This is a genomic window from uncultured Bifidobacterium sp. (assembly GCF_959020145.1).
Taxonomy (GTDB): Bacteria; Actinomycetota; Actinomycetes; order Actinomycetales; family Bifidobacteriaceae; genus Bifidobacterium.
In genome coordinates this window covers 1-57671 of the sequence record NZ_CAUEQY010000005.1, presented here as the reverse complement: position 1 = coordinate 57671, position 57671 = coordinate 1, and the positions used below count along the sequence as shown (strand labels likewise).

The window sequence follows — 57671 nt, the reverse complement described above, 5'->3', positions numbered from 1 at the left end:
ATTCCAGCAGGATGTTCTTAGTTTCAGCAGTGACCTCGCCATACAGGCCGCCCATCACGCCGGCGATGCCAAGCACACGAGAGCCACGCTCGCCGTTCGGCGAGTCGGTGATCAGCAGGTCTTCGACGCTCAGGTCATGATCCTTGCCGTCCAATGTGGTGAGCTTCTCACCTTCGTTGGCGCGGCGCACGACGATCGGTCCTTCAATCTTGTCCAGATCGTAGGCATGCATCGGCTGGCCAAGATCAAGCATCACGTAATTGGTGACGTCCACCGCCAAAGAGATGGAGCGCATGCCCGCGCGGATTAGGCGGCGGCGCATCCAGTTCGGCGTGTGGCTTGCCGGGTCGAAACCACGCACGGCGCGCGCGTAGTAGCGATCGCAGCCGACCACACCGTGAATCGGATTCTTGTCGTCGACAATCACTTCGATGTCGCTCTTGACACCTTCCGGCAGACCCTGAGTGACGGGCGCCTTCTTGCCGAGGGCGGTTGCCGGATCAGTGTAGACGGCGCCAGTGGAATGGTGGTATTCGCGGGCCACGCCACGGTAGGAGAACGCGTAGCCGCGATCCGGGGTGATGTTGATTTCCAGCAGCGGCTGGTCCAGGTGCAGCAGATGCATGGCGTCATCGCCCGGCTGGAGCTTTTCGTATTCCTCCGGGGTGAAGCCGTACTTGCGTAGCAGGATGATGCCGTCGTGGTTATCACCCAGACCAAGCTCGCGCTCGGAGGCGCACATGCCGTTGGAGATGTGGCCGTAGGTCTTGCGCGGTTCGATCTTGAAATCGCCTGGCAGCACGGCGCCCGGCAGGGTCACGACAACCTTCTCGCCGGCTGCCATGTTCGGAGCTCCGCAGATGATGCCGCGTGGCACCTTGTTGCCGTTTTCATCGGTCTCGTTGTATTCGTCGCCGACGTCCACATGACACCAGTTGATGATCTTGCCGTTCTTCTGCGGTTCCGGAGTGGCGTCGACCACATAGCCGACGACAATCGGGCCGGTGACCTGGGAGGTGTGGATCTCTTCCTCTTCGAGGCCGACCTTCACCAGATCCTTGGCAAGCTGTTCATACGTAAGGCCTTCCGGAACCTCGACATGGTCCTTGAGCCAATCAATGTCAACCATTGGCATGGGTCAATCACTCCCCCATCACAAACTGTTCGCTGAATCGCACGTCGCCTTCCACCAGGTCGTGCATGTCGTTGATGTCGTGGCGCAGCAGCAGGGTACGTTCCACGCCGACGCCGAAGGCGAAGCCGGTGTAGACCTCAGGATCGAGGCCCGCAGACTTCAGCACGTTCGGGTTGACCATGCCGCAGCCGCCCCATTCAAGCCAACCGGCGCCGCCCTTCTTATCGGGGAACCACAGGTCGAGCTCGGCGCTCGGCTCGGTGAACGGGAAGTAGCTCGGACGCAGACGGGTTTTGGCTTCCGGGCCGAACATGGCCACGGCAAGCTTGTCGAGCACGCCCTTCAAATCGGCCATGGTCAGATGCTTGTCCACGGCGAGGGCCTCCACCTGATGGAACACCGGGGTGTGGGTGGCGTCAAGTTCGTCGGTACGGAACACACGGCCCGGGCAGGCGATGTACAGCGGCACGCCACGGGTGATGAGTCCACGGACCTGATCGGACGAAGTCTGGGTGCGCAGCACCATGTTGGAGCCGACGAAGCCCGCGGCGTCCTTGGCCTGATTGCCCTTGACGTAGAAGGTGTCCTGCATCTGGCGGGCCGGATGGTCCGGACCGAAGTTCAGCGCGTCGAAGTCATACCATTCGGTTTCCACTTCCGGACCGTCGGAAATCTGCCAGCCCATGGAGATAAAGAAGTCCTCGACATCCTCCATCAGCTTCGGCAGCGGATGTCGGGCGCCAAGCGGCTTGCGGTTGACCGGCAAGGTCATATCCACGGTTTCGGCAGCAAGCTCGCGGGCCTCTTCTTCGGCCTTGACTTGCTTTTCCTTGGTGCCGAACGCACGACCGAAGTCGGCGCGAAGCTTGCCCATGAGCTTACCGGCGTCTTTCTTCTGGTCCTTCGGCAACGCGCCGATGGCCTTGCTGGCCTGCGTCATCGCGGATTCCGCTCCGGCGTACTGCGTCTTGATGGCTTTCAATTCCTCCATTGTGGAGGCGTTTTCGATTTTCGCGATGCCCTCGGCAACCGCATCGGTTACCGCTTGGGCGTCGAATACCGCACCCTCTGCCACGAGATACCTTTCTTATCAACCGTTTGTTTTACGCATAAAACGCGCAATTCCAACGTTTTTACGACTTCACATTCTTTCAACATGACTCGACATAGCCAAGCTCAGCAGCATCACCGCCGCGCTGGTGCCGAGATTGAGCGATTCCGCCTTGCCGTAGATGGGAATCGACACGATTCTGTCGACGCGTTCCAACACATCCTGGGTCAGCCCGCGCGCCTCGTTGCCGAACAGCACCGTCTTGGCTTGCGCAAGTGATTGCGGCACGGCAAGCACGTCCGTAAGCGGTTCCGGCGGCCGTGCGTCGGTACCATACACGTCGGCGGCGTACACGGCGAGTCCACGTTCCGCACACCAATCGAAATACTCGTCCGTGTCCATGGAGACGACCGGCAGATGGAACAGCGAGCCGGCAGTGGAACGAATCACCTTCGGGTTGAAGATGTCCACGCAGTCGTCCACCAGCACCACGCCCGCGCAACCGGCCGCATCCGCGGAACGAATCACGGTGCCGGCGTTGCCCGGATCGCGCACCTGCCAGAACGCGGCGACCATCGTGCGTTCGTCGGAATCGCCATCAATGACGGCGGAATCGAGGAAAGCGCGCATGTCGGCGACGGCGAGCACTCCCTGCGCGTCGGAGCTCATGTGCTGCATGACGGCATGCGTCACCTTATGCACGTAAGCACCGGCCTGCATGGCCTTGCCGGCCATCTGCGCCACGGTAGGCGTGATGAAAGCCGCGTCCGGTTCGGCGGAGACGACCTCCACATACAGATCCTCGACGATGTCGGGATGCCAGGAGAGCAGTTCACGTACCGACTGCGGTCCTTCCACCATGAACCTGCCGGACCGCTTGCGGCCTTTCCTGTCGGCAAGTTCGGAGACCCTGCGGACGCGTTCGGCCCTTGGGTTTGCAATGACTTCGGATTTCATAGGCATACGCGTTAGCCTAACACCTTCGAAGCGGTTGGCGACGCGGCCATGTCATGTTTCGAGGCGTCCAGAAAACATCCAGCCGCATCCCAGCGCGAACAAAGCGTCTTTCTGTTGTATGCCAGATACAACTTTTACCATCAGCATAAACGCCGATCGCGAGCGGCGCGGAACCATCAATCGCTCATATCTATCGAAACACATAAGGAAACAGCCATGTTCGTCGTCAAAAACGCATGGAAAAGCGTCACCCGCAACAAGGGACGCAATATGCTCATCATCGTCATCGTGACCATCATCGCCGCTGCCGCCACAATCGGCCTATCCATCCGGCAGGCGGCCGCCACCGCAAGAAGCAGCGGATTAGATAACACCACCGTCACCGCGCAGATCAGCCTTGATCGCGGCAAACTCATTTCCGAATCGCGCGAGCAGTCCAAGTCGGATTCCGATTCGTCCGATGCTTCCGCCAAACCTGACTTCGACGCCATGCGTTCCGCTTTGGCCGACAAGCAGTTTTCGCTTGCCGACTATCAGAAGTACGCGAAGGCTTCATCCGCGATGAAATCCACTATTATATGGAGACCACGGGGTTGGCGGCGACCGACGATTTCCAGCCGGTCACCGATTCGTCCGGTTCGGATTCATCCAGCTCGTCCGGCTCGTCCAATATGAAGGATTCGTCTGATACCGCCGGTACGGATAACGGCACCCGTCAGGATGAACAGTCCGGTGGCCCCGACGGACAAATGGGCGACGTCGCGGGCAGCAAAGACGGCGCGGGCATGGTCAGCGGCGATTTCTCCCTAATCGGCTTCTCCAGCGACGAGGCCGTCGCCAACGCCTCCAATGGCAGCTTCACGATGGTGAAGGGCAAGGTGTTCGGCTATGACGCGAGCAGTGATGGCGATGCCATCATCTCCAAATCGCTCGCCGACCGTTCCTGACAATCCAATCGCACGTTTTTTCTGGAAAGGACCTCCCATGACAACGAATTCCGCGGATACCGCCGATACGGCAATCGCAAAAGAAGCCGTCGAAGCCAACGGCGCACAATCGCAGCGGACCAATCCGCCCACATTGCGCCTGGACAATGTCAGCTACGCCTACGCCAAAGGCGGCAAGCGTGTGCTGAAGAACATCAGCCACGATTTCCAAGCCGGCAAGGTGCATGCCATCACCGGACCGTCCGGAGCGGGCAAGACCACGCTGCTGTCGCTCATCTCGGGACTGGCGACCCCCACGGAAGGCATGGTGCTGGTCGATGGCGCCGACCTGTCGGAACGAGACCGCTACCGTTTCCGCAGCCATGACATCGGCGTGATCTTCCAAAGCTTCAACCTGCTGCCGAACCTTACGGTGGCGGAGAACATCATCCTGTCGATGGACGCGTCCGGCAAATCGTTCGACAAGTCGAAGAAAGCAATCGTCGAAGAATTGCTCAAACAGGTGCATCTGCCGAAGGAATACACGAACGAACGTATCCTGCACCTGTCCGGCGGCGAACAGCAGCGTGTGGCGATCGCCCGCGCGTTAAGCTACGGCCCTTCCATCATCGTCGCGGACGAGCCGACCGGCAATCTCGACCTGGCCACCCAGGACGACATCATGGGTATTTTCCGAACGTTGGCGCATGATGGGCATCGTTGCGTCATCATCGTCACGCACAGTCCGGAAGTGGCGAAGACGTCCGACGAGGTGTTCGAGCTGGCTCCCATCAGGCGTCGCAGATAAGCGTCGGCAGCTTCTCGAAAAGAAATACGGCATGCGTCCCCATGCAACGGACACGCATGCCGTATTTTTTCCTGTTTCGGTTGGACGGTGGCGTTATGATTGGGCGCGTCGAAGTACAGGGGGTGCCGAATACGGCTGAGACGGGCGACCGCCCGGACCCTTGACCTGATCAAGGTAATGCTTGCGTAGGAACAGTACCGGCAAAACACGTCGCGTCCCGTAGAGACGATCTCCGTTGTATTTCGGCTTGTGCACATACCCAATGGAAGTCGAGAAGGGACACCATGGCCAACGAAAAGCCATCGACGCAGACGCAGCCGCACGGCGATGCCGCAACCAGAAAGAAAACCGAAACGAGCGTGGCGGAAGCCGGTTCGTCAGCCGAAAAGAAGGTCACGCCGAAGAACGCCCTGCTGGGATTGCAGCATGTGCTCGTATCAAACGTGTGGCTTGATCCGGTGTTCGTGGCGGGCGCCATCGGTCTGCCGTTGGCATTGTCGTCGAACATGGTGAACGCCATTTTCATCGTCTCCGGCCTGGTCACGCTTATCCAGGCCACGAAACTGGTGCGCCTGCCCATCGTTCAGGGTCCTTCCGCGGCGTTCGACGCGCTGATGATCGCCGCCGGCACCGCCGGATCACTTGCCGCGGCCGGCACGTCCATCTTCATCAGCTCGCTGATTTTCCTGGTGCTGTGCCTGACGCGTGTGATCGAGAAGCTGCGGTTCCTGTTCGCCCCGATCGTATCGGGCGTGATCATCTTCCTCGTCGGCGTCTCCCTGTCGGGATTCACATTGAGCGAGTTCCTTGGCGGCGCGCCGGGAGACAAGGGCTTCGCCGATCCGAAGACGCTGGCCGTCTCCATCATCACCTGCGTGCTGGTGGTGGTGCTTTCCCAGTTCGGCAAGGGCATGGTGAAGGCGCTGTCGTATCTGATCGCACTGGTCGTGGGCACCGCGCTGTCTCTGGCGTTCGGCATGGCCGACTTCTCCGCGGTGGCCTCCAAGCCGTGGCTCGGCCTGCCCAAGTTCATGCCGTATGGCGGTTTCGATTTCAACGCGGCGATTTTCGTACCGTTCTTCATCGCCTATCTGGTGGCCATCATGGAAGCCCTCGGCGTGTATCAGGCGGCCACGGAGATCCAAGGCACGAAGCTCCAGGACCGCCAGGTGCGTTACGGTCTTGCCGGAGAGGCCGCCGGTTCGGCGATCTCCTCGCTGATCGGCGGTTTCACCACCACCGCGTATCCGCAGAACGTGGCGCTGCTCAAAGTCACTGACGAAGGCAAGACCCGCACCCGCGTGCCGGTGATCATTGCCGGCGTGGTGTTCGTGGTGCTTGGTTTCATTCCGAAGGCGGGCGCAGTGCTGTCGCTCATCCCATCCCCCGTGATCGGCGCCATCTTCCTGCCGGCCGCCGCAAGCCTCATCAGCACCGGCTTCAACACGCTGCGCAAGGTGGAAAGCGACGACCGCACCCAAGTGGTGATCGGCCTTTCCCTGCTGCTTGGCATCGCCCTGCCGAACGCGTTGAGCGGTCTTGGAGGAGGAGCGCACGTGTTCTTCTCGAATTCGATTCTGGTCGGCGCGTTCAGCGTCGTGATTCTCAAGGCCCTCATCATCGACCTACCGAACTTTATCGCACGACACGCAGACGAGCGGACGAAACAAGCGGAATAATCGAAAGCATCCGAATAATCCGACAACCATACGACGGAAAGGACATGGCATGAGCATGGGGCAATCGCAGGAATCCACGAACATCGACGAGACGAAGGAAACCATCAAACGGGAGGTGCTCGACTTCATCGCACAATACGGCTGCGGCAAGGCGCCCGATGAGGCGTTCGACACGCTGGCGAAGCATATCTTCGCCTTTCAATTCGAGCACAACCTCCCATACCGCGCCTACTGCATGTCCAAACGCGTGACGCCGCAGACGCTCGCCAACTGGATGCAGATTCCCCCCATGCCGGTGGACGGCTTCAAAATGCTGACGCTCACCTCCGTGCCCGAACAGGATTGCGAAGCGGTGTTCACCACCAGCGGTACCACGCATCCCGGTCAACGCGGGCGCAACTTCCACCCCGACCTGCAGGTGTGGGACGAGTCGATGATCGTGCCGTTCAGGCATTTCATCATGCCCGACCGCGAGCGCATCCGCATCGCGGTCCTCTCCCCCGCATGGGACATGAACGAGCATTCGTCGCTGTCCCGATATCTGACCCGCGCCGTGGAGCAGTGCGGCGCCGAAGGCAGCGGCTTCTTCTTCCATGAGGATGGCCTTGATTTCACGGGCGTCGAGCGCTTCCTCGACGAGGCCGCGGCCGACAGCGAACCGGTGATGCTTATGGGCGCCTCCTCCGCCTACCTGTATCTGCTGGATTATCTGGACAAGCAGGGCAAGACCTACGCTCTGGCCGCCGATTCCCGCGTGTTCGATACGGGCGGTTTCAAAAGCACGCGCACCGACATGACGGTCGACGACCTGTATGCGGCGTTCGAACGAGTGTTCGGCGTGAAGCGCTCGCATTGCGTGAACATGTATGGCATGACGGAGTTGAGTTCGCAGATCTACGATCAGAACATCCTGTCCTATTACACGGATGGTTCGTCGAATTATCTCAAAGCCACGCCGTCGTGGGTGCGTTCGGTGTTCCTCGATCCGGCTTCGCTTACGCCGGTCGCCGATGGCGAGCAGGGTGTGATCGCGCATTACGATCTGGCGAATTGGAATTCGTGCCTGGCTATTCTGACGGAGGATCTGGGTGTGCGCACCGAACATGGCTATGTGCTGAACGGTCGTGCGAAGGGCGCCGAGGCGCGTGGCTGTTCGATCACCGTCGACGAGGTGATGGCGGCCAACGCATGAGCGACGTCGACATTTTCCACGCGCCGCGGGATTTCGAGTTCCATAATTTCGACACACGCAACGTCACGGCGTCCGATGGCGGCACGGCGACGTTGCGTTTCCCCCGTCTCGACGCCGATGCCGTGCATGCGCTGGCGGCGTCGGTGCGGCGGCATCGCGCCGAGAAACTGGCGCGGTATTCCACGGACGGGATCGTCGACGTGATCGCGCGCGCCGTAGAATTGTGGACGGATCCGGAATATCCGGAACGTCGGCTTGCGGAGCGGCTCATTCCCGCGGTCACCGGCTATGACGCGTCCATGGTGCGTATCGAATTGAAGCGGTACATGCGCATGTTCCGTCGGCGTGAGCTGCTGCGTTTCGTGGATGACGAGTTGAATTGCCCGCAGATGCTTGACGAGTATCGCCCGAACCGTTCGGGCGGATACACGCGGCTGTACGGTCCGGAATTGTCGTTCCACGTGTTTTCCAGCAATGTGCCGGGCATTCCCGTGTGGAGCATGACGATGGGTCTGCTGACGAAAAGCGCGATTCTCGGCAAATCGTCGTTCGACGAGCCGCTGATGCCGGTGCTGTTCGCCCGTTCCCTGGCAAGCGTCGACCCCGATATGGCGGACGCTTTGGCGATTGTGCCTTGGCGTGGCGGCACCGTGGATTTGGAGGATGCCGCGATTGGCGAGGCGGATGCGGTGGTCGCGTACGGTTCGTCGCACACCACCGAGGCGATTCGCCCGCGCGTACGTGCCGGAAAGCCTTTCCTCAGCTACGGCGCGAAAATCGGCTTCTCGCTGATCGGCCGCGAGGCGCTTCGCGCCGACCTGTATGCCGGCACCGTGCATCGTATGGCGATCGACGTGGCCACATACGACCAGCAAAGCTGTCTGGCGCCGCAAACCATGTTCGTGGAACGTGGCGGCGCGATGTCTCCGGCGCAGGTCGCCGAACTGCTTGCCAGCGAATTGGACGGGCAGCAGCGCAAATATCCCCGTTCCACACCGTCCGAAGAGGAGTCCATGGCGATTCAGCGGTTGCGTTCCACCGCGCAGATGAAAGCGCTGATGCTGGGCGCCGGCCCGATGGCCGCCGCGGCCGGCAACGCGGATGATGCGCCGTCCGACGACCCGTTCGTGGTGCAGTCGCGTTCGGGCACCGACTGGACGGTGCTGTACTATCCGTCCATCGGCATGGCCGACTCGCTGTCCACACCACTGAACCGCACCGTCAACATCGTGGCGGTGGACCATGTCGAGGACGCGCTGCCCACGCTGCGCCCTTACGCGCAATGGTTGCAGACCTGCGGTGTGGCGCTCGCTCCGGACCGGCTGTTCGACGTGGCGCAACGCGTCGGCGAGACCGGCATCGACCGCATCTGCCCGGTAGGCGAGATGAATCGCGCGAAATCCGGCTGGCATCACGACGGCGGCTTCAATCTGCTTGATCTGGTGCATGCCGTCGATATCGAACGTAACACCGATATGTACTGTGATGGTTTCGATATGGATGTCGAATAATCACATTCAAGCAATCCCACGAAATACGTATACCTAAAAACGAAAGGAATTTCCATGCAGCAGTCCGATTCTCTGCCGTTGAAGGGACGTGTCGCATTGGTGACTGGCGCGAGCCGCGGCATCGGCGCGGCGATCGCGTTACGTCTGGTTCGCGCCGGCGCATGCGTGGCTATTAACTACGTCAGCGATGACGAGCGTGCGAAGCGGTGTGCGCAACGCATTATGGACGATTGTGAGGCGGCCGGTCGTGTGATCACCTGCAAGGCCGATGTCACCGACGCCGGACAGGTGCACGACATGGTATCCACGGTGGTCGCAACGTTCGGCGGATTGGACATTCTCGTCAATAACGCATTCGCCCGTTATTCGTTCGACCCACGCAATCGCAAGACCTTCGGTACCATCGGATGGTCCGATTACGCGGCACAGCTAGAAGGATGCCTCAAAGGCGCATACAACACCTGCGAAGCAGCGCTGCCGCAGATGAGGCGTCAGACCGGAGGACGCGTTATCAACATCTCTAGTAACCTCGTCGACTCCCCGATTGTGCCGTATCATGACTACACCGCTGCGAAAGGTGCGTTGGTAGGTTTCACCAGATCATTGGCGCAGGAGGCTGGGGCATGGGGCGTGACCGTGAACGCCATCGCGGCCGGGCTCACCGTTGGCACCGAATCGAGCCGTGCCACCACCGAGGATGTACGCGAGCGTATCATCGCATCCACCCCGTTGGGCAGACTCGCCACCGCCGATGATATCGCCGGAGCCGTGGCTATGCTGGCCAGCGATGACGCATCATTCATCACTGGCCAGACACTGCACGTCGACGGGGGCTTGGTGATGCGTTAAAGCGTGGTTTTGACTTTGGTTTGTGGCGCCAGCATATTCGTCGGCAAAGAAGGATGGTTATGAATATCACCGTGTATCTCGGTGCGCATGAGGGAAACGATCCCATATACAAGAAAGCCGTTGAGGAATTGGGCATATGGATTGCGGACAATGGCAACAGGCTGGTGTATGGCGGCTCCGATGAAGGATTGATGGCCGTGATCGCCGACACCGTACTCGCCCATGACGGCGACGTGACCGGTATCGAGGCGCAGATGTTTGTGGACAGAGGCGTTGCACACCATAACCTAACCCAACTGGTTGTCGTGCCGAATATCGTGGAACGCCGGACCCGCATGATTGAGCTTGGCGACGTGTTCATCGCTTTCCCTGGCGGCACGGGAACGTTGGAGGAAATCAGTGAGGTGGTGTCGAAAATTTGTCTTGACCAACTGACCCAACCCTGCATCTTCTATAATCTCAACGGCTTTTATGATGATATGAAGGCATTCCTACAGCACATGATCGATGCGGGCTTCTCCACCGCAGAACGTCAGCATGGTATCTATTTCGCGTCTAATCTGACCGAAATCGAACGCGTCATTGCAGCGCATAACGCATAGGAATCGGCAAACGTCAGACCACCGGCAGAACAGCGTGCAGAATCGTCATGAACGTCAGCCCGATAACGGCCGTGACGGTCAACGAGAAGCCTGCGAGTTTGGCGTTACCGGTCAGCGAATCAGTGAATTTTGTGGAGAAAATCGTTACCGGTGCGAATGCGGCCAGTACCATGATTTCTCGGACACGTTCATCCAACGGCAACAGGAACCATGCGGACAATGCGATGATGATGCTGAACAGGAATCGCCATGCGATAATTTTGCCTAGTTCCGAACGATCCTTATGACTGTCAGGGATCTCCATCATCAGGCCGATCATGGCCATTGCTGCGAAAGCGTTGGCGTTGGCGAACGGAGTGATGAGCGTGACGATCCAATGCGGCACACTCCATCCGGCGAACATGATCACCAGCATGAGCATATAGCAGTCGAACGAAATGGACGAGTAGAAATCGTGCGCGATATTCTTGATCTTCAGGCTCAATGGCAGGTTTTTGGTGGGGCTTCCCAAGTGCAGCAGCGAGCGGGTAATGGTCAGGGATGCGGCAGTGGCGATGATGGCGTTGCCTATATCGAGCATAATGACCGGCAGACCTGCGCTCGGTCCCATGAAGGTCTGCACCACCGGCAGACAAAACGCGCCGATATTCAATCCCGACGCGTTGAGCATTTGATAGGCACGGTAGCGTGGCTCGTCGCCACGTGAGCCGAAATACACGACGAACAGCGGAATAAGGCAGGCGAACAAGCCGAACACGACCAGCCACAACAGGTTCATCGGATGCTTATTCGTAGCGAAACTCATGATGATGGCGCATGGCAGGGTGAGGTTGAACACCAGCCCCTGCACCACTTTGTAGGATTTGTCAGAGAAGATATGGATGCGCTTAAGTAGATAGACACTGATGATGACGAGCAGCAATGACCCAGCTTGGAACAACATACGGCCGAGTATAGGAGCATCGCCGACGCATCATGGAACCACCCGACACAATGTGACCGTACGACGCACAAAGATACTTGCATGTCCATGCCGCACGCCTCGAACTAAACGACTAGCTTAAAGCTTTACCGGAGAATCCCGAATAAACGCCGCGAGATAACGTATGACTCCCACACGAACCGTGACGGTTCGTATGGGAGTCATACGTTCAAAGCCACCGCATAAGTGACCTATAAGTGGCCTAAGCTATTCTGTCGAAATAAAAACGTAGTCGGCAGTAGGACTCAAGGGCGATGCGGCCGACCACCGTGCCGCGGCGGCACGGTGGTCGGAACCGGATGACGTACGCTAGTTACTCTCGGAGTCCGGAAACACGTCCCGCGTTCCTGAACTCCGAGACGAATGTCTCCTCCGTGATAATTTCGGTGACCAGTGCGGAAATCAGTTTGTACAACGTGTTCTCCGCAGGATCCGCGTCATCGTCGATGGCCAGATTGATTCCCTCCTTGTCCAGGAGGGCGAGGGATACCGACATCGCGGTGCGCTTGTTGCCATCCGCGAACGAGTGGTCCTTTGCAAGATGGAAGACGAAATGCGCCACCTGTCCGAACAGATCGGGAAGTAGCCCCGACCTCCAACGCACTTCGTTGGAAAACCGCCGTTTTTGGCTATTTTCCAACGAAATCGGCTCGTTTCGAGGATGAAACCGGAAGCCGTTTTCCTGCTATATCCGGCTATCTCCGGCAGACGTAAGTACACCAATAAGTACACCTGGCGGATGGCCGCATAGCGAAACGGCATGGACGAAACGGAACACATGCCGAGATACACGCTGACGTTGGTCGACTCGACCGGCGCCATGGAACCGCTGATACTCATGGACGACGACCTGAAGTCAATCGCCGCGAAGCTGGAAGGGAGGGTGTCGGCCAAGACGCGCGGGCGCCGGCCACGCGGCACCGGCGGCATATCGGCCACGCCGAAGGGCTACAGGGCGTACTCGACGGTGACCGACCCGCTGACGGGCAAGGACCACCGTGTGTCCGGCTTCGGACGCACACGCTCGCAGGCCGAGGCGCGACTCAAGGAGAAGCTGGCCGAGTTCGACCGCACCCACCGCGTCGGCTACGTCAGGCCGCCCACCGTGGCCGAATGGATGGACCACTGGCTGACGGACGTGTGCAAGCCGCGCCTCAAGCCCCGCACCTAGGGCACGTACGCGTCCGTCATCGCGAACAACATCGTCCCCTCCATCGGCGCCGTCAGGCTCGACGAGCTCAAGCCCGCGCACTTCCGCCGCATGGAACGCTACGTCATGGACGAGCAGGGCAAAAGCTCCGGCACCGCGGGCAGCGCGTGGCGCACCCTGCACAAGGCCCTGGAGGACGCCGTATTGGAGGGCGTCATCGAACGCAACCCCGCCGTCAAGGGCACCGCGCCCCGCGTGGCGTTGAAGGAACGCGCCGCCCTTACGCCCGACCAGGCCGCCGACCTCATCGCCGCGGAGACCGACGACACCTGGCGGCTCATGTGGATGCTGGCCTTCATGACCGGCATGCGCCAGGGCGAACGGCTGGGCCTGACCGAAGACGAACTCAGGCGCGACGGCGGCCGGCTCATCATCCTGGTCGAATGGCAGGCCCAGCACCTGACGAAACGCGAGGTCGAGGGACTGCCCAAGGGCGTCGAATGCACGCCGCTCGGCAACGGCATGTACCGCACGCGCCCCAAGACCGAGAAGGGCCGCCGCGCCATACCATTGCCCGAGGCCCTCGCCGACCAGCTGCTCGCCTACATCGAACGCCACGGCGTGAACGGCGACGGGCTCGTGTTCCACGACGACGAGGGACTGCCCCTGACGGGCAGCGTGGAGCGCAGGCGCTGGTACCGGGCCCTGGACCGCGTCGGCCTGGGCCACGAGTACGTACCCCACTCCGCCCGCCACACCACCGCGACCATCCTGAACCGGCTCGGACTGGACGACGTGACCCGCACCGCCATCATGGGCCACAGCAGGGTCAGCACGACGAACGAGATCTACACGCACGTCGAGCTCGACCGGCTCGTCGCCGCCACCGACGGCGTGGAGAGGGCCATCGAGGGCTAGGCGCGAAAAGACCCGCGGCCTATTCGGCAAGGCCGTGGGCCATGGGCGCGGAATGGCATGGGGACTTTCATGATCTTCCGTCGCGCGCCGACCAACCGGGGATGACGCCGGATGCGGGTCTCAGACGAGCCGCAGCTCCTTGCCTCCGGGCAGGGAGGCGGTGACGTGCAATGTTCCGCCGATGCCTTCGAGATAGCGTTTCAGCGTGTCCACCTTGATATGGTCCACGTCGCCCGACTCGATGACGCTTATCCTCTTCTGGCTGACCCCCAGGGCCTGCGCCAATCGCTTCTGGGTGACGTGTTCGGCCTTGCGGGCCTCCTTGAGCTCGTAGAGCCGGATCTCCTCCAACATGCGCCGTTTCTCGGCCTCGACCTCGTCGCGGGTGATGCCGCTGTCGGCCATGAACCGCTCCGGTGTGTAGCTCATCGGTCCGTCTCCTTTCCGTACCGCTCCTCCAGCCATACGAGATAGCGCCGTTCGGCTTCAGGTATGGCCTTCCGATACCATTTGTCCCATTTCCGCTGCTTGTCTCCGCCCACCAACATGATCGCCTTCCGCTTCGGATCGAACACGAACAGTATGCGTATCTCGCTTCTACCGGAAGATCCGGGCCTGAGCTCCTTCATCGAGGGGATGAGGCTCGACCCTTTTATCTTGCCGACTATCGGACGTTTGAGGTCAGGCCCCTGCTCCTCCAACAATGACACGGCGGCGAGTATCTGCACCCGCGATTTATGGTCGAGCGTGTTCAGCCAATCGGCTATGGGTTCCAATTCAACTTTCCACACACCCGCAAATATACCATATAAGGTATGTCCCCGCAAATCGGCGAAACAGCAAGGGCATACCGCAAAAAACACGCGAGAACACATCGCCAAAGGCGACGCCCCACGCCCGAGGCCACATGGCATCCGGCACCGGCCCCGCGGACGACAAGGCATGACGGCATCACGGGCGAACGCATGGGAGAAAAGACCGAAACAACGCTAGAGTGGACGGCATGGGAGACTTCGCAATGTTCGGCCGCGCGATGGCGGACCGCCATGGCGTCGGCATCATCGTCAGCATCGACTACCACGGCGCCTCCTACGGCATACAGACGCCGCGACTGCTCTGCAAGCACCTGACCGCCGCCGAGGTCCACCCCGTACCCGCGGGACTGACACTGGCCCACCGGCTCGGCCCGGACGCCACGCCCGCGCGCCGGTTCGCCGCGACGGCCGTGGACGACGGCGCGTTCCAACGCCTGTTCGAGGCGTACAAACCCGACTCCGACGCGCCGGACCATCTCCTCCACCGGCAGACGCGGTACGCGTTCGCCCAAGCCGCCGAAACGCTCAACTGGCGGGGCATGGCCGACGCCATGGCCACGCTTCCCCGCGTCACGTCCCTGTCGCCGTCCGCCACGCTCTACGACTGGGCCATGGATGTGATGTCGGCCGCATGCGACGGCACGGCGATGCCGGAACGGCCGCACGGCTTGGACGCCGAACGCGCACGCGCCGAGAGGCGGTCGAAGGCCATCATGCCGACCACATTCGCGGCGCTCTGCGAACGCGAGCGGTTGGCGGCGTTCGCGGACGTGTGCCGCCAGTGGCGGGTTCTAGGCCAAGTCGTCGAGGCTCCGGCGGATGGACGCCACCACCGGGTCGGACAATGCGGTGCCGACGCCCGGCACGCTTCGCAACGATCCGATCCTGGCGAGCCGCATGCGCGCGTCGGCCGTCTCCACGGCGGACAACGGCCTGTGGAATCCGCGCTCCCATTGTCCGGCGAACATGTCCGGATCGGCGCCGTCGTACAGGACGCCGCCGCCGCGGTCGATCACGGTGAGCCTGTCGACCAGCAGCGACGCGGCGACGGCGCGGACCGTGGCGGGCAGGTTCGCCACCGCGTTGTCATGCGCCTCCGCGGGCGTCCAACGCGCCGGCAATCCGACCGAACGGTCCCGGTAGTAGCGTTCCAGCATCGCCAGCCGCGACAGGACCGGCGGCACGGCCAGCGCGGCCCCATACGCGAGACGTCCAGCGTCCAGCATGAATTGAACGGGAACGTGGAACGGAGCCAAACGCCCTCCTGCGTGCGAAGCCAGTCGACGGGACCGGCCTCGCGGTAGAAGCCCGGGTTGGAAGAGATATACGGTCTGGTTGGTTTTCTTTCGATGCCGTCGTCCATGCCGGCCTCCATGCGTTCCAGAAGACTTTCCCGTCGATGGCGCCCGGTCCCGCGACGCATAGCCACATGGCATGACAGATTCGAGGAAACCATCCACGGCCGGCCCCAAGGAGAAACCCTACGTGCCCATCGAGCACCGCCCGCTATTGGGCGTGTCCGAAGCGGCCGCCCTGACCGGACTGGACGAGAAGATCGTCCGCCAGGCCATACGCCAAGGCGAGCTCATCGCCTGCTACGCCCATTCGTCGACCAAACGCATCCGCCGGCGTGACCTCGACGACTGGATCTCATCCCTGCCCGAACGGCCCCAATAGACGGGCCCGACGGATACGACACGGCCCCCGCATGGCTCCTTCGAGTCGTGCGGGGGTCGTGTCTTTTCCGGACGTAAGTACACCTTAAGTGCACCTAGTACCTATACTGAACCCTGAAACGTAGTCGGCAGTAGGGCTCAGGGGTTCCGACTATCAGATGTGGAAGTACAGCTCGTACTCCAGCGGGGTCGGGGCCAGACGAGCCTGGTCGATCTCGCCGCGCTTGATGCTGATCCAGGTGTCGATCAGGTCGTCGGTGAAGACGTCGCCTGCGGTGAGGAAGTCGTGATCTTCCTCAAGGGCGTCCATGGCCTCAGCCAGAGAGCTCGGAACCTGCTTGATGCCAGCGTGCTCTTCCGGCGGCAGCTCGTACAGGTCCTTGTCGACCGGTGCCGGAGGTTCGATGTGGTTCAGGATGCCGTCCAGGCCTGCCATCAGCTGTGCGGAGAAGGCGAGGAACGGGTTGCAGGACGGATCCGGAGCGCGGAACTCGATACGCTTCGCAGCCGGGGAGGTGCCGGCCAGCGGAATACGGATGGCGGCGGAACGGTTACGAGCGGAGTATACCAGGTTGACCGGAGCCTCGAAGCCCGGAACCAGACGGTGGTAGGAGTTCAGGGACGGGTTGGTGAAGGCGAGCACGGAGGAGGAGTGCTTGATCAGGCCGCCGATGTACCAGCGGGCGAGGTCGGACAGACCACCGTAGTTCTTCTCATCGTAGAACAGTGGCTTGCCGTCCTTCCACAGGGACTGGTGGCAGTGCATGCCGGTGCCGTTGTCGCCTGCGATCGGCTTCGGCATGAAGGTGGCGGCCTTGCCGGCGAGAGCTGCGGTCTCGTGGACGACGTACTTGTACTTCATCAAATCATCGCCTGCGTGCTGCAGGGAGTTGAAGCGGTAGTTGATCTCCTGCTGGCCAGCGCCTGCCACCTCGTGGTGGGAACGCTCGAGAATCAGGCCGACCTTCTGCAGGTTGGCGACCATGTCGTCGCGCAGATCCTGGGTGTGGTCAATCGGCGGAACCGGGAAGTAGCCCTTCTTGACGCGATTCTTGAAACCGATGTTCGGGGTGCCGTCTTCCTCAACGTCAACGCCGGAGTTCCACGGAGCTTCGATGGAGTCGACCTCGTAGAAGGAGCGCTGCATGCTGTTCTCGAAGCGCACCTTGTCGAAGATGAAGAACTCGGCTTCCGGAGCGAAGGAAGCGGTGTCGGCGATGCCGGTGGACTTCAGGTAAGCCTCGGCCTTGCCGGCAACCTGACGCGGGTCGCGGGAGTACGGCTCGTCGGTCAGCGGGTCGACGATGGAGAATGCCACGTCGAGGGTCTTGTGCTTGCGGAACGGATCGATGAATGCGGTGGAAACGTCCGGCACCAGCTTCATATCGGACTCGTTGATGGCCTGGAAGCCTTCCACGGAAGAACCATCGAACGGCATGCCGTCGGTGAAGGCGTCCTTCAGGAATTCGCTTGCCGGCACGGTGAAGTGCTGCTGAACACCGATCAGATCGGTGAAGCGAACGGAGACATACTCAATGCCTTCCTTGTTGATAAGGGCCTCAGCATCAGCCTTGGTTTCAAGTGCAGTCACGGGACCGCTCCTTTCGAATAAGTTACTTACAGGCTCTTAGTCTATGGTCGCGCGTTTCGCTCACTCGCCATTTGGGTTACGAGAATGTTTCGTAATGACATATTCGAAATGCGATTTCGCGAAAAATGGGGATTCAAGTGTTACGAACGGTCGCGTCACGCCCTTCAGCGGCGTGTCAATTAATGGACACGTATGGCTTCGAATATAGGAAAAGCTCCAATCGCACGACGCGATTGGAGCTTTTTCAACGGAATAATGCGATTCCACCGTCAGCGGCCGCGCATGGCGCGACGGCTCACGCGCTGCGGATGCATCGGGTCGACGCCCTTCGGCACGCTCATGCCGTTCTTCAGCTGCAGGGTACGCAGGCGCTCGTTGAGCACCGTGAGCTCGGTCTTGGTGAGCACGAAACGAGTCCTCGGATGGATGGCGGCCATCAGCTTGTTCTTGTGATGGGTCGGCTGGTAGCTCTTGAACTTGAGCAGCGTCTTGCGCACGTCCTTGAGGCGGGTCTGGTTTGCGCCGGTGCCGACGTACATACGGTAGACCGGGATTTCGGAGCCGGCGGTCACGCCCTTGATGCGCTGCTCCTGACGATCCATGGCTCGCTTGACGCGATTGTAATCGCCTTCGCCCAGCAGATAGATGCCGTTGTAACCGGTACCGCGCCAGATGGCGTCCTTGGTCTTCGGGTCAATCCACACCGGTTCCTGGGGGAAGTTGAAGCCGGCCTTGCTGATGTTGCCGAGCACGCTTACTGCGGCACCGGGACGACCTTCGATCTTGGCGTAGCCGACCTTGTCGGCACGCTTGGTGAGCATCATGGTGGCGAACAGCACGCCCAGCATGACGGCAAGAATCATGAACAGGATCCAGCTGAACACATGCCACTTGAATATGACGCCCAGTACGACGAACACGACAATCGGTGCCACGAACACGCCACCGCACAGCCACGGAAGCGCCTTATCCTCAGCTTGGGTGTATTTGAAGATCTGGATGATCTGGCTGATGGTGCCTTGCTTCTTCTGCTTCTTTTTCTCTGCTTTATCTGCCATCGACTTCCTCGCTTGACGGTTCGGTTACACACACTGGGACGATAGTTTATCAGGAACCATGCCATTTATGGTGCGACTGCGCTATTCTACTCCGCCTATCTCGTATGCAGCGGGCGTCCGTCCGCTTTCAGCAACGCCTCACCGAGCGTCTCGCTGAACGTGGGATGCGGGTGGATGAGCCGTGCCGCATCGGCAAGCGGGACACGGTTGCCGACCAACTGTTCGGCTTCCGCTATCAAATCACTGGCTATTGGGCTGACGATGTGCACGCCCAACACCACCTGCATATCAGGATTGTTCGCAAACGCACCGCTGACGACGGTCATCGATCCGCCTTCCCCGCTCATCAGCATGCGCGCGTTGGACAGCATCGGGTATGCCGTCTCCTTCGGCTCGACCACGTCTTCGCGCGCTTTTGCCTGGTCGAGCGTCAATCCGACGCTTGCTGCTTCGGGGAAAGAGAACACCACCTGTGGCACGGTGTCGTCAAGCACGGGTTTTGGATCGGCTCCGGCGATTTTCTCAGCGATGGTGATGCCTTGTTCAAAGGCGCGGTGGGCCAGCGCATGACCTGGAGTGATGTCTCCCAGCGCCCACACGCCATCAAGGTTCGTCCGTCCGTATCCGTCGACGGTCACGTATCCTCGTTCGTCGAGCTTCAGGCCGCTGGAGCGGAACCAGTCGGCGTCGGTATTGGGCACACGTCCGATGGCGGCAAGCACCACTTCGCCGTAAGCGGTGCGGTCCTCATCGGAATCGCCCTGCCGATAGTGCACAGTGGCCCCTAGGTTCGCGCCAGTGTCGACACGGTCCACCGCGGTGCGTGCGATCACGTTCACTCCCCTGCGTTTCAGCTCACGTGTCAGCGTCATCGAAGCACGGCGTTCCCATGTGGACAGCACGCGGTCCTTACGAATCAGCAGTGTCACTTCGCAACCGGCGGCATTCCACAGCGACGCGAATTCCAATGCCACCGCACCCGCACCGATAATCACCGCGCTGGAGGGCAAGGTATTCAGCTCCAACGCCTGGGTGGAATCGATCAGCGCGCCGGCGAACGGATTTCCAGGCAACGCAAGCGGACGCGATCCGGTTGCCAACACGACGTCGTCGGCATCGATCGCAAGTTCCGTTTCAACCGGTTCGAACACGCCGGCTTCCACGGACCGCGATACCTGCGTCTCCCCCTCAGCCGGCGTGACACGTACTGTATGCGCGTTCTGCAATGCCGCGCAACCGCGGAATACGGTGACGCCGCGATGCGCCAGCAGGCCCGTCAGCCCTTTCGTCATCGTTTCCACGGTGGAGACGCGGAAATCACGTAATCTGCCGAAATCGATGCTCTGCAGCGTGGCGTTGATGCCCATGCGTTCGGCGTTATGGATGGTTTCGACGCTATGCACGGCGGTCAACAATGCCTTCGATGGGATGCATCCGCGGTTGAGGCATGTGCCACCGAGCGTACCGTCACGTTCGATCAACGCCACCGATTTGCCGAGTTCCGCGGCACGCAGTGCCGTAGAGTAACCGCCGGGGCCGGCTCCGATGATAGCGATGTCGAAATGCTGTTGAACCATATTGAATCCCAATTCGTTCCTCATTGATTCGTTTGCACGCACGTGAAGTGAGCTTTTGTTCGATGCGAGCAATCGTTTTCCATGGTAATGGAAAAGCCGTCAGTTGTTCGCTGACGGCTTGAAAAATCACCGGCGGTTCTCGATACCGATCACTCCGGCCAGTGTCCACGCTTCGGGTAACGAGGCTTCGGAAGCCTCCAACGGCGAATCTGGATGGCACGGCTCCACGCATAGGAGCCGGAACGCATGCCCTTGGCCACGGACTGCTCACCGAATTTCTCGATGAGCTTCTTCTTGAGCTTGTGCCACATGACCGCCACGTCGATAATCACGGCGAACAAGTAGACATACATGATCAGCATGAGCGGCAACGCCAATGCAGGCCACTTGTAGGTGACGACCATGGATCCGATCAGGATTATGAACGCGACCGGGATGAAGAACTCGCCCAGATTGAAGCGGGCATCGACGTAGTCACGGATGTAGATGCGCCACGGCAGACGTTCCGACTTCGGCATGTGGTTGATGTCGCCACTTTGCATGGCATCGTATTCGGCGTTCTCACGTTCGCGGATGCGGGCCTTGGCCGCCTTACGGCTGGCGTCGCGATCCTTGGGGACCAGCGGACGGAGATTCTGCGCCTGGGCGTCCTTGCGCTTCGGGGTCGGACGGCCCTTGCCGGAGGTCGGCTGTGCAGCCTTGCTCTCGACGTTCTCCTGCGCCGGTTCTTCCTTCTTGGTAAACAAACTCATGCCTATAGAGCGTAAGGTGACGTATCGACGCTCGATGCCGCCCGCGGTGCCGTCTGCGTTGCGGTTCAAGCTGCGATTCAAGCTGCGGTCGGACGGTCTGCAAAGAACGGATACAATGGACATTCGTCACACGATATTCAATCCGCGTAATATACACGCATATATAGGGAGCATCAAGGATTATGACAGCTTTAGGAGCCGAAGAGATCCGCACGCGCGTCGAATCTGATTTCAGCCGCATCGTCGACGTGTTGAACCAGAAGATCGCCTTGCAGTCGATTTCCGCGAAAGGCATCACCGCCGATCATATGAAGCGTTCCGCGCAATTCGTGGCGGACCTGCTGCGCGAGGTCGGCGTCGATACGAAGGTGGTGCAGTCGCACAACCCCGACGGCACGCCGGGCGCTTGGGAGGTCATCGGTTCCAAAAACGTCAGCGAGGATGCGCCGACGGTGCTGCTGTACGCGCACCATGACGTGCAGCCGGTGCCGGATCCGAGCGTATGGAACACCGACCCGTTCGTCGGCACTGAAATCGACACGCGTCTGTACGGCCGCGGAGCCGCGGACGACGGCGGTGGAATCGCCATTCATTCCGGTGCGCTGAAAGCGCTTGGAGACGATCTGAAGGTGAACATCAAGGTGTTCATCGAAGGCGAGGAGGAGATGGGTTCTCCGAGCTTCATTCCGTTCATCGAAGAGCACCGGGACGAGTTCGCTTCCGATGTGATCATTGTGGCCGATTCGGGCAACTGGTCCGCTGAGATTCCGTCGCTGACCACGTCGCTGCGTGGCAACACCGATATTGATGTGCATGTCAAGGCGTTGGAACATCCGGTGCATTCCGGCCAGTATGGCGGCCCGATTCTTGACGCGAACACGCTGGCTGCGATGTTGATTTCCTCCATGTACGACGCCAATGGCGATTTGGCCGTGCCGGGCGTTGCGTCCGAGGAACCGGTTGGCGGCCTGCAGCGTGATATGGACGAGGCGACTGTGCGCGCCGACGCGGGCATCGTCGAATCGTATCGTCTTGCCGGCACCGGTTCGCTCGCCGCGCGTCTGTGGACGAAGCCCAGCGTCACCGTCATCGGGTTCGACGCGCATCCGGTGGAAGGATCCTTCAACGTCATCTCTCCTGAAACCACGTTCCGTCTGAGCTTGCGCACCGCGCCGAACCAGCGCCCGGAAGAGGCCCAGGAGGCGTTGGCCAAGTTCATGGTGGAGCATGCGCCGTTCGGTGCCGAAGTGTGGGTCGACAAGCTCGACAACGGCATGGGCTGGGCCATGGATCCGAACGCTGAGGCCACCAAGGACGCCATGGACGCCATGGAGGAAGCGTTCGGTGTGGCTCCGGTCAACAAGGGCGAGGGTGGTTCCATCCCGTTCATTCCGGAATTGCAGCGCATCTTCCCGAAGGCGCAGGTGCTGGTCACCGGTCCGGAGGATCCGAAGGCCAACGCGCATAGCCCGAACGAGTCCATCAGCCTGCCGGCGTTGAAGAACAACGTCATCACCGAAGCGTTGCTGCTGGATAAGCTCGCCAAGTAAGAAGCCGTGTAAGGCTTGCCGAAATAGGATAAAGCTCTCTGTCATACGATTCCGATTGGAACGTATGACAGAGAGCTTTATCATTTAGCTGCCGATTGGGGAATCATCATCCATTAGTTGGACACGTTGCTGAATGCCCAATGCCAGTAGCCGGTGTAGTATGCGGTGGCCAACGCGATTGCCGGCACCGCGATGCAGATGGCGTAGAACAGCCAGTCGACCGCATGCAGTTTCGATTCGCGCGCTTGGCTTCGTGGCGCGTCGGATCCGAATCCGCGCGCTTCCATGGCGGTGGCGAGTTTCGTTCCACGTCGGATGGATACGACGAGCAGGCTGAATGCTTGCGAGAAGACGCGTTTGATGGTGCTGCCGTCGCCGAGGCCACGCGAGCGGCGTGACTGGCCGAGTGCACGCCAATCGTCCTGCAGCAGCGTGAACATGCGCATGCCGGCAAGGCCGCCGTATACGAAACGTTGCGGCAGGCGCAGAATCTGCACGAGTCCGTCGGCCAGATCGGTCGGGTCGAGTCCCAAAGCCAGAATCACACCCGGCACGGCGATTGCGGCGACACGTAGGAATGTGGCCAACGCCAGATAGAGCGATCCTTGGGAGATGACGATGATGCCGCCCAGATTGGCCAGCACCGTGCCGGATGTCTTGCCGTACAACGCCACGGAAACGAAGCTGCCTGTGGCCGCTATCCATACCGGCCATGTCTTGCGCAAGACCGTCCAGGGAGCCACTCCGCCGATCCATAACAATAGCATTTCCAAACCAAACGCCACGGATGCCGAAACGACATCGAGGGTGAAGAACATCGGAATGCACAGGATCAACGCACCGATGAAACGGCTTACCGGGTTGATTTTCGCCACGAACCATGACGGTGACGCCGGCTTCGTTTCGTTACGACGTTCCTTGTGTGGCACCACGGTAATGGTTTCGAGCTTTTCATTGCCGTCGCGCCCACTGTTTTTGTTGGTTTCGAGCATGTCACTCCCCCTCTCTGACCAAAATACGGCGTGCGCCCAGCGCTTCGATGAGCGGCTCATCGTGCGTAATCATGATGACCGCGCAACCTTGGTCGCGCGCACCGGCGATCAATTGGACCATGCTGGTCCACGTGGTGAAATCCTGTCCGAATGTCGGCTCGTCCATGACCAGCACTTTTGGCGCGGCAGCCAGCATGGACGCCACGGACAGTCTTCTTTTCTCACCGCCCGATAGGGTGAATGGATTCGCTTTGGCGAAGCGGGAAAGATTCAGGCGTTCCAACAGCCTGTCGGCGATGGAATACGCCTCCTCGTCGGTTTTGCCCATGGATTTGGGGCCGATGGCCACCTCGTCTCGCACGGTGGATGCGGCGAACTGGTGTTCCGGCTCTTGGAACACCATGCCGATACGTCCCAGCAAGTCGCGGCTTTTCCATGTGATCACATTGTTTTCGCGATGGGGAGGTACCAGATCGTCCGCCATGCATACACGTCCTGCTATCGGTTTGAGCAGTCCTGCGAGAGTGAGTCCGAGTGTGGATTTGCCCACGCCGTTTCTGCCGGTCAACGCGGTCACCTCACCGGAATGGAATTCGAGGTCGATATGCTCGCCGAGCGGGAAATCATAGCCGAAGCTCAGATCCCGCGTGTAAAGCACGACGTCCTGCGGTTGCCGGATTTGTTCCGGTTTGGGCGCGTGGCTTTCGATGGTGCGGCCCGGCACCCACGCACCGCCGTCGGCAAGCACCTGACCCATGTGGCCGAACACTTCGTCTGGAGTGCCGTCGGCGATTACGCCGCCGACGTTCGAATCGGCTTCGGGTTTGCCCAGCACGATGACGCGGTCGACCAGGTCGAGCCACACGTCGATATGATGTTCCACCACAACCAACGTCTCATGGGTTTGTTCGAGGACGTGGCGGACAGCGTCGTGCACTTCCTTGACACCGTCCGGGTCAAGGTTGGCGGTCGGTTCGTCAAGCAGCAGCAGGCCAGGGTGCATGGCCAGCACGCCCGCCAAGGCGAGGCGCTGACGTTGTCCGCCGGAAAGTCCTCGTGTGGAGCGGTCGAACGCCATGTAGTCGAGCCCGACGATGTCAAGGGCGGCTCGTGCCCGGTTCCAGATTTCATCTTTCGGCAGGTTCAGGTTCTCGCAGCCGAATGCGGTGTCGTCTCCGGCACGTTCGAGAATCGTCTGCGAGTCCGGGTCCTGAAGCACCAGCCCGCAACGTCCGCGCGCTTGTCTGGCGTCGACGCCGTCGATGAGCAGCTCGCCTTCCTGCTCGCCTTCGTCATCTCCACCGAGCACGCCGGCCAAACCGGACATCAGGGTTGATTTGCCTGCGCCGGAAGCGCCAAGCAACAGTACCCGCTCCCCCGGTTTGATGTCGAAGTCGACGTGTCGTAGCGCGAAATCCTTACGTGAGGCGTGTCTCCATCCCCAATCATGTGCGGTCACGCCGGCCGCTGTTGTGTTCTGAACGTCAGTGGTCATTCGTCGTTCTTTCTTCTGATTGTCATGCTGTTGTTTCGTATGCCGTTGTCATGCGATGCGCCATCACAAGAAAATCCCGCACCACCTTGATGTGATGCGGGATTTGCTTGCATCGGACAATCAGACCAGTTCCTGCGTACGACCGGATTCGAAGCGGTCGAGCACGCCGGTCTTGGCGATGGCCACCTGCAGGAGGTACATCACCGCGCCGGCGAGCACCGCGCCGGAAATGGCGGAGGCGATCAGGTAGATGCTGACGCGTAGCGCGCTCCAAGCCGGATTGGTAAGCCAGTAGTACAGGCCGCAGCCGACGCCTGCAAGTGCGCCGGAGATCGTGGTGGACAGCAGGTCCCACTTCTTATAGGCGAAGATGGCAAGACCGATTTCGGCGCCGAGGCCCTGCACGATGCCGACGATCAGCGAGCCGCCGACGCCCCACTGGTTGCCCATGGTGAGTTCGAGCGCGGCCGCGAGGGTTTCCGCGAACAGTGCGGCTCCAGGCTTGCGCACGATGATGGCGGCCAGAGGGCCTGCGAACAGCCAGAAAGCGTTAAGCAGGCCTTCGAAGCCTGGAGTCACCGCCTCGAAGAGGGCCAGCGGCGCGGTGCAGACGATGTCCCAGCCCCAGAAGATCACGCCGGATGCGACGGCGATGATGGCTGCGACGACGATATCGACCACGCGCCACTTGTTGTTGTGTTTGCGAACTGCGGAAGACTGGTTTTCTTCAGTCATGGGATATGTGCCTTTCTCTTTTCGTCAAGGCACGGGAAATAGAGAGACGTCCGTGCGCCGGCATTACCCGGTATACGTTCATACGGTTGAAGCGGTTGCTTCCTCTCAGCCATTCGGCCCCCGTGTCTGCGCCTGATATTACACAGGACCCACGATTTACGTCGGTTTTGTCTCATAACGGATTCCGTATTCCGTGGCTGAGTCGCATTCCGATGTGTTGTTTTGGAGGAACGCTCCAACCGTATGGTGATTTTATTGAGGCAGTCTCATCAGCGATTCGGCAAGATTCTTGAATGTTTCTCCGATACCGTCCGACCGCAACGCGCCCTCTTTGGTCAGGACTGCGGGCCGGCCTGCTTCGCCGGTTTCGCGCAGTTCAGGCTCCAATGGGAGTTGTGCGAGCAGTGGCACTTCATAGCCGAGGCTGTGGGTCAGCTGTTCGGATACGCGTGCGCCGCCACCTTCGCCGAAGATACGTAGCTTCTCGCCTTTGTGCTCGTAGTAGCTCATGTTCTCCACGACGCCGCGAACTTTCATCGGCACCTGCAATGCCACCAGGCCGGATCGTACCGCGATGTCGGAGGCGGATGGCTGCGGTGTGGTGACCACCACCAGTTCGGCGTTCGGCAGTGCCTGTGCCACGGAAATCGCCATGTCGCCGGTGCCGGGCGCCAGGTCGAGCAGCAATACGTCCGGCTCGCCCCACCATACGTCGGATAGGAATTGTTCCAAGGAGCGTTGCAGTCTTGGACCACGCCATAGGATGGCTCTGTCCGCGCCGGCGAACATGCCGATGGAGATCAGTTTCACACCCCATGCGGTGACGGGCATGAGCATGCCGTTGAGGTTCGTGGGCTGTGATTGCACGCCGAATAGCCTAGGCAGCGAGAAACCGTAGATGTCGGCGTCGATGGCGGCGGTATCGTAGCCGAGCGCCGCGAATGTGGCTGCCAGATTGGCGGTGACAGACGATTTGCCCACGCCGCCTTTGCCGGAGGCGATGGCGAAGATGCGGGTTTTGATGCCGGGTTTGTTGAACGGGTTCTGTTTACGTTCCGCTTTGAGGCCGGCCACCAGCTGGGTGAGTTTGTCTTGGCTCATGGAGCCGACTTCGATGCTGGGAATCAACGTGGCATCAGGATAGGAGGCGACCGCGCCGTTGATCTGGTTGGTGATGGTCTGCGACAGCGGACAGCCTTCCACGGTCAGTTCGACCCGCACCCGTACGTCGTACGTGTTGGTTTCGCCTGCCACTGGCGTGGCGTCAATGGCTGCGATCATGCCCAAGTCGGTGACGGACCTGCCCAGTTCGGGGTCAATCACTTTGCTTAGCCGTTCGTAGATGCGCGCTTCGATGGTGTGCTCGTCGCTCATGCTTCCTCCTTATGCCGCGTACCACAGTAGCGGTTCGCGGCACGGCTTGCCAGATGGTGTGGCGATTATTCAACTGTTCCTGTGTCGAGCAGCTGTTTGAATTGGTCTTCGTTGAGCATGGGGATGCCCAGTTCCTCGGCTTTTGCGGCTTTTGAGCCGGCATTCTCGCCTACGACGACCCAATCGGTTTTCTTGCTGACGGATCCTGCGGCTTTGCCTCCGCGCAGAACGATGGCCTCTTTGGCGGAATCGCGGGAGAATCCTTCCAACGAGCCGGTGACCACGACCGTTTTGCCTGCCAATGTCTGTGGTAGTCCGCTGGCTTGGGCTTGTCCGACTCCTACGCCGGCGGCCTTCCATGCGTCAAGCACGGCACCGCGCCAATTGCCCGGCTCACGGGCCGCGGTGAACCATGTGACTACGGATTCCGCAATTTCCGGACCAATACCGTCGATTTGGGACAATTCGTCCACGCTGGCATGTTCGATGGCATCCAACGTACCGAACGCGCTGGCGATGGTGCGTGCGGTGGGCGGTCCGAGCCTGCGGATGGACAGGGCCACCAGAACGCGCCACAGGTCGGCATGGCGGGCTTTGTCCATTTCGTCGAGCATCTTGCGGGTGTTTTCCGCCGGACGAATGTACACCGGCTGCACGCTGGACGTGCCTCCACGGGATACCTTGATTTCCTCGCGGATCACCACGGCGTCATCCGGCACCACGTATTGCGGATATTCCGCGGTCTCGTCGATGTCGGCTTCCTTGCGTTTGCGGGCGGCGGTAGGCGCGGTCCAGAATGCGGGCACCTGATGCCATAATCCGGATCCGCCCACACGTTTGCGCACTTTCTTGATCTTGCCGTTTGACCCGACGGTCTCGTGGATTTCGATGATTGGGGCCTCGCGCCAGACGCGCACATCCTTGAGGTCTGCGGACGTCAACGAGAACAGCCCGGCCTCGCTGGACAGCACAGGTGTCTGCATGGGCGGCAGTTCCAGTCCTGCCACCGGCTCGTACGGTTCAGGCTCCTCACCGGGTTTCACCACGATTTCGGTGATGTTCGGCGCATACGTGTCGATGGAATCGGGCCTGTCCTCTTCGGGATTCGTCAGCGCAATGGCTGATTGGTCGCCCAGATGTTCGATATCGAACGCCTTACGGGACGCCAGATTGATGATCCGCTCGGTCAGCTGCGCCGGGCAGGATTCCACGTTCGGGCAGCGTATATCTTTGTCTCCCTCTTTGGCGGGAGCGAGTTCCGCGCCGCAGCTCGGGCAACGCGTGGGCATCACGAACCGGCGGATCTGGCCCTCACGTCCCTTGCGTCGCTCCAGCACCGGACCGACGAGCTCGGGAATCACGTCTCCCGCCTTGCGCACCACCACGGTGTCGCCGATGAGCACGCCTTTGCGTTCCACTTCAAAGGGGTTGTGCAGCGTGGTACGGGATACTGTGGAACCGGCCACGTACACGGGTTTCAACACCGCCACCGGAGTCACACGTCCGGTGCGCCCCACCTGCACAGTGATGTCAAGCAGCTCGGTATTGACTTCTTCCGGTGGATATTTGTAGGCGATGGCCCAGCGCGGCGCACGCGATGTGGCACCAAGGGAACGCTGCAATCCCAAATCGTCGACCTTCACGACGATGCCGTCAAGCGCGTGTTCGATGTCGCCTCGGTGTTCGCCGTAATAGTCGATCATGTCGAGGATTTCCTTGAACGACGTGACCTCACGGTTGTGCGGAGAGACGGGCACACCCCATTTCTTATACAATTCGTAGGCTTCGGATTGGTCGTTGACCACATCATGGCCGTTGCCGGCGTGCCCCGCACCCCAACGCAGCGATCCGATGCCGTGCGCGTAGAAGCTCAGGCGACGGGTTGCGGTGATACGCGGATCCTTCTGTCTCAGACTACCTGCGGCCGCGTTGCGGGGATTGGCGAATGGCGCGCGACCGGCGTCCTCGTTCTCGGCGTTCAGCTTGTTGAAATCGTCCCATCGCATGAACACTTCGCCGCGAATCTCCACGAATTCGGGAATGTCTTCCTCCGGTCCGGCAAGGTTCTGCGGAATGGTGGAGATGGTGCGCACGTTGAGAGTGATGTCCTCGCCGGTCACGCCATCGCCTCTGGTCAGACCCTGTTCAAGCACGCCGTTGCGGTAGATGAGGTTCAGCGCAAGACCGTCGATTTTCACCTCGCAGGTCATGGGCAGTGGCTTCGATTCGGGCCAATCCAATCCCCTGAGCACGCCGTCGTACCATTCGCGCAGCTCCTCGATGGAGAACACGTCATCGAGGCTCATCATGCGCGATGGATGACGTACGGAAGCGAAGTCGTTGGAGAACGTGCCGCCCACGCGATGGGTCGGTGACTGCGGTGAGTCAAGTGATGGGAACTGCGCCTCAAGCGATTGCAGGCAGCGCAATCTTGCGTCATATGCCGCGTCGGATGAGACGGGGGCATCGTCGATATAGTATGCGATCTGGTCTGATTCCACCCATGCGGCCACGCGCGCCCACAGCCTGGCCGCGGCCTCGGCGCTCATCGAAGCCACATCAACCTTGTCGAGGCGCATGGCGTCGGCATCGGTCGGCTGCAACGCGGCAATCCAACGTTCGCTGCCCGGAGTCAGCGAAGCCAGCCCCTCATCGGCCACGACGGCCGCGGAACTACCGTCGCTCTCCGGCGCGTCGAAATCCCATGCCAACTGTTCGGAATCATCACGATTCGTCATTGTCACCGCTTTCCCATCATTTCCGCCATGCCGCGCGGATGTCCACGCCAGCACCGATTATCGCACAAATGTTCGACTGTTTTTGTTAGTTGTTCAGAGAGCGCAGGAACTGCACCTGCACCACGTCGGCACCGTCATGGTCTTCGTAATCCATGCGCATCGCGGCCACCGACAGGGTGCGTGCGGGCACGAACATGCCTTTGTCCACGCAGACGCGGGCCGCTTGGTGCATCAGGGGCGCGACCGGCGTGTTCGGCCATACCGGCAGTCCGGCGTCGGCGAGCACGTGGATGGCTTCCTGCACGTTGGTCGGCACCGGAATGCACTGCGATTGCGCTCTTCCGATCAGTTCCTGCAGTTCGCTTTCGAGCATGGCGATACGTCCGGGGGCGATCTCCTCGCTCATGATGTATGAGGCGGCGGCAAGGTCGAAGTGGTCGCACATCCATTCCGCATAGGCGAGGCGATAGTAGGCGAATGAGGCGTCTTCCCGGTCAAGCGCGACGTTCAGCGCGTTGAGGCATGCCGCACGTGCCGGATCCCAGTCCTCGGCACGCCCCAGCTGCACGGCGAGCTTGAGATGCGACAGCGGGTATGCGGGGGCGTAACGCACCATGGCGTTCAGATGCGGCAGCGCGGCATCGACGCCTTTGACTTGGGCGAGCAGGTCGGCAAGCTCCATATGCATGTAGAACAGGTTGTCGGGGATGAGCACCGTTCTTTCGCCTTCGGTGGCGAACATGCGGTTGTAGATAACGCGTTCCGCATATGAATTGAAGTACCGCGGCACGCCCGGATTTTCAGCGAAGATCCGGTCCATACGTTCGAGTGTGGACTGGGCGGATTCGATGGCCCGCTCGACGTCTCCGGAGAACAGCATGTCTCGTGCCTTCAGACGTTCGTCATCGAGGGATTGTGCCAGTTCGAATGAGAAGTCGGGCGTGTCTTCGCCGTCGATCAGCGCGCTGGTGACCTGCGGCGCCAATTCGGTCAATTCCGGATCGGATATGGAATTGATGATGTCCATGGCCTGTTTGGCTTTGGCCACCGATTCGAGTCCGTCGCTTTGCGCAAGACGATGGAACTCCCCCACGGCGCGCTGCAACAGGTCGACACGCTGGATGGACAGGCCCATCATGTTCTCACAGCCGAACAACTGCGCCGTGCCGTCATCAAAACAAATGTCGGACAGTTCGGGTTCTTCTTGGCTTCCCGCCGGTGAGAATCGGCTGTCACGAAGGTCGAAGGCCGCGTCGATGGGTTTGAGAGCGCCTTTGCCGTCCACGTCCATTTCGGCGTCGAACATGCGGTATGTGGCGGTTGGATGGGCCAATCCGTCAGTGTCGAGCCGCTTCAGGAACTCGTCGCAGGTGAAGGTGACGGTCACCAAGTTGCGTACGGTCGGGTTTTTGCGCAGCTGCGCCATCGGATCGTCGTCATCATCATCGAGGTAGGTGTCGTACTCCGTTTTGTCGCTGGCGTCGTCCCGCATGGAGGCGTCGTCATCGTCGGCGTGTCCGTCCGGTACCGCGAACGCCATTTCGTCGAAGTCGATGTTTTTCATCAGGTCTTCGAACTGGCCGTCCACCGTATCGTCTCCAGTGCCAACGCTATCCGAGCCAGCCGAATCGTCGGAATCGATTGATTCGGATGAGATATCGGTGGTTCTCGGAGTGACGGGCCGAGCCGGATCGCCATGGTAGTCGCCGTCCTTTGGAGCGGCTTTGGATCCGGATGGCCTCATGTCTCCGGTACGGATGCGTTCGAAGGCGCTTAACGCCTCGCTCATCAACTCGCTGATGGCGGAATCCTGTTCGGCTACGGCCTCTTCCAGACCAATCGAATCGATGTGCATCGACACGCGTTTGACATTCGGATCGGCTCCGAAGCTCAGCGCGGCCATCATGAGTCCGACGCGCAGATTGTAATCGACGCTCATACGCGTGCGTTCGACGTCGGTCAGGTCGATCCACGCGCGGCGCGATACGTCGTATCGGGTGAACGGCATCATGGACACTCCAGCAGAAGTGAAGCCGATTGCGACTTCGCCGTCGCTGAGGTCGCACCGGAAGTCAACGTCGAAACGGTATGGCAGGCGCAGGCTGCGCAGCAGACGGGACATGGTCTGCCGGTACACCCATTCGGAACCTCCGTCGGCGCCGGAATCGCCTTCCAACACGTTGTCCTTGGTTGATTCGGCGACTTCACGCCGGAAGTCGGCCGCGATATCCGCCAGTCGGCTGGCGGCCTGGATGCCGTCTTCCCGGTTCGGGTCGAGGATCGCGCCGAACCGGTCGTCCGGTTTCAACGCGATCAGCGCCGGATTCTCCAGCAGGGCGAAGTCGATCTGCGCGGCTTCGGCACGCGTCACCGTGTTCTCCGTGGGGAGAGCGCCGATGCGTGCGTTACGTTCCAGCCATGAGCTGACGGCGGCGAAGCGGTTGAGGTTGCCCTCGATGTTGAGGGCGCACAGCACTGCCGAGAACGGCAGGGAGGAATCCCATGCGAAGAAGTAGCATCCGGAATAGCTGGATGTGTACAGGTGCAGCGGTTCCGCTCCGTGCACAGCTTCGAGCCCTTGATCGGTATCGAGCGCGTGGGCTTCGCGCATCAGATCGGCGAAGTAGTCTTCCAGGCCGGAGGCGCGCATGCCATGCGACCGGGCGCTCATGGTGTCTCTGATGGACCGTCGGATGGCGCCTATGGGCGCTTCGCGGTTGAGCCTGCGGAAAATGTTGCCGGAACCGAAACCGACGAGCAGGCCGTTCATCTGTGGCAGCATGTAGGCGGCGAAGAACGCGATGGTGATGGCGTCCCGATATTCGAGGTCGAACCGCATATTCGCTGGCAGGTTGGCGCGCATTTGCTCAAGCGTGTAACGGCTGCCGGTTTTGAGCCATGAGGCGAGCCACATCATGCGACCGCCCGGCATGCGTCCCACGACGCCGCCTTGCGTGGCGCGCACCGTTTTCGGATTGCGGCTGGCCGCATGGCCGAGTCTTGGACCGTCCGCCAACGTAAGGGTTTCCTCTTTGACGAAGACGAACCGCGGTTCGAGTTCCTGCGTGTCCATGTCCGGATCGGTGCCGGCGAAGACACGCGCTTTGCCGTCCGCGAGCGCGATTTGGGCGAAGTGGTCGCTGTCGGTGAACAATCCGATGGAGAAGGCATGGCCGTGGGTCTGCGGCAGTTGGGCCCATCCGAGGCGGAATCCTCCGGGCACGCCTTCGAATCCGTCGATGATGTGTCGTTTGATGAGCGGATTAAGCCGGATGGCGTTGCGGGTCAGTTCGTCGACGATGTCGTCGGGCTTGTCAAGCGCCTTGCCGAAGGGGTTGGCGTGGATGTGGCGCGGCGTGGCCTGGTTGACGAGTCGCCGCACATTTTGCCTGACGCGTTCGAGCATGGTCCGGTTATGTTCCGGTTGGCTGGCCGGGTCTGATGGTGTGCGGTGAGACATGTGTGCCATTCTTTCAATCCAACGCGACATGAAGCTATTAGAATAATGACGTGACTTTTTCGAAGCAGCGTTTTCAGGCACGTCGTCGTATGTGCGCAGCCATTGTAGTCGCTTTCGCGGTGATGGTGGCGGTCGAGTGCGTGTTGTGCAATATGCCGTTTTGGCGTTCCTTGGCCGCATCGGGTGATTCCGCCGCCGCGTACAACGTGCTGGGCCCTGGGCTCGAACGTACTGACGAGGGGTTGTTGAAGGTCACCGATCCGACGCAGGCATATATGCAGGTCGATGCGGATGGCTCGTCGGAATATGTTCGTATGGATCCGGTGTCTTCGAAGGCGTTGGATAAGGCAGCCAGACAATCGGAGCAGGTGTTGCGCACGGTTCGCGTCCGTCCTGATGTCAATCGCAGGGCCGGTACGGTCAGTTCGGTGTCGGTGTCTTCGCCACGTTCGCTGTATGTGCATGCGGCGGCTGCAGGTGGTTCGGTGTGCGTGCGGATTGTCGAGCCGAAGGGTTCGCTGATTCCGTTTGATGCGGTGCGTGCGAATGTGCGTGTACCGTTCGCGTTGAATCCGTTGCGTATCGGCGTGATGGTGGCCGTGTTGGCGATGGTACTGGTGTGGAGGCCTGGTTCGCGGTTGTGGCGGATGCCGTTGGATACGACGAGTGTGAGGCAGCGTGCGTGGCTGGGGGCGCTGCTGGCGGTGCCTGTTGTGGTCACTTGTGCCGTTGTGGTGTGGCAGCTGGTGGAGGCGGCTCCGTTGAGCTTCCATACGAAAGGCACGTACACGTATGATTTCGACCAGTACGATTACGTGGCAAGGGCGCTGCTTGATGGTCACGCGTGGTTGGATTTGGATGTGCCGGATGCGTTGCGTGACGCGGCGGATCCGTATGATGTGGCCACCCGGCAGCGGTTGCTTGCCGATGGCGTAAGCCCAGTGTATTGGGATTACGCGTTCTATCAGGGGCACTGGTATTCGTATTTCGGTGTGGTTCCCGCGTTGTTGTTGTTCCTGCCGTATCGGGCGGTCACATCGTTGTTCGTCGATGGCGGGCTGATGATGCCCTGCGGTGCGGCCGTGCCGCTGCTGATGCTTGGTTTTCTGGTATTCGGATGTCTGCTGGTGATTCGTGTGATATCCCGAATTCGTCCGAATGCGCCGTTGGCTGCGGTCAGTATGCTGTGCGTGTTCATGCTGTTGGCTTCCAATGGTTTGTATCTGTGGTATCGGACGAATTTCTATTCGGTGCCGATCGCCGCCTCCCTGTTTCTGAGCGTGTTGGGATTGTGGCTGTGGTTGGGCGCCGCCAAGCGGGTGCCGGTGTCAGGCGATCGGATTCGTGAGGTTGATGGCACGCAGTCGTTGTCGTTGCCCCATCTGGCTGCAGGCTCGATGTGCATTGCGGCCAATCTGGGGTGCCGTCCGCAGTTCATTCTCGTGGCGTTGCTGGCTTTCGTAATATTCTGGCCGCAGATTCAGTCGATTTTCCGTCACGCCTCCAATGATTCCTCCCTTCCCCATATGTCGGTCTGGCGTCTGATGCGCGCGCCGTTGGCCGCATTGCTTCCCGCGTTGATTGTGATCGTTCCTCTGCTGGCGTACAACGTGGTCCGGTTCGGATCACCGCTCGACTTCGGCACCTCATATCAGATGACGGTCACGGATATGACCAGTTATCGGCAGCCATTGTCGAATCTTGCGCTGACCGTCGCATATTACCTGTTCCTGCCGTTGCGGTTCACGGATGCGTTTCCGTTTCTCGCCGTCAATCCGGCGCCTCTTCCCACTTGGGGATTTACCGAGGCAATGCCTGGCGGCTTATTCACGATAGCTCCGTTGACGTTGGCCGCGCTGGCCTGCCCGTTCCTCTACCGGCGTATGCGCAAGGCCGGGCGCACGAACACATGGCTGTTGTTGACATCCAGCCTGGCATTGGGATTGCTGCTTGTGGTGATTGACTCCCGCATGGCTGGTTTGGGATGGCGGTACATCGCCGATTTCGGATGGCTGTTTGCCTTGGCCGCGTTGCCTTCGTTGCTGATCGTACTTGATTGCGTCAAGCCGCGTCTGCGTTGGGTATGTCGTGCCGGATTCCTCGCGCTGCTGCTGTTCACGCTGGTTGTCGCGCTGATGTCGTTGTTCCTGCCCGGGCGTGACGATGAGATGTTGCGCAACAATCCCGCCCTCTATCTCGACGTGCAGTCCTGGTTCATGTTGGGTTGACGTCCGACATAAGCTACATCCAGTAAAAATTCAGGTTTCTTTCCTGATTCATATAGCAGTTTTTCCGGTTTGCTCTGAGTTTCATCGGCAATCATAACGATTGTCATCATTGTTGCTTTGAGTTATGTTCCGGGGGTCGCCAACCATGAAACCGCTTTCGCCGCCACGCAACCATCCTCGGGCCGCACGTTGGATGCCAAAGGCGACATCGTGCTGCTCACCACCGAACTGGGCCGCGACGACAACGCCGTGCAGGACCAGGTCGTCAAACTCGATGCCGAAACCAGCAGTGTGACGCGACTGTTGGATTTCGGCAGCCTGTTCGCCGATTACAAGGCGTCCGCCACGCATGCGGGCACGGACGATTCGGATGAACTGCCCGTGAACCTGCGCGCGGTTGCGCCTGCGGTTCGTTACAATCGGCGGTATGGGTTTCTTCGATTCGCTGTTCGCCGGTAAACGTTCCACACCGGCTTCGTCCGTCACGTTCCATCTCGACCAGGCCGCCCACATGTACGAGGACGGCAATATCGGCTTGGAAGCCACCACGCTTGATATCACACCTGACAGCAAGCGTGTGGCGGTGATAGGTTTGAACGGTGCCGGCAAGACCACGCTGCTCAAATTGTTGGATGGCGCGTTGGCCGCCACGTCCGGAACGGTCCGCATCGAAGCGGACGGTACCGCATACGACCCCGCCGTGAAACGCGATCTGAAGCATGTCGAGGATCTGGTCGGCCGCGTGCGGCGCGAAGAGATTCCGAACGCCTACTACAAGGCGGCTTCGATTCGTGAGGCGATCGACCTGCCGTTGAAGAAGCACAAGGTGCCGGAAAGCGAACGTCAGGCGATCATCGGCAATCTGTTCGCGCATTTCGACTTGGCTTCCGTGGCCCGCGAGCCGGCCTCCGCTTTGGATAGCGAGAAGCGGCATCTGCTGGCGATCGCGGCCGCGTTGAGCTTCTCCCCCGCTGCGATCGTCGCCGACGAGCCGACCAAGGGCTTGGACGAGGTGGCGTCGGCGCGCGTGGCGAAGGCCCTGTTCAGCTATGACAAGCAGGTGGTGTTCGCCACGCATGACACGGATCTGATCGTCCGTCCGGAATATGCGATCGGCCGCGTGCTCGTTGTCGACGACCATCGTGTGGTGTTCGACGGCGTGCCTCGTGAGGCGGTCGATTTTTACACGGATTTGGTTCGTTCGAAGTATGAGGCGGCGAAGGGCGACAGGGCGTAGAAGAGATTTCGGACTCGGCAGTCCGTTCAGCCGATCAGTTCGTTGACGGTGTCGATCACCACGTACACGTTATGCCGGAAATCGTCCGGTTCGGGCAGTAGTGAGATGGCCAGATAGCCGTTGGAGGTCATGTCGAAGAAGTAGCCGGGCTGTCCGGATACGCCGTGGCGTTCGATCATGTGCAGCACCAGCTCGTTCTCGTCGAGCACGCTGGGCACGCGCAGCAGTACGTTCCATCCGCCTTCGGCACGCAATACGCTGACAAGACCTTGCTCGTCCGCGTCGAGCATGGCATGCAGTGCTTTGAGATTGCCGCGCACACGTTCCTGCACGCGCGCGGTCTGCGATGGCGCCGCTTCAAGCAGTGCGGGAATTTGTTTTGCGACGATCTCGCTCATGGGCAGATAGTCGTCGGCGATCACGTCGAGACGACGCTTGGCTTCCGTCACGTCTTCTGCCGGTCCGGACACTTGGATCCAGCCGACTTTGGCATGCGGTGCGGCGAGCATTTTCGAAAAACCGTCCAACGCGAATGTGAGCGCGCCACGCTCCCCCGCGAGTCGTGCATTGCCTTCGAATGGTTCCAAATCGTAATCGTAGAACACTTCGTCGGCGATGATGGCCACGTCGTGGTCCCGGCACAGGCGGACGATCGCCTCGCGTTCCGACGGTTTGACGTACGAACCGGTCGGATTGTTGGGGTTGATGAGCACCAGCGCGCGGATGCGATTGCCGTCCGGGCCTTCCAGCGCGGTTTTCAGTTCGGCCACGTCGATGTACCAGGAGCCGTCGAATCGTTGTTGGTATTCGATCATGTCGACGCATTCGAGGCGTGCGATCGATTCGATGAGCGGATAGCCGGGTTTCGGTGCGAGCACGGCGTCACCGGCATCACACAGCAGTTTGATAAGCCACGAGTAGGCTTCGGAAGTTGAACTGAGGATGTACAGGTCGTCCGGCGAGCAATGGCCGATTTCCTGCATGTCAAGGAACGCGGCCAGCGCCTCACGCGCGTAGCGTTGGCCGCGCGGGTCGGCGGAGTAGATGTCCGGCACAAGATCCGGAGCCAGCGCGTGCCGTGTCGGATTGGAGTCGTTGAGCTTGCCGAGCGGTCTGCCGGCTGTTTTGGCGGTGGCTTCCGCCTTGGCGATGGGATTGGGCTCACTGATGTCGACTCTTGAGGAAAAACGCATGCTCTCCACCCTACTCCATGGACTGCCGTCTTCCATCTGCGGCACATGGAACAACGAAAAAGGCCGTCCGACGAATCGGACGGCCTTGTGACAACCTAATCGGTCAACACATCACTTCTGCTTGGTGCTCGCGTAGTATGCGGCGCCGATGATGCCGGCCTCGTTGTGCAGCTTGGCTGCGACGATCGGGGTCTTGATGTCGATGTACGGCAGGAACTTCTCGGAGACACGGGACACGCCACCGCCGACGACGAACAGCTGCGGGTCGAAGTAGAACTCCATGAGGGAGTAGTACTTGGTCAGGCGCTTCGCCCACTTCTTGTAGCCCATGTCGAGCTTCTCGCGGATGGAGGATGCGGCGTACTTCTCCGCGTCGCCCTTGCCCTTGAGCAGTTCCAGATGGCCGAGCTCGGTGTTCGGAATGAGCTCGCCGTTGAAAATCAGCGCGGTGCCGATGCCGGTGCCCAGCGTGGTGGCGATGACGAGGCCATCCTGGCCCTTCGCGGCGCCGAACTGCTGCTCGGCAAGACCGGCGGCGTCAGCGTCGTTCACCACGGTGACCGGACGACCGCAAGCTTCGGAGAACACTTCGGTGACGTCCACGCCGACCCAGGACTGGTCCAGGTTGGCCATGTAGCCAAGCTTCTCGCCCACATGAATCGGAGCCGGGAAGGCGATGCCGACCGGAGCGGACTCCGGAACCTCGAAATGCTCGAGCTGCTGGCGAACGATTTCGCCGACGGCCTTCGGAGTGGACACCTCCGGGGTGAGGATCTTCAGACGCGGTTCGGCGAACTCGCCCTTCTCGAGGTTAACCGGGGCGGCCTTAATGCCGGAGCCACCAATGTCAACGCCGAATGCCTGTGCAGTCTCAATCATCTTCAACCTCTCTATCAAGGTATGTTATGGGTGTATTCGAACCGGTACGTATTATGGTAACTCGCAACATGCCCAAAATCGCGCGCGACATGCACAAATGGTGAGAACGATTGCACAAATTGTAATACTTAACCGAGTAAATATTTCATCGCCTGTTTTGCAAACGATTCGTCCCACGTCGGTAGAGGCTCCGACGTGGGACGAATCGTCAATCGCGTGATCGCCGCGCGTTGGGAAACGCGTGGGCCACGGTGTTACTTCAGCGGCGGCATCGGCTGCCATTCCGGATCATGCAGCAGCTTGCGCGAATCCCACCATCCCTTGGCGATCTGAACGATGCCGGTCTTGAAATGCTCGCGGTCCACCATCGTCAGTCGAATCACTTCCTTGACCGCGGTCAGCACCGTACCCAGGCCGAACAACAGCGGACGGTAATCGCCGTACGTCATGAAGTATCGGGCCATGTAGCCGCGGTTGCGCATGATGTGGTAGCGGTTCATGTCGGAAGTGGAATTGAGCTGGCGCACGCCGGCGATGTCCCAATTGCCGATCTCGCGCGTACGGCGCAGCACCACGTCGGGCACGACGATCGGATTGGTGACCTTGCTGGCACGATAGCCGTACATCGTGTCGTCCCAATAGATGAAGAAACGCGGGTCGGGCAGACCGATCTTCTCGACGATGTTGCGGCGGAACAGGCCGCCTTCGAAGCACAACGTGTCCATCACGCGATAGCCAGCCAGGCCGAACGCAGCCGGTGCGATCGGGTTCGGAATGCCGAGCGGGACGATGAAATCGTACTGCCAGTAGAACGGACCGCCATCATAGTCGTAGCGGCTTCCCTGAATCACGTCGTGCCGATCGGTCCACTTGGCCAAGCGCTCGATGCCTTCCGGCATGACGGCGACGTCGTCGTCCATGACCCAGAACCATTCGGCACCCAGCTCGTACGCCTTCTTCACGCCTGCGGAGAAACCGCCCGCGCCTCCGAGGTTGTCGGTCTGCGGCGCGTAGACCACGCGGTTCTCGTTGCCGGACAGGTCGGCCACGGTGGTGCCCCACTGCGCGGTGAGCTTGGCGCTGAATTCTTCGACCATGCCATGGGTCTTGTCACTGTGCTCGTTGTCCACGACGATGATGCGCCACGGGGCGACGGTAAGCTTCTCGATGGATTCGAACAGGGTGGCGAGCAGCTGCTGGCGCTTGTAGGTCACCACGACGATAGCCAGCTTTTCGATGGTCTTCTTCGCAACTTGCTTTTCAGTCATACGTTCCATTCTTGCACCGGCCCTCAACCACACATCGGCCATGTTCGATATGGAGCCGAGCACGGGCATAATCCGCGACAAATATGGACAGAACCTTGCACGGCACGAACTTGTTTGCCATAATGAACCGCGTATGCAGGGGAATCCGTATGACGGATTGAGATGGGCGTGGACGTCCGAACCCTTTGAACCTGATGGTTGACACCAGCGTAGGGAGGCATGGCCATATGGCTGATGTGATTTCCGTAACCAATTCCGATTCCGCGTTCGACGCTTCGAAGGGCGTCACGCGAACCAATCTTCCCCCATTCGCGCAGCGGCTGCGCAAAGCCGCCGACCTCGTATGGGAGGAAGGCTACAGGCAGCCGTTCATCCGCGAACTGGGCGAAGGCACTCTGCCGCGCGAGAAGTTCGCGTTCTATCTGCTGCAGGATTTCCGTTATCTTAACGACTACGCCAGAGTGCATGCTTTGGGACTGGCCAAAACAGACGATCCTGAGATCATGGCGTTCATGCTCAACGTACAGAACGGCGCGTTGAATGTGGAGTCGACCGTGCACCGCACGTATCTGGCCAGCTACGGCATCACCGACGAGCAGATGAACAACGTGCGCCAGTCGGCGTTCGCCCGCGCGTACACGTCGAACATCCTTTCCATCGCCTATGGCAAGGGTATCCTCGACATTCTCGTGGCCGTGCTCCCCTGCGCCTGGGTGTATGCGGATTACGGATATCGTCTTGCCCATGAATTCGCAGACACGCTCGATGTGAACCAGTACAAGAGCTGGGTGGACATGTACAAGACCGACGAGTTCTGGCAGGGTTCGGCTTGGCTGATCGAGCATATCGAGAAACTCGCCGCCGAGGTGAGCGAGGAACGCAAGCAGGAGCTGGTCGATATTTTTGTGACCGGCGTTGAGAACGAGTACATGTTCTGGTCCAGCGCGTACGACATGCAGTACACGTGGAAGCCCGAATGGGATCAGGAGAGCTGATTCTCCGGCACGCTCTCTTCCGATTGTTTATTTCCATATGAAGCGGCCCGCCTTCCGATTGGTTTCGGAGGGCGGGCCGCTTCATATAACGTTCGGATCGCTATTCGCGCACGAGACGAATGTGCTCCACGTCGTCACGCTGGGAACGACGGTAGAGCACGAAACGGTTGCCGATGACCTGCACGAGTTCCGCGCCAAGCTGTTCGGCGAGACCTTCGCCGGCCTCCTTGGCGGTCAGACCGGAACCGTCGAGCACGGAGCATTTGATGAGCTCGCGCTTCTCGATGGTCTCGTCCGCCTGTTTGACGGCGTTTTCGCTCAGATCGTTCTTGCCGACCTGGATGAGCGGATTGAGTTTGGTGGCCAGGCCGCGCAGCTGCTTGACCTGCTTTTTGGTAAGTGCCATATGTGTTCCATTCCTATCTACAAATACCCGCTCAAGCCTAGCGTGAGGACGGTATTTGCCCATCCGCCCGCAACGCACCGGTCATAACAGCACGCCCAGCACGACCAGTGCGACGAGATAGACGAGCATCACGATCGCCACGGCCACGTCCATGCCGGTGACGCGCATGACACGCCAATGCGTGCGCGTCGCACCTTCCTCATAGCAGCGCGCGTCCAAGGCGAGGCTCAGGTTGTCGGCGTGGCGGATGGCTGCGGCGAAGACCGGCACGACGACCGCCACCATCGCTTTGATGCGTACTACGAACGAACCTGTTTCGACGCTGCCGCCGCGCGCCGACTGCGCGTCGATGATCGCTTTCGTTTCCACGCCAAGCGTCGGCAGGAAACGCAGGGCGAGGCTCATCACCAATGCCGTCTCCTGCGTGTGCAGGCCGAATCTGGCGAACGGTGACAGCAGCGATTCGAACGCGTCGGTCATGGCGGTCGGTGTGGTGGAGGCAAGGAACATCGCTCCGATGACGATGACCACGGCGAACCGACATGCGTAGAGTATGGCGATGCGGATGCCGTCATCGGTGATGGGAATCGGCCCGAGGCTCGCCACCGTGGTGCCGGTGCGCACGAAGAAGATGTTCAGCAGGCCGCAGAAAACGAACAATGCCAGGAACACACGCACGGAAGCGGCCAATCGGCCTACATTGATGCGTCCGGCCGCGGCGATCACGCCGGTGAACACCACGGCAAGCAGCAATTGCCAGAATGAGCCGATGGCGAACGCGGAGAACATGAGCGCCAATGCGGACAGCATGCCCACGCGCGGATCGAGGCGTTCCAACAGGGTCCGCCGCTCCCCCACGGTCGCGGTGTCCGAGCCGGCGGCGTCCACGGATGGTTCCGCATCCGGCTCCTCTTCGCAGGTGGCTTTCACTGTGGATTCCGTGGATTCCTTAGAGTCCGCACGTTTCGCCGGCTTGCCCAATATGATGGTACGGTCGGCAAGCTCGTCCACTTCATCCTGCGAATGCGAGATGAGCAGTATGGTCACGCCGCGTGATTTGAGCTTGTGGATGAGCCCGTGCACGCGTGCGGCGGCCTCCTCGTCAAGACCTGCGGTCGGCTCGTCCAGAATCAACGCTTTCGGCTCGCATGCAATCACGCCGGCGATCGCCACCAGTCGCTGCTGGCCGCCTGACAGGTCGAACGGCGAACGGTCTCGCAGATGTTCGATATGCAGCAGCCGCATGGCCTGCATGGCGCGTTCCATCGCCTCGGACGCATCCAATCCCAGGTTGGAAGGCCCGTATGCGACGTCTTCGGCCACGGTGTCGGCGAACAGCTGCCGTTCCGGATGCTGCATGACGTAGCCGACCGTACGGCGCAGCCTCGCACGGTTTTTGCGATTGAGGGGCTTCGTTCCGCCGTTCGCCTTCGCAGTGGCCACGGCGATGCCGTCGATGACGATCGAGCCTGTCGTGGGTTTCTCCAACGCGCACAGCATGCGCGCCAATGTGGTTTTGCCGGCGCCATTGCGTCCCATCAACGCCACTGTCTCGCCTTTGCCGATGCTGAACGACAGGTGGTTGAACACGTCACGTTCGGCGTCCACGTAACGATACGATATGTCGCGTGCTTCGATGAGCGTTTCGGCGGACTCATCATCAATGCGTTTCGGCAGGCCCACCGATTGAACCGGCATCCGAAGCCGCTCGTCGGCGGGGCCATCGCCTACGATGTGGCCTGCTTCCAGCTGAATCACACGGTCGGCATGTTCCAACTCGTCCGCATGGTGCGTGACGAGAATGATGGTGGTGCCGCGGTCCTGCAGTTCGTCCAGCACCCGCATGATGTCGGCGCGCCCTTGCGGGTCGAGCATGGCGGTCGGCTCGTCGAGCACGAGCACATCGGAATCCATCGCCAGCATGCCGGCGATGGCGATGCGTTGTTGTTGGCCGCCGCTCATGCGCGTCGGATCGGAAGCGCGATAGTCGCTCATATCCACGGCGTCCAGCGAACCGGAGATGCGCAGTCCGATCTCATCATGTTCAATCGCAAGATTCTCCGGTCCGAACGCCACGTCGTCTTCGGTGACGGTGGTGACGATTTGGTCTTCGGGATGCTGGAACACCGCGCCGATGCCGCAACGGGCGGTTCGATACTCGTCGGCGTGCGCGCCGGACTCGTCGAACACCACATTGCCTGACAATGCGACATATCCCTCATCGGGAGCCACCAGTCCGGCGATGACACGTGACAGCGTGGATTTGCCCGAACCGTTCGGTCCGGCCAGACAGATGCGTTCGCCACGGCGGATGTCAAGGCTCACACCGTCAAGCGCCCATGTCGCGCCGCCATCATAGGTGAATCGCACATCGCGTAGCGTTATGATCGGCGCATTGGTCGTAACCATAAAATCTTCCTTCACCAGCACTGTATGGAATTCTCGGGGAAAACAAGACGGAGGAACCCTCCGGTGGATGCGGACGGTCCCTCCATGTTCATTTCAATGGGAAACAAACGAAGCTCAACGGTTCAGCAGGTTGGAGATCGGCTTGTAGATCAGGAACGTGACCACGCCGTGGATGGTGAACTTCAACGCGTTGAACGGCAGGAGCGCCGGCACGATAAGCGCCACGACCTGCGCGGTGGTCATGTGCGCGTAGAACGGCGTGACGATGATGTTGCCGACGATGGCGACGGCGAGCGCCACGACAGCGCCGACGATGATGCCGATCAGCGCGCCCTTGCGCGTCTTGTTCTTTTTGTAGATGAGCGATGCCGGCACGGACAGGGCCAATGCCACGAGCACGGCCATCAGGGTGCCCCATGGGTTGGTGAACAGGTGCGGCACGAAGCCGAGCACGCTGACGATGACGGCTGCGGCCGGGCCGAACGCGAAGCCCGCGACGAGGCAGACGATGCCGGATGGGTCGTATTTGAGCCATTGCACGCCTGGGATGATCGGGAATTCGATGAAGCTGACGGCCATGGACAGCGCCACGAACAGCGCGTACATGGCGATGCGTTTGGTGGACCAGCGGCCGGAGTCGGCGACGCCTGTGGAGTGCGCGTTGTCCGGACGGGTCATCGGCTTGTCTGCGGCCTGATCAGCTGCGGTATTGGAGGTATTGCTAGGAGAGGATACACTCATGTTGAGCTCCGTTTCTTCCATCCGGACTGTAACCGTTGGCCCCGGATTCTCACCGGATCAGCCGCTTTCGCGGGTCGCGGGCTTCGGTATGGGGCCGTTATGAATGCCGGTCGTGCCGTTACCGCCAGTAAGGATTTTCACCTTCCCTGAAACTTGCTTGTCCATATATACGCCCGCCATGCGATATGCGCAACCTGCGTTCCGTTTTCGTCTTGCGATTCGGAACGCAGCCTGCGCACGCCGCGACAGCGGGCATGTTATGACAGCAGGTCGAGCAGATCGTCCTTGCTGAGCGTGCCGACGCCGCCGGATGCGGTGCCGTCGGTGAATTGGCGCGCCAGCTCGTTTTTCTTTTCCTGCAGTTTCAGGATGCGTTCCTCGATGGTGTCTTTGGCCACGATCTGGTATACGTTCACGTCCTGGGTTTGGCCGATGCGGTGCGCGCGGTCGGTTGCCTGGTTCTGCGCGGCGGCGTTCCACCATGGGTCGGCGTGCACCACCACGGACGCGCCCACGAGGTTCAGGCCCGTGTTGCCGGCTTTGAGCGAGATGAGGAATGCGGGCACGTCGTTGCCGTTGAATTCGTCGACCAGTTCCACACGGCGTTTCTTCGGTGTCTCGCCGGTGATGGTGTAGTATTCCACGCCTTGTTCGGCGAGTCTGGCGCCGATGAGTTCGAGGAACGAGGTGAATTGCGAGAACACGAGGACCTTTTTGCCTTCGTCCATGCATGTGGCCACGAGTTCGACGATGACGTCGAGTTTGGCGGAGGCGTTCTTCGCGTCGGCGTATACGAGTCTTGGATCGCAGCAGATTTCGCGCAGCAAGGTGAATTCGGCGAGGATGCGGATCTTCTTGGTGTTGAAGTCGGCGTCCGACGCCTTGGTGAGCGTGGCGCGTAGCCGCTGTTCGTGTGCGGCGTACAGTTTGCGCTGCTCTCCTTCCAGTTTGACGGTGAGCACGTTCTCGAATTTGTCGGGCAGGTCGGTGAGCACGTCTTTTTTCAGACGGCGTTTGATGAACAGTCCCACCAATGCCTGCAGTTTGTCGGCCATGACGGAATGTTCCGGACCGGGAGCCATGATCGGCTGCTCGTATTTTTCGCGGAATTTCGTATAGGTGCCGAGCAGTCCGGGCATGAGGAAGTCGAAAATGCTCCACAGTTCGCTCAACCGGTTTTCGATTGGCGTGCCGGTCAGAGCGAAGCGATGGTCGGCCGTGACCTGTTTGACCGATTTGGCCACCTTTGTGGCATGGTTTTTGATGTATTGCGCCTCGTCGAGCGCCATCAGCGCGAAATGGCAGGCTGCATAATCGTCCACGTCGCGACGCAGCAGATCGTAGGAGGTGATCACCACGTCGGTGCCGTCGTACGTCGTGGCGCCATTCGTCGTAGCACCGTCGTTCTCCTGCGATTGCGCGGCCACCGTCGCGATGGCCTTGCGTCGCTGCGCTTTCGTACCGGCGACGACTTCCACCGTCAGATCGCCCGCGAATTTCTCGCATTCCGCGGCCCAGTTGTAGACGAGCGATGCCGGGCAGACGATGAGTGACGGACCGTTTCCTTTGCGCGCTTCGATGAGCGAGAGCAGCTGCACGGATTTGCCGAGGCCCATCTCGTCGGCGAGGATGCCGCCGAAGCCCTTGTCCCACAGGGTGGACAGCCATTGGAAGCCCTCCACCTGATATGGGCGGAGCACGGTTTTGAGCCGTTCGGGCACCTCATAACGTTTCGGATCGACGATCTTCACATCGTTGACATAGTCCACGAACGAGGCGCTCTTGTCCTCGTCATCGACCTGCGCGTCCAGCAGGAACGCTTGGTATCCGGGGATTTTGATGATGCCGGAGTCGAGCTGTTTTTCACTCAGGTCGAGGTCCGTGGACACTTGGTCGAGCTCATGCAGGTCGGCTTCCTTCAAATCCACGAACGTGCCGTTTTTGAGCCGATGGTAGCGGCGTTTTCTGCGGTAGGAGTCAAGCAGCGCGCCGACTTCGTTCATCGGCACCTCGTCGGCGATCGGTGAGATTTCAACGAGGTTCGAGTCGATGGACAAGCCGACCTTCACCGATGGCGGGTTGGGCTGCATCATGCCGTCGAATGCCGCCGTGGAGAAGACCTGGCCCACCGATTTGAGGATCTGCACGCCGTCGGTGAGCATGAGCAGGATAGCCTGCTCGTCCTCTTCTTTGACGCGTGCCACGTCGATGGAGCTCCATGTAGGGCACAGCTGGCGTACCACCTGCACGGCGAACGATTCTCGTGACAGGTCGCGTTTGACCTGCGAGGCTCTTGAACGTGAATCGGGGTTGATCACGCCGCGCAGTTCTTTGGCGGTGGGCACCAGTTGGAAGGTGAAGTCGCCGTATTTCGCCACCGCTTCGCAGGTGATGCCGTACAAATCGCGGTCCAGATAGAATTCGATCCGGCATTCGGTTCCCACCGCTTCGGTCACTTCCTGCGGAATGTCGAATCCGATGCCCGCTTCGGTGAGTTTCGGCACGATGGTTCGGGCGAACATGGGCCAGTCGTTTTCGGCGATGAACACGCCGTCCGGATCGTCGGAACACAGGTCAGGCAGCACCTGTAATGCCGGGCGCAGTTTATCGGTGCAGCGGAAGAGCCCGTCGATGCCTATCCTGTCCGTCTCCGTGGAATCGTCGGGACGTTCGCGGCTGAAAATGTAGAAGCCGTTGCGTCCGTTGATGACATCGGAGATGCTTTGGTTCGATGTGATGCGCACGCCCGACGCGGTGCCCTCATGCACGTAGGACGCCTTGAACGTGAAGGTGGGGTCGCCTTCGACAATGTCAAGGCCGAACGGTTCGCCTCCTTCGTTGGCCATGTGGATGCGGCTTGGCCCGGATTTCTTGGTGCGTTGGAAATCTTCGATAAGTAATCGTCTCAACCCGTCACCGTCCGACGTGCGCAGGAAACCGCGGGCCTTCGACTCGTGTTCCTTGTATTCGTCCTGTGTCACGGCGTGGAACAGGTCGAGCAGGTCGCATGCCTCCCAATCGGTGAGGACGAGTTCACGGTCGATGCGTACCGCTTCGCCGTAATAGTATCCGTTTTGCAGTTGGGCCGCCGTTCTGGATGCAATCACCTGCTGCAGGAAGCGGTATAGCTTCAGCGAGAAGGGGTCGAGCATGTCCGGAGTGTGGGTGAACGCGAGTTTTTTGCCATATGACTCGTATGTTCCCGTCCGCATGTCGGCCACGAATCTTGAGATGTTTTTGAGCGCATAGTCGGCGTCGCCGCATCCGATGCGCAGGGACAGGCGCAGGGCGTCATGGCCGTTGATCAGCGTGGGCTCGAGGTACACGCTTCCCGGTTTGACGTCGACCGGCGCGCTTGATTTGCGTTTCGGTTTGGCGGCTCCCTGTCCGGAGGCGCCACGTTGTTCCTCGATCAATCGGCTTTTCGCGTCGATGATTCGTTTCAGCACGTCGAGTTGGGCGTTCTCGCCGGCGTTGTTGCTTTTCGCATCGAGGGAGCGCATGTAGTCGGCGAGGGCCCGGGGTGTTGCGGCTGCGGCGTGGAATCCCCGGAATCGTTCCGGCTGCTGCAGGAACAGCAGCAGCATGGCGGCTACGTGCTTGCACATGCCGGTGTACCGGCGGCTGGTGGAGGAAGCCGAGTCGTCATCATCGTTGACGTGGCCGTACGTGCTGCCGGAGCCGAAATCGTCGTAGTCGTCGACGTAATCGTAGTCGTCGTCATCGTCGAAGCTGCGGTATTTCGGACTGTTGTGGTAGTCGAAGGTCCGGTAGGAACCGTAGCCGCGCTGCGAACCGCTGAATGCCGGGCAGGAGCAGTAGCGTGCCAGGAACAGCTCGTCGGCGAAATCAAGCGTGGCTTGCACTTCGTAACGGCTGGAGGGTGAGGTGGTGCCCCGTATGGTGGCATACAGGGTGATGCGGTTGGATGCGGTGTCGTTCAGGCAATGCAGGTCCTCCATTTTGGAACGCCATTGGTTGGCGATGCCGCGGGCGCGCTGCAGTACCGGCTGGCTGCATTCGCTGCGCAGCTCGTCGGAAAGCCATGCCAGAGTGTCCGCCACCTGAACCCCCATCGTTCGTACGTTTGTTCTCATGCAACCATACCAGCGCGATGGAACAGCAAAAGCCGCGGCCCGATCCGGACCGCGGCATGTTATCGCCCGTGTTGCGTCAGCGGCAGCGTTTGGTCAGCGGCTGCCATGGGTCGAGTTCCACCGGCTCGGTTTCGAGCAGCGCTCGGGTGGCGTCGTCGAGGTATTCCTTGCGGATGATGATTTCGGTCACATAGCGGTCGAACCACTTGTCGGAGGCCACGTAGTAGCCGTCTTCGCCGTTGTCTTTGCCCCAGCTGTTCTCCACTTTCCAGCGGTTCGGCTTGCCTTGCTCGTCAAGGTTCACGCCGGTGAGAGTCATGGCATGGTTGCTTGGACTGTCGCCGTATTCGAGGCCGTGCGCCTTGTCGAAGTCGAAATCGGTGCCGAACAGCTGGTCCACGCGCACGCTGTCGCAGTCGAAATAGCCGGCCGCACGCAGCGAGAACTGGGTGCAGTCGCAGGCGAACCAGATCGGGTGTCCGGCGCTAATCTGGTCGACCGCGGCCTTTTTGAACACGTCGAGCGGCACGTTGACGAATTCCATATCCCCCGCTTCGGCCACATTGGCGGTGTAGCGGATGCGGTAACGCTTGTTGAACGGACGGGACGCCATCGGCACGTTGCACAACGTCACCAGATCGTCAACGTCCACCGGCACGTACTTCTTGTAGAATTCCATCGGCGTGATGCCGGTTTCGCGGATCTGTCTGCGCTCGTCCTTGCCGGTTTTCGGCTTGTCGGCCTCGTCTTCGCCGCTTTTCTTATCGTCCTTCTTGTCATCGTCGCTCACGCGGGCCAGGAAGTCGAACTTCTCCGGCGGCTCGCCCAACGAGATGGCGCACATGCGGTACACGGTGGACATGTCGTCGTCCTTGACCGCGCGCAGTTCATCGACCGTGGCGCCGGCTGCGTAACGTTCGCGCAGGTCGGCGGCGAACTGGCGCAGCCTGCTGTTGAGGTATTGTTTGAACGCGTCGGAGTCCTTGGAATTGGCGGATTCCGGGTAGGCGCTCTTCGGCACGAGACCATACTTGTCTACAAGGGCGGCGAACATCTGCCACCAACCGCCGTCATCGGCCGGCCCGTAGTTGATCTCCTGGAACAGGCGGCTGTCGGTCGGCTCGTCGAGCGTGGCGAACACGTTTTCGAGATACGTGTTGGATTTTTCCATCGCATCCCAGAAGAACAGGTAGGTTTCGGAGAATTCGAAATCGTCGAGTCCCCACTGGTGCATGAGCTCGTAACGCAGGGTGTTGAGGGATGCGAACATCCAGCAGCGGCCGGATCGTCGCTGGTTGGTGATGGAACCCTGTTTCAGTTCGATGGAGAAGTCGCGTGGCAGCGCGCGCTGGCCTTTGTAGTCGGTGGCGGCTTCGAGCACGCCCGAGGACACCGCGGCGTTGGCGGCCACAAGGTTGGCCCGGTCGGCGTTGAAGTCTTTGGCGTATTGTGCGAGACGTTCCGGTTTGATTGCTGTGATGCTGTTGGTCATACGGCCGATTCTTGCCATACGTCTTGACGGATGCGAAATACTGGTTTCGGCATGCCGAAAAATCTGCCGTAAATAAGCGATTCGAATTCGTTCCGGGGATATTCTTGTACTACTTGAGGGGTTTTTAGGGTGAGGAGCGTATCATGCGTCGTCATGGTTCGATGATGGTCGTTTTGTCCGGATTGCTGGCTGCGAGTCTGGCCATCGGACTGCCGGTCGGTTCGGCGTATGCGGACGAGCCGACGGATGGCACCGGGGCCGGCACGTCCGCCACGGAGGTGTTGGATTCGTTGGAGGTCAAGGGCCGCGCGCCGAAAACCGGGTACAAGCGCACTCAATTCGGCAAGGCGTGGGCCGACGTGGACCACAACGGCTGCGACACCCGCAATGATATCCTCAACCGCGATCTGACCGGCGTGAGGCACAAGTGGCGTACGCACAATTGCGTGGTGAAGTCCGGAAAACTGCATGATCCATACACTGGCAAGGACATCAAGTTCAAGAAGGGCAAGAAGACTTCCACCGCGGTGCAGATCGACCATGTGGTGGCGTTGAGCGATGCGTGGCAGAAGGGCGCGCAGAAGCTCAGCGAGGAGCGCCGCACCGCATTGGCGAACGATCCGTACAATCTGCTGGCCGTGCAGGGGCGTGCCAACCAGAAGAAGTCCGATGGCGATGCGGCCACGTGGCTGCCGTCCAACAAGGGGTTCCGTTGCGAATACGTGGCGCGTCAGATCGGCGTGAAGCACAAATACTCACTGTGGGTCACGCAGGCCGAAAAGGAAGCCATGGCCAAGGTGCTGTCCTCCTGCCCGACGCAAACCGTGCCCGACTACACGGGGGTCAAGGATTCCACAGCCGAGAAGACCACCGAGTCCGAGCAGACCGAACAGACGCAAACCGAACAGTCAGCTGAGCAGGCCCAGCAGACTCAACAAACGACACAAGCACCTGCGCCCGAACCCGCTCCTGCTCCGGCTCCCGCGCCCCAACCAGCGCCACAGCAGGACGTCTACTACCAGAACTGCACCGCGGCACGAGCCGCTGGCGCCGCGCCTATCTACCAGGGCCAGCCGGGCTACCGTTCACAACTGGACCGCGACCATGGCGGAGTCGCCTGCGAATAAATCCAATACAGTGTCTCCACCTTCCGGTTACGAGACGTATGGTGCTGAGGCATAGGAAAAGCGCCAGGTTATTCATCTGGCGCTTTTCCTATATCTCAGCATTTTCCGTATTTCCGCGGTGCAGGCATGAGAACCGCTATAACCTGCGCAGCTGCGCGATATCATCGCGCAGCTGGTTGACGGTGTCCGTCAGTTCCCGCACATTGTGGCGCAACTGTTCCGTTTCCGATTCCGCCTCATCCGCACGCTTGTCGGTCTCGTCACGAACACGGTCGACGATCCATGAAGCCAGCGTCGCGGTGACGATGCCAATCAGGGCAACGCCGGTTATCATCAGTCCGATGGCGATGCATCTTCCCTGCCATGTCACCGGGGACAAATCGCCATAGCCGACAGTGGTGACGGTCACGAACGACCACCATATCGCTTCACCGAAATCGGTGATGGAAGCGCCTGGAACCCCACGTTCCACATCCAATTCGGCAAGGGCGCCGATATACATCAGTAGTGTCACGCTGCAGCATGTGTACAGTGTGATGCGCCCACGCACCGCCATGCCACCGGTACGATTGAGCACGTTGAGCACTGCCACCAGACGCAGCAGTCTCAATGGCCTGAAGACGGGCAATGCGATGGACACCAGCATCAGCAGATTGTCTTTGAACCAGGTTTTCTTGTCTTCCGCCAGCAGGATCGAAACGACGTAGTCGACGATGAACACCATCCAGATGATGTTGATCACCATTTCACACAACAGGATATGCGTCCTCGCCAGCACTTCCCACGAATACGCGAACAGGAACACCAATGCCAATGCCGTCATGAACCATTCCGTCGCACGACGCCATTTGTTCAACGTCATACCCTTTCCTTTCTTTCCGACCGCCATCGACTGCCATCATGCGGATCTCCCCGCACGCGTGGCTGTCAGCCTTTAAGAGGCATGCGATTGTCAAGCGACTGACCGTTGGCGTAGCAGCGTACATTGCCCAATGCGATGGCGATGATGCGGCGCTCGGTGATCTCAAGATGGTTGCCTCCCGCCACATGTGGTGTGATGAGGCATCTCGGCTCGCGCCACAGCGGCGAGTCGGCCGGCAGCGGTTCCGGTTCGGTCACGTCGAGCGCGGCGCCACGGATTCGTCCTTCCGCGAGCGCGTCGGCAAGCGCTTGGCTTTCAATGGCGTTGCCGCGGCCCGCGTTGATGATGATGGCGTCGTTTTTGAGTTTGCTGATGCGTTCCGCATTGAGCAGATGGCGCGTTGCCGGAGTGGATGGCACGCTCATGGCGATCACATCGGCGTATTGCAGCACGTCGTCGAGGGAATCGAAACCGACCATATGATCGACGCCCGGCGCTTCGACGGCGGGATTACGGCGAATGCCGATGGTTGTCATTCCGACGTTTTTGCAGAGTCGTGCGAAGTGTGATCCGATGTCGCCGGTTCCGATGACGAGCGCCGTTTTTCCGTTGGGGCTGATGGCGCGGCCCGCGTCCTGCCACATGGCGTTCGGGTTGCTTGCCGCGTAGATGTGCAGGTTCTTCATGATGGCCCACATCATGGCGAACATGTGTTCGGAGACGCTTTGCCCGTAAGCTCCGGTGGCATTGGTGAGCATGGATCCGGGCTGTAGGATGCCGGGTCGCTGGTATTTGTCGACGCCGGCACTCCAGGTTTGCAACCATTCGAGTTTGGGGCATTGCGCGCATTCCTCGGGCGCGATGTTGCCGATGACCGCGGTGGCTTTGGCTTTGAGTTCCTCCGGTACTGCGGCGGTCCAGCTCATGCTTCCCCGTTGGGTCGAATCGCCGACGAATTCCTGTGGTATGTCTTTCGCGGCACGTATGAATTGCACACGTTCGGATTCGGTCAACGGCAGGCAGTTGACGATCAGTTTGCGGTCGTTCCATATTCCCATGCGTTTTACCCTATGGCAATCGTCGGATATAGGGTTTCACGTTGGGTTCTGGGTCAGACGCCGAGTTCGTCGGTGTCAAGGATGATGGTGACCGGACCGTCGTTGGCGAGCCGCACGCGCATGTGGGAGCCGAATCGTCCTTCTTTTACTTCGAGTCCTTGCGCGCGCAGGGCGTCGTTGAATCCGTGCCATGCTTGTTCGGCGTGCGCGGGCGCTCCGGCTTTCACGAAGCTTGGGCGGTTGCCTTTGCGCACGTCCGCGTATAGCGTGAATTGGGAGATGGACAGCACACTGCCGTTCACGTCGTGGATGGAACGGTCCATTTTGCCGTTCTCGTCTTCGAAGACGCGCAGGTTGGCGATTTTGCGGGCGAGCCAGTCGATTTGTTTCGCTCCGTCCGTGTCTTCCACTCCGACAAGCAGCACATAGCCGATGCCTATATGCTGTGGTTCGAATGTGGTGTCGACTTCTCCGCTTGTCTCGTCGACCACGTCGACGGTTCCTTCGCTGACCTTCTGCAATACGATGCGCATATTCCGTCCCGTTCTTTTCAGCCGGCGTAGTCGACGATGGCTTGCGTGACCTGTTTCAGGTAGTCGAGCGACGTCTGCCAATCGTCCGGCACTTCGATGGAATGGTTGGCACCAGCGTACGTGCGCACATGGTCGGTGAGCAGATGCGCTTTGGCATCATCGTAGTATGGGTCGGCGTCACCTGCGCAGATTAGCGGCATCGGGCTGCCGGCAGTTCCCGGCAGCGGCGCGGGAATGACCGACTTGTGCTTGTCGAATGGCGGCGGATTGAGTACCGGGGTGAGCAGCACCACGCGCAATCCTAGTTTTGCGGAATGCGGATATGAGAGTGTGGAGAGCGATTTGGTGACGACCAGCAAATGCGGCTCCTCACCCGATTCGGCAGCATGTTCGAGCGCCGCCTTGCGCCATTCGTCGACCACGCGTTCCATGCAGGCGATCATTTCCGGAAACTCGACGCTTTCTGTCAGTTTCAGGTCGAGCCGGTCCACGAACCATCCATTGGCCGCAAGCGCCTGCGCTGCCCAGTACAGCAGCGGTCGGTCTACGGTGTATCCAATGCCCGGCATGATAAGCACGTGCTTGCCGGTTTCGGTGTTCTTCACACGGTTCTTACCCCATGGTGTGACTGCTGGTGTGACGTTTTTCGTTGTTGGTTGCGTGCCGTTCTTGCCCATGCTGTGTTTGATTCGCCTTTTCGTGTGTTCCGTCCGTCTTGGCCGGTCGTTGCGGCCGGCGTCGTTTCCCGTATTGCATGCTAGGCGGCGCCGGCTACAATCGTTTCCGTCAGTTCACCATGCATTGGTTGTTGTGGATTTTCGTGGCCATGTCGTTCGTTTCGGCGTCGTAGATGTTCCAGTTAGGTTTTCTCATCCCATATTTCATGGCGGCCTCTTTTCGGACGACTACGTTCATTGTATGAAGCATTGAACGCACAGCAGTCGAAACGGCCAAAACATCAGCCGAGCAGCTCATACACATTGCGCATGGCGAGCAGCCCGTCCGTCATCCACCGGTAGGCTTCCGTCATGTCACCGGAGAAATCCACATCACGGCGCACCCAAAGGTGTCGGTTCTTCTTGTCGGCATCCGGTTCGTCCCACATCACCTCGCCCAGATTTGCCAGTATCCGTTCAACGGAATCCCTCATAGCGTAAAGTTTCGTGTACTGGAACGTGTCGGTGAAGCACAGATCGACCGCAATATAGCCGCCTCGAATATTCAACGCCCCATTCGGGTGACAGAAGCCCAAGCCCACGCCGAAACTCGTCCACGTGTCGCTGTTCGTCTTGCGGCCGGACGGATCGCCATACACGTCGACAAAGTCGAGTCGCGTTGCGGCATATTCGTATAGGCCGTTCCAGAAGCTGCGCCGCAGCGAGATATTACCGCTGACTTGCCGCAGTTCGTCTAAGGTTCTGCCGTCCGCAACTTTCCACACTATCCAACCGTTGATCTGCTTATTCTCGCCGGTTTCAAGCATTCTGGCGCGGCGGAATGCGCCGGATGGGCTGTCGAATATCTCGCCATTGGACAGGCGGATGCGGTGGTCTTCGGTTACGGTTGCCGTGGCGGTTATGCCGGCATACCGGCTTTCCAGTACGGCTCCAGCTGCAAGAATGCCCCGCTTGCATAGATCAGCGAAATCAACGGCATTCTGTTCGCGTTCTCCCTGGTTCACGTTCCGATTGCGCAGAGTCTGCATAACCTCATTCCCCGCCGTGGGGCGTGCCCACACCTGCAATGCGAGATCGGCAAGTCGGGTGCCTCGCTGCGCGATTGTCTGTTCGTTCCATTGCGAAGCATCGTGCAGTTCTGCGGAAATGGATAGGTATTCGCTATCGTATCCGCCGATTGCGCGGTTTTTCTTTTGTTCGAATGTTCCGTCAGAAAGTTCCGAGTTGTATGCGGTCAATGTCAGATTGCCCAAACTGTTCACCAGCAGTGGGAATCGGTCGGGGTCGGCAAGCATATTGCGCCATTCGGCATGTGCCATGGCGTTCTGCGGCATGATGTGTTCGACGGTGTATTCGCTGAAGGATCGCGGATCCTTGGGGTGGTTGTGGTTTTCCAATCCGCCAAGCAGATATTTGCACCGCGGAGCCGGGCGGTACAAATCCTCGCCGAGCAGCGCCTGCCTGAATTGTTCGTCTGTGGGCATGCGCGTGGCTTTGGCGGTTTCAGTGAGCAGCAGCGCGGCGAAGGTTTCGACCAAATCGTGTTCGGCTGATTCAAGTTTGGCAATCAGAGACGGAACGAGCTTGTTCAATCCGTTGCTGGATACCGAGCAGATCATTCTGCGGAACAGATACGATTCAAGATCCGCAAGCATGCGCAGCAGTCCATCACAACTTACGCGATCACGCTTCCATGCCGCGAACATGTCCATAACCAACGGGTCCGTAACCGTGCTGACCAGTTTTTGAATTGATTCGAGACGGCGGTCCACGTTCATATCGCCGCTGCCAGCGGCGGCAACGCCTTTGATAGCGGCATAGTATTTGGCGTATTCCAGCATGTTCGCCAGAAGATTACGCGTGCGTTCCATGCGCAGCAAGGAACTGTCGGCCGCGAAACGTTTGAATTCCGCGTACATGACGCGGCCTTTGAGCACGGGCTTTTTCAATGTAACGACCATCCAGTCGTGCAGGAATGCATCGAATGAGAGGTTGCCGAGAACACGTTCCATGGGCAGCCAATAGTCTTCGTATAAGGTTTTCTGCTCGGCCATGGAGCACCCCATGAGCATGTAGTTGCGTACCAGGTCGGAAGTCTCCAGATCAAGCCCGGTGGAATTCATTGATTCGAATACCAGTTGCGGTTCGTCACGATCTTGGTCCAAGGTGACAGACACGACTTCGAGACGCTGCAGACCGTTCCACACCACGTTCGCATCATCGATTGCGGCGACCAGTGAACGGAACAGATCGAGGTTCGTTTCCAGCCGGGAACCCATATTGGCATGGTCCGGCCGATCTGGGGCGATCGCATGGTCGCACATGCTGTGCAGCACTTCCCTATCGTCGCCGGAAAGCGTCAACTTGTAGCGGCCTTCGCCGGTTGCGTACTTGTCGACAATATAGCCACGGTCGATAAGCATGTCTGTGGAGAATCGCAGGTTCTCAGGGTGTTCGCGAGCATATTCGGCCAGTGCGATAAGCAGCAGGGTCACCGAGGTGAGGCGCTGCTGGCCGTCGATGAGCTGGCATCGGCTGACACCATCCGGGCCGATGCCGCCGTCCTGCATCCACACGATCGACCCGGTGAAATGGGTTCTGTCAGGATTCCTGCCAGCCGTTACGATGTCGGCCCACAATTGCCGGCACTGCGTCTCGCCCCATGAGTATCTGCGCTGATACACCGGAACCACGAACCGAAGCGAACCGGTCAATAAGTCCAGCAGGATTTTCTTGCCAGCGTCCATGGTGCCACCTCTCGAAACATTGATTTTTCACCCTCATTTCCCATGAAATGAGAACAACAGCCACGTGACACCGCAAGCAATGCGTCTCTATGGCAGGTAGTGCCCGAAGGTTTGCGCACTTAGGGTCGTGCCCGTCCATGGGACGATGA

At 60.0% G+C, this 57671-nt stretch carries 48 protein-coding genes and 4 riboswitches (1 of these 52 running past the window's edge); of the genes, 17 read left to right on the top strand and 31 right to left on the bottom strand.

Annotated elements, in window-relative coordinates; translation table 11 throughout:
• The 3 genes from pheT to Q5H33_RS03070 all read right to left on the bottom strand — a co-directional run.
• A protein-coding gene (gene pheT, locus Q5H33_RS03080; RefSeq protein ID WP_117760230.1) for a phenylalanine--tRNA ligase subunit beta crosses the window boundary here: on the bottom strand, positions 1-1135 show its 5' portion. The gene continues 1475 nt to the left of window position 1, outside the view; the window shows 1135 of its 2610 coding nt (coding positions 1-1135); it begins with the start codon at positions 1133-1135; the stop codon falls past the left edge of the window.
• A 7-nt stretch (positions 1136-1142) separates the two neighbouring features.
• The gene (gene pheS, locus Q5H33_RS03075; RefSeq protein WP_003810298.1) at positions 1143-2210 is read right to left on the bottom strand and encodes a phenylalanine--tRNA ligase subunit alpha; all 1068 of its coding nucleotides are present in this window, start codon (positions 2208-2210) and stop codon (positions 1143-1145) included.
• A gap of 66 nt (positions 2211-2276) precedes the next feature.
• On the bottom strand, positions 2277-3149 hold the full coding sequence (locus Q5H33_RS03070; protein ID WP_302422984.1) for an RNA methyltransferase: 873 nt from the start codon (positions 3147-3149) through the stop codon (positions 2277-2279).
• Positions 3150-3359: 210 nt separating this feature from the next.
• Here Q5H33_RS03070 and Q5H33_RS03065 point away from each other — a divergent pair, with 210 nt between their 5' ends.
• From Q5H33_RS03065 to Q5H33_RS03030, 8 genes are all read left to right on the top strand, one after another.
• Positions 3360-3818, top strand: coding sequence for a hypothetical protein (locus Q5H33_RS03065; protein ID WP_223895552.1), 459 nt, complete (start codon positions 3360-3362; stop codon positions 3816-3818).
• Positions 3815-4090 carry a hypothetical protein gene (locus Q5H33_RS03060; RefSeq protein ID WP_223895551.1) on the top strand — a complete coding sequence of 92 codons (276 nt, stop codon included), beginning with the start codon at positions 3815-3817 and terminating at the stop codon, positions 4088-4090. The genes Q5H33_RS03065 and Q5H33_RS03060 overlap by 4 nt, the downstream gene beginning before the upstream one ends.
• A gap of 37 nt (positions 4091-4127) precedes the next feature.
• On the top strand, positions 4128-4877 hold the full coding sequence (locus tag Q5H33_RS03055) for an ABC transporter ATP-binding protein (RefSeq protein WP_223895548.1): 750 nt from the start codon (positions 4128-4130) through the stop codon (positions 4875-4877).
• Between the two features lie 108 nt (positions 4878-4985).
• Positions 4986-5087, top strand: a riboswitch (TPP riboswitch).
• A gap of 74 nt (positions 5088-5161) precedes the next feature.
• Positions 5162-6556, top strand: a complete 1395-nt coding sequence (locus Q5H33_RS03050) for a solute carrier family 23 protein (RefSeq protein ID WP_260454003.1) — start codon at positions 5162-5164, stop codon at positions 6554-6556.
• Between the two features lie 49 nt (positions 6557-6605).
• On the top strand, positions 6606-7748 hold the full coding sequence (locus Q5H33_RS03045) for a CoF synthetase (RefSeq protein ID WP_187781616.1): 1143 nt from the start codon (positions 6606-6608) through the stop codon (positions 7746-7748).
• Positions 7745-9259 (top strand): acyl-CoA reductase, encoded by a 1515-nt coding sequence (locus Q5H33_RS03040; RefSeq protein WP_302422977.1) that lies wholly within the window; start codon positions 7745-7747, stop codon positions 9257-9259. The genes Q5H33_RS03045 and Q5H33_RS03040 overlap by 4 nt, the downstream gene beginning before the upstream one ends.
• A gap of 54 nt (positions 9260-9313) precedes the next feature.
• Positions 9314-10108, top strand: a complete 795-nt coding sequence (locus Q5H33_RS03035) for an SDR family oxidoreductase (protein ID WP_011743291.1) — start codon at positions 9314-9316, stop codon at positions 10106-10108.
• Between the two features lie 59 nt (positions 10109-10167).
• The gene (locus Q5H33_RS03030) at positions 10168-10710 is read left to right on the top strand and encodes a TIGR00730 family Rossman fold protein (RefSeq protein WP_041777327.1); all 543 of its coding nucleotides are present in this window, start codon (positions 10168-10170) and stop codon (positions 10708-10710) included.
• A gap of 13 nt (positions 10711-10723) precedes the next feature.
• Here the strand turns inward: Q5H33_RS03030 and Q5H33_RS03025 are convergent, their stop codons facing one another.
• Positions 10724-11653 carry an AEC family transporter gene (locus Q5H33_RS03025; RefSeq protein ID WP_270318702.1) on the bottom strand — a complete coding sequence of 310 codons (930 nt, stop codon included), beginning with the start codon at positions 11651-11653 and terminating at the stop codon, positions 10724-10726.
• A 352-nt stretch (positions 11654-12005) separates the two neighbouring features.
• Positions 12006-12332 (bottom strand): Fic family protein, encoded by a 327-nt coding sequence (locus Q5H33_RS03020; RefSeq protein ID WP_217268744.1) that lies wholly within the window; start codon positions 12330-12332, stop codon positions 12006-12008.
• Between the two features lie 120 nt (positions 12333-12452).
• On the opposite strand from Q5H33_RS03020, the gene Q5H33_RS03015 reads away from it, so the two are divergent.
• Together Q5H33_RS03015 and Q5H33_RS03010 are read left to right on the top strand one after the other, a co-directional pair.
• Complete coding sequence (locus tag Q5H33_RS03015; RefSeq protein ID WP_270318704.1) at positions 12453-12863, top strand: hypothetical protein; 411 nt, start codon at positions 12453-12455, stop codon at positions 12861-12863.
• Between the two features lie 105 nt (positions 12864-12968).
• Positions 12969-13760: a site-specific integrase gene (locus Q5H33_RS03010; RefSeq protein ID WP_270319489.1), complete on the top strand. Its 792-nt coding sequence runs from the start codon at positions 12969-12971 to the stop codon at positions 13758-13760.
• Between the two features lie 120 nt (positions 13761-13880).
• Here Q5H33_RS03010 and Q5H33_RS03005 read toward each other — a convergent pair whose 3' ends face one another.
• The 3 genes from Q5H33_RS03005 to Q5H33_RS02995 all read right to left on the bottom strand — a co-directional run bounded on the left by Q5H33_RS03005 (position 13881) and on the right by Q5H33_RS02995 (position 15831).
• Positions 13881-14189: a helix-turn-helix domain-containing protein gene (locus Q5H33_RS03005; protein ID WP_041777329.1), complete on the bottom strand. Its 309-nt coding sequence runs from the start codon at positions 14187-14189 to the stop codon at positions 13881-13883.
• Complete coding sequence (locus Q5H33_RS03000) at positions 14186-14551, bottom strand: type II toxin-antitoxin system RelE/ParE family toxin (RefSeq protein WP_041777330.1); 366 nt, start codon at positions 14549-14551, stop codon at positions 14186-14188. The genes Q5H33_RS03005 and Q5H33_RS03000 overlap by 4 nt, the downstream gene beginning before the upstream one ends.
• 815 nt (positions 14552-15366) lie before the next feature.
• Positions 15367-15831 carry a zeta toxin family protein gene (locus tag Q5H33_RS02995; RefSeq protein WP_270319490.1) on the bottom strand — a complete coding sequence of 155 codons (465 nt, stop codon included), beginning with the start codon at positions 15829-15831 and terminating at the stop codon, positions 15367-15369.
• Positions 15832-16060: 229 nt separating this feature from the next.
• Between Q5H33_RS02995 and Q5H33_RS02990 the strand changes: the two genes are divergently transcribed.
• Complete coding sequence (locus Q5H33_RS02990) at positions 16061-16252, top strand: helix-turn-helix domain-containing protein (RefSeq protein WP_270319492.1); 192 nt, start codon at positions 16061-16063, stop codon at positions 16250-16252.
• Positions 16253-16405: 153 nt separating this feature from the next.
• Here the strand turns inward: Q5H33_RS02990 and glnA are convergent, their stop codons facing one another.
• From glnA to Q5H33_RS02970, 4 genes are all read right to left on the bottom strand, one after another.
• Complete coding sequence (gene glnA, locus Q5H33_RS02985; RefSeq protein WP_302422960.1) at positions 16406-17842, bottom strand: type I glutamate--ammonia ligase; 1437 nt, start codon at positions 17840-17842, stop codon at positions 16406-16408.
• A gap of 269 nt (positions 17843-18111) precedes the next feature.
• The gene (locus Q5H33_RS02980) at positions 18112-18900 is read right to left on the bottom strand and encodes a DUF4191 domain-containing protein (protein WP_003810317.1); all 789 of its coding nucleotides are present in this window, start codon (positions 18898-18900) and stop codon (positions 18112-18114) included.
• 95 nt (positions 18901-18995) lie between these two features.
• Positions 18996-20477 (bottom strand): FAD-dependent oxidoreductase, encoded by a 1482-nt coding sequence (locus Q5H33_RS02975; RefSeq protein WP_033499877.1) that lies wholly within the window; start codon positions 20475-20477, stop codon positions 18996-18998.
• Positions 20478-20626: 149 nt separating this feature from the next.
• Positions 20627-21229: a DUF3043 domain-containing protein gene (locus tag Q5H33_RS02970; protein WP_034984602.1), complete on the bottom strand. Its 603-nt coding sequence runs from the start codon at positions 21227-21229 to the stop codon at positions 20627-20629.
• A gap of 182 nt (positions 21230-21411) precedes the next feature.
• On the opposite strand from Q5H33_RS02970, the gene Q5H33_RS02965 reads away from it, so the two are divergent.
• Positions 21412-22779, top strand: a complete 1368-nt coding sequence (locus tag Q5H33_RS02965; RefSeq protein ID WP_085381938.1) for a dipeptidase — start codon at positions 21412-21414, stop codon at positions 22777-22779.
• Between the two features lie 113 nt (positions 22780-22892).
• Here the strand turns inward: Q5H33_RS02965 and Q5H33_RS02960 are convergent, their stop codons facing one another.
• From Q5H33_RS02960 to Q5H33_RS02935, 6 genes are all read right to left on the bottom strand, one after another.
• Positions 22893-23771, bottom strand: a complete 879-nt coding sequence (locus Q5H33_RS02960) for an energy-coupling factor transporter transmembrane protein EcfT (protein WP_003810327.1) — start codon at positions 23769-23771, stop codon at positions 22893-22895.
• Between the two features lies 1 nt (position 23772).
• Positions 23773-25266 carry an ABC transporter ATP-binding protein gene (locus Q5H33_RS02955; RefSeq protein ID WP_042990635.1) on the bottom strand — a complete coding sequence of 498 codons (1494 nt, stop codon included), beginning with the start codon at positions 25264-25266 and terminating at the stop codon, positions 23773-23775.
• A 120-nt stretch (positions 25267-25386) separates the two neighbouring features.
• A complete protein-coding gene (locus Q5H33_RS02950) occupies positions 25387-26001 on the bottom strand; it encodes an ECF transporter S component (RefSeq protein ID WP_003810333.1) in 615 nt (204 codons plus the stop codon).
• A gap of 31 nt (positions 26002-26032) precedes the next feature.
• Positions 26033-26135, bottom strand: a riboswitch (TPP riboswitch).
• Between the two features lie 118 nt (positions 26136-26253).
• Complete coding sequence (locus tag Q5H33_RS02945) at positions 26254-27375, bottom strand: Mrp/NBP35 family ATP-binding protein (protein ID WP_033499830.1); 1122 nt, start codon at positions 27373-27375, stop codon at positions 26254-26256.
• 65 nt (positions 27376-27440) lie between these two features.
• Positions 27441-30113, bottom strand: a complete 2673-nt coding sequence (gene ligA / locus Q5H33_RS02940) for an NAD-dependent DNA ligase LigA (RefSeq protein WP_003810335.1) — start codon at positions 30111-30113, stop codon at positions 27441-27443.
• 85 nt (positions 30114-30198) lie between these two features.
• Positions 30199-33519 carry a lipopolysaccharide assembly protein LapB gene (locus tag Q5H33_RS02935; protein WP_302423009.1) on the bottom strand — a complete coding sequence of 1107 codons (3321 nt, stop codon included), beginning with the start codon at positions 33517-33519 and terminating at the stop codon, positions 30199-30201.
• A 143-nt stretch (positions 33520-33662) separates the two neighbouring features.
• Here Q5H33_RS02935 and Q5H33_RS02930 point away from each other — a divergent pair, with 143 nt between their 5' ends.
• The 3 genes from Q5H33_RS02930 to Q5H33_RS02920 all read left to right on the top strand — a co-directional run bounded on the left by Q5H33_RS02930 (position 33663) and on the right by Q5H33_RS02920 (position 37038).
• Positions 33663-35801 carry a hypothetical protein gene (locus tag Q5H33_RS02930; protein ID WP_117801279.1) on the top strand — a complete coding sequence of 713 codons (2139 nt, stop codon included), beginning with the start codon at positions 33663-33665 and terminating at the stop codon, positions 35799-35801.
• Positions 35802-35918: 117 nt separating this feature from the next.
• Positions 35919-36260: a hypothetical protein gene (locus Q5H33_RS02925; RefSeq protein ID WP_051923483.1), complete on the top strand. Its 342-nt coding sequence runs from the start codon at positions 35919-35921 to the stop codon at positions 36258-36260.
• On the top strand, positions 36229-37038 hold the full coding sequence (locus Q5H33_RS02920; RefSeq protein WP_033499834.1) for an energy-coupling factor ABC transporter ATP-binding protein: 810 nt from the start codon (positions 36229-36231) through the stop codon (positions 37036-37038). The genes Q5H33_RS02925 and Q5H33_RS02920 overlap by 32 nt, the downstream gene beginning before the upstream one ends.
• 26 nt (positions 37039-37064) lie before the next feature.
• Here the strand turns inward: Q5H33_RS02920 and Q5H33_RS02915 are convergent, their stop codons facing one another.
• The 3 genes from Q5H33_RS02915 to Q5H33_RS02905 form a co-directional block, all read right to left on the bottom strand.
• Positions 37065-38231, bottom strand: a complete 1167-nt coding sequence (locus tag Q5H33_RS02915) for a pyridoxal phosphate-dependent aminotransferase (RefSeq protein WP_033499835.1) — start codon at positions 38229-38231, stop codon at positions 37065-37067.
• Positions 38232-38342: 111 nt separating this feature from the next.
• Positions 38343-39110, bottom strand: coding sequence for a polyphosphate--glucose phosphotransferase (ppgK, locus tag Q5H33_RS02910; protein ID WP_011743321.1), 768 nt, complete (start codon positions 39108-39110; stop codon positions 38343-38345).
• Between the two features lie 254 nt (positions 39111-39364).
• Positions 39365-40378, bottom strand: coding sequence for a glycosyltransferase family 2 protein (locus Q5H33_RS02905; protein WP_046999368.1), 1014 nt, complete (start codon positions 40376-40378; stop codon positions 39365-39367).
• 127 nt (positions 40379-40505) lie between these two features.
• Positions 40506-40612: riboswitch (TPP riboswitch) on the top strand.
• Between Q5H33_RS02905 and tenA the strand changes: the two genes are divergently transcribed.
• Positions 40606-41373: a thiaminase II gene (tenA, locus tag Q5H33_RS02900; protein ID WP_051923482.1), complete on the top strand. Its 768-nt coding sequence runs from the start codon at positions 40606-40608 to the stop codon at positions 41371-41373. (Overlaps the previous riboswitch by 7 nt.)
• 100 nt (positions 41374-41473) lie before the next feature.
• On the opposite strand, the gene Q5H33_RS02895 is transcribed toward tenA, so the two are convergent.
• The 5 genes from Q5H33_RS02895 to Q5H33_RS02875 form a co-directional block, all read right to left on the bottom strand.
• Positions 41474-41779, bottom strand: a complete 306-nt coding sequence (locus Q5H33_RS02895; protein WP_003810352.1) for a YhbY family RNA-binding protein — start codon at positions 41777-41779, stop codon at positions 41474-41476.
• Positions 41780-41860: 81 nt separating this feature from the next.
• A complete protein-coding gene (locus tag Q5H33_RS02890) occupies positions 41861-44188 on the bottom strand; it encodes an energy-coupling factor transporter ATPase (protein ID WP_271719407.1) in 2328 nt (775 codons plus the stop codon).
• A gap of 114 nt (positions 44189-44302) precedes the next feature.
• Entirely contained in the window at positions 44303-44950 is a 648-nt protein-coding gene (locus tag Q5H33_RS02885; RefSeq protein WP_003810354.1) for an ECF transporter S component, read from the bottom strand.
• Positions 44935-45087: riboswitch (FMN riboswitch) on the bottom strand. (Overlaps the previous gene by 16 nt.)
• Before the next feature lie 99 nt (positions 45088-45186).
• Positions 45187-49026 carry a DEAD/DEAH box helicase gene (locus Q5H33_RS02880; RefSeq protein ID WP_117320008.1) on the bottom strand — a complete coding sequence of 1280 codons (3840 nt, stop codon included), beginning with the start codon at positions 49024-49026 and terminating at the stop codon, positions 45187-45189.
• Between the two features lie 76 nt (positions 49027-49102).
• The gene (locus Q5H33_RS02875) at positions 49103-50518 is read right to left on the bottom strand and encodes a C1 family peptidase (RefSeq protein WP_011743328.1); all 1416 of its coding nucleotides are present in this window, start codon (positions 50516-50518) and stop codon (positions 49103-49105) included.
• A gap of 161 nt (positions 50519-50679) precedes the next feature.
• Between Q5H33_RS02875 and Q5H33_RS02870 the strand changes: the two genes are divergently transcribed.
• Positions 50680-51645, top strand: coding sequence for a DUF1524 domain-containing protein (locus Q5H33_RS02870; protein WP_302423007.1), 966 nt, complete (start codon positions 50680-50682; stop codon positions 51643-51645).
• Positions 51646-51781: 136 nt separating this feature from the next.
• Here Q5H33_RS02870 and Q5H33_RS02865 read toward each other — a convergent pair whose 3' ends face one another.
• The 5 genes from Q5H33_RS02865 to Q5H33_RS02845 all read right to left on the bottom strand — a co-directional run bounded on the left by Q5H33_RS02865 (position 51782) and on the right by Q5H33_RS02845 (position 57522).
• Positions 51782-52507, bottom strand: a complete 726-nt coding sequence (locus Q5H33_RS02865; protein WP_287054280.1) for a potassium channel family protein — start codon at positions 52505-52507, stop codon at positions 51782-51784.
• Between the two features lie 65 nt (positions 52508-52572).
• Positions 52573-53565 (bottom strand): D-2-hydroxyacid dehydrogenase, encoded by a 993-nt coding sequence (locus tag Q5H33_RS02860; protein ID WP_302422936.1) that lies wholly within the window; start codon positions 53563-53565, stop codon positions 52573-52575.
• A gap of 53 nt (positions 53566-53618) precedes the next feature.
• A complete protein-coding gene (gene dtd / locus Q5H33_RS02855) occupies positions 53619-54098 on the bottom strand; it encodes a D-aminoacyl-tRNA deacylase (RefSeq protein WP_151906733.1) in 480 nt (159 codons plus the stop codon).
• A 17-nt stretch (positions 54099-54115) separates the two neighbouring features.
• Positions 54116-54775: a hypothetical protein gene (locus Q5H33_RS02850; protein ID WP_021913678.1), complete on the bottom strand. Its 660-nt coding sequence runs from the start codon at positions 54773-54775 to the stop codon at positions 54116-54118.
• Positions 54776-55056: 281 nt separating this feature from the next.
• Complete coding sequence (locus Q5H33_RS02845) at positions 55057-57522, bottom strand: DUF262 domain-containing protein (RefSeq protein WP_151905497.1); 2466 nt, start codon at positions 57520-57522, stop codon at positions 55057-55059.
• Positions 57523-57671: the final 149 nt, after the last annotated feature.

Excerpts from the sequence above, each read along its gene's own strand:
- Q5H33_RS03040 (WP_302422977.1), top strand. The coding sequence starts at position 7,745 with ATGAGCGACGTCGACATTTTCCACGCGCCGCGGGATTTCGAGTTCCAT.
- Q5H33_RS02980 (WP_003810317.1), bottom strand. The coding sequence starts at position 18,900 with ATGGCAGATAAAGCAGAGAAAAAGAAGCAGAAGAAGCAAGGCACCATC.
- ligA (WP_003810335.1), bottom strand. The coding sequence starts at position 30,113 with ATGACGAATCGTGATGATTCCGAACAGTTGGCATGGGATTTCGACGCG.
- Q5H33_RS02865 (WP_287054280.1), bottom strand. The coding sequence starts at position 52,507 with ATGACGTTGAACAAATGGCGTCGTGCGACGGAATGGTTCATGACGGCA.
- ppgK (WP_011743321.1), bottom strand. The coding sequence starts at position 39,110 with ATGATTGAGACTGCACAGGCATTCGGCGTTGACATTGGTGGCTCCGGC.
- Q5H33_RS03050 (WP_260454003.1), top strand. The coding sequence starts at position 5,162 with ATGGCCAACGAAAAGCCATCGACGCAGACGCAGCCGCACGGCGATGCC.
- Q5H33_RS02905 (WP_046999368.1), bottom strand. The coding sequence starts at position 40,378 with ATGACTGAAAAGCAAGTTGCGAAGAAGACCATCGAAAAGCTGGCTATC.
- tenA (WP_051923482.1), top strand. The coding sequence starts at position 40,606 with ATGGCTGATGTGATTTCCGTAACCAATTCCGATTCCGCGTTCGACGCT.
- Q5H33_RS03025 (WP_270318702.1), bottom strand. The coding sequence starts at position 11,653 with ATGTTGTTCCAAGCTGGGTCATTGCTGCTCGTCATCATCAGTGTCTAT.
- Q5H33_RS02945 (WP_033499830.1), bottom strand. The coding sequence starts at position 27,375 with ATGAGCGACGAGCACACCATCGAAGCGCGCATCTACGAACGGCTAAGC.
- Q5H33_RS02860 (WP_302422936.1), bottom strand. The coding sequence starts at position 53,565 with ATGGGAATATGGAACGACCGCAAACTGATCGTCAACTGCCTGCCGTTG.
- Q5H33_RS02850 (WP_021913678.1), bottom strand. The coding sequence starts at position 54,775 with ATGGGCAAGAACGGCACGCAACCAACAACGAAAAACGTCACACCAGCA.
- Q5H33_RS03070 (WP_302422984.1), bottom strand. The coding sequence starts at position 3,149 with ATGCCTATGAAATCCGAAGTCATTGCAAACCCAAGGGCCGAACGCGTC.
- Q5H33_RS02870 (WP_302423007.1), top strand. The coding sequence starts at position 50,680 with ATGATGGTCGTTTTGTCCGGATTGCTGGCTGCGAGTCTGGCCATCGGA.
- Q5H33_RS02960 (WP_003810327.1), bottom strand. The coding sequence starts at position 23,771 with ATGCTCGAAACCAACAAAAACAGTGGGCGCGACGGCAATGAAAAGCTC.
- Q5H33_RS02950 (WP_003810333.1), bottom strand. The coding sequence starts at position 26,001 with ATGACTGAAGAAAACCAGTCTTCCGCAGTTCGCAAACACAACAACAAG.
- Q5H33_RS03045 (WP_187781616.1), top strand. The coding sequence starts at position 6,606 with ATGAGCATGGGGCAATCGCAGGAATCCACGAACATCGACGAGACGAAG.
- Q5H33_RS03005 (WP_041777329.1), bottom strand. The coding sequence starts at position 14,189 with ATGAGCTACACACCGGAGCGGTTCATGGCCGACAGCGGCATCACCCGC.
- Q5H33_RS02895 (WP_003810352.1), bottom strand. The coding sequence starts at position 41,779 with ATGGCACTTACCAAAAAGCAGGTCAAGCAGCTGCGCGGCCTGGCCACC.
- Q5H33_RS03010 (WP_270319489.1), top strand. The coding sequence starts at position 12,969 with ATGGACGAGCAGGGCAAAAGCTCCGGCACCGCGGGCAGCGCGTGGCGC.
- Q5H33_RS02975 (WP_033499877.1), bottom strand. The coding sequence starts at position 20,477 with ATGGTTCAACAGCATTTCGACATCGCTATCATCGGAGCCGGCCCCGGC.
- dtd (WP_151906733.1), bottom strand. The coding sequence starts at position 54,098 with ATGCGCATCGTATTGCAGAAGGTCAGCGAAGGAACCGTCGACGTGGTC.
- Q5H33_RS02875 (WP_011743328.1), bottom strand. The coding sequence starts at position 50,518 with ATGACCAACAGCATCACAGCAATCAAACCGGAACGTCTCGCACAATAC.
- Q5H33_RS02845 (WP_151905497.1), bottom strand. The coding sequence starts at position 57,522 with ATGGACGCTGGCAAGAAAATCCTGCTGGACTTATTGACCGGTTCGCTT.
- Q5H33_RS02955 (WP_042990635.1), bottom strand. The coding sequence starts at position 25,266 with ATGACCACTGACGTTCAGAACACAACAGCGGCCGGCGTGACCGCACAT.
- Q5H33_RS02885 (WP_003810354.1), bottom strand. The coding sequence starts at position 44,950 with ATGGAAGAAACGGAGCTCAACATGAGTGTATCCTCTCCTAGCAATACC.
- Q5H33_RS02965 (WP_085381938.1), top strand. The coding sequence starts at position 21,412 with ATGACAGCTTTAGGAGCCGAAGAGATCCGCACGCGCGTCGAATCTGAT.
- Q5H33_RS03015 (WP_270318704.1), top strand. The coding sequence starts at position 12,453 with ATGGACGAAACGGAACACATGCCGAGATACACGCTGACGTTGGTCGAC.
- Q5H33_RS02920 (WP_033499834.1), top strand. The coding sequence starts at position 36,229 with ATGGGTTTCTTCGATTCGCTGTTCGCCGGTAAACGTTCCACACCGGCT.
- Q5H33_RS03055 (WP_223895548.1), top strand. The coding sequence starts at position 4,128 with ATGACAACGAATTCCGCGGATACCGCCGATACGGCAATCGCAAAAGAA.
- Q5H33_RS03060 (WP_223895551.1), top strand. The coding sequence starts at position 3,815 with ATGAAGGATTCGTCTGATACCGCCGGTACGGATAACGGCACCCGTCAG.
- Q5H33_RS02930 (WP_117801279.1), top strand. The coding sequence starts at position 33,663 with ATGTGCGCAGCCATTGTAGTCGCTTTCGCGGTGATGGTGGCGGTCGAG.
- Q5H33_RS02880 (WP_117320008.1), bottom strand. The coding sequence starts at position 49,026 with ATGAGAACAAACGTACGAACGATGGGGGTTCAGGTGGCGGACACTCTG.
- Q5H33_RS02935 (WP_302423009.1), bottom strand. The coding sequence starts at position 33,519 with ATGCTCGAACGCGTCAGGCAAAATGTGCGGCGACTCGTCAACCAGGCC.
- Q5H33_RS02915 (WP_033499835.1), bottom strand. The coding sequence starts at position 38,231 with ATGCGTTTTTCCTCAAGAGTCGACATCAGTGAGCCCAATCCCATCGCC.
- Q5H33_RS03035 (WP_011743291.1), top strand. The coding sequence starts at position 9,314 with ATGCAGCAGTCCGATTCTCTGCCGTTGAAGGGACGTGTCGCATTGGTG.
- Q5H33_RS02890 (WP_271719407.1), bottom strand. The coding sequence starts at position 44,188 with ATGGTTACGACCAATGCGCCGATCATAACGCTACGCGATGTGCGATTC.
- Q5H33_RS03030 (WP_041777327.1), top strand. The coding sequence starts at position 10,168 with ATGAATATCACCGTGTATCTCGGTGCGCATGAGGGAAACGATCCCATA.
- Q5H33_RS02970 (WP_034984602.1), bottom strand. The coding sequence starts at position 21,229 with ATGAGTTTGTTTACCAAGAAGGAAGAACCGGCGCAGGAGAACGTCGAG.
- Q5H33_RS03065 (WP_223895552.1), top strand. The coding sequence starts at position 3,360 with ATGTTCGTCGTCAAAAACGCATGGAAAAGCGTCACCCGCAACAAGGGA.